Annotated in this window: 53 protein-coding genes (2 of these 53 only partly in view); 28 read left to right on the top strand and 25 right to left on the bottom strand. The window is 65.5% G+C overall.

Annotation, left to right across the window (positions count from 1 at the left end; all coding sequences use genetic code 11):
- Nucleotides 1-278, bottom strand: partial view of a pilus assembly protein N-terminal domain-containing protein gene (locus tag K2U94_RS18300; RefSeq protein WP_243068589.1) — the 5' portion only. 187 nt of this gene lie to the left of the window's left edge; only the first 278 of its 465 coding nucleotides appear in the window; it begins with the start codon at nt 276-278; its stop codon lies off the left edge, out of view.
- A gap of 386 nt (nt 279-664) precedes the next feature.
- On the opposite strand from K2U94_RS18300, the gene K2U94_RS18295 reads away from it, so the two are divergent.
- From K2U94_RS18295 to K2U94_RS18255, 9 genes are all read left to right on the top strand, one after another.
- Nucleotides 665-829 carry a Flp family type IVb pilin gene (locus tag K2U94_RS18295; protein ID WP_243068588.1) on the top strand — a complete coding sequence of 55 codons (165 nt, stop codon included), beginning with the start codon at nt 665-667 and terminating at the stop codon, nt 827-829.
- Between the two features lie 150 nt (nt 830-979).
- Nucleotides 980-1,486, top strand: coding sequence for an A24 family peptidase (locus K2U94_RS18290; RefSeq protein ID WP_243068587.1), 507 nt, complete (start codon nt 980-982; stop codon nt 1,484-1,486).
- 171 nt (nt 1,487-1,657) lie between these two features.
- A complete protein-coding gene (cpaB, locus tag K2U94_RS18285; protein ID WP_243068586.1) occupies nt 1,658-2,467 on the top strand; it encodes a Flp pilus assembly protein CpaB in 810 nt (269 codons plus the stop codon).
- Between the two features lie 47 nt (nt 2,468-2,514).
- Nucleotides 2,515-3,972: a type II and III secretion system protein family protein gene (locus K2U94_RS18280; RefSeq protein WP_243068585.1), complete on the top strand. Its 1,458-nt coding sequence runs from the start codon at nt 2,515-2,517 to the stop codon at nt 3,970-3,972.
- A gap of 139 nt (nt 3,973-4,111) precedes the next feature.
- Nucleotides 4,112-4,807, top strand: a complete 696-nt coding sequence (locus tag K2U94_RS18275; protein WP_243068584.1) for a CpaD family pilus assembly protein — start codon at nt 4,112-4,114, stop codon at nt 4,805-4,807.
- A 3-nt stretch (nt 4,808-4,810) separates the two neighbouring features.
- A complete protein-coding gene (locus K2U94_RS18270) occupies nt 4,811-6,055 on the top strand; it encodes a CpaE/TadZ family protein (RefSeq protein WP_243068583.1) in 1,245 nt (414 codons plus the stop codon).
- Nucleotides 6,056-6,095: 40 nt separating this feature from the next.
- Entirely contained in the window at nt 6,096-7,517 is a 1,422-nt protein-coding gene (locus K2U94_RS18265; RefSeq protein WP_243068582.1) for a TadA family conjugal transfer-associated ATPase, read from the top strand.
- Nucleotides 7,518-7,534: 17 nt separating this feature from the next.
- Complete coding sequence (locus K2U94_RS18260; protein ID WP_243068581.1) at nt 7,535-8,518, top strand: type II secretion system F family protein; 984 nt, start codon at nt 7,535-7,537, stop codon at nt 8,516-8,518.
- Between the two features lie 34 nt (nt 8,519-8,552).
- Nucleotides 8,553-9,530: a type II secretion system F family protein gene (locus tag K2U94_RS18255; protein ID WP_243068580.1), complete on the top strand. Its 978-nt coding sequence runs from the start codon at nt 8,553-8,555 to the stop codon at nt 9,528-9,530.
- An 86-nt stretch (nt 9,531-9,616) separates the two neighbouring features.
- Here K2U94_RS18255 and K2U94_RS18250 read toward each other — a convergent pair whose 3' ends face one another.
- Complete coding sequence (locus K2U94_RS18250; protein WP_243068579.1) at nt 9,617-10,555, bottom strand: tetratricopeptide repeat protein; 939 nt, start codon at nt 10,553-10,555, stop codon at nt 9,617-9,619.
- 120 nt (nt 10,556-10,675) lie between these two features.
- On the opposite strand from K2U94_RS18250, the gene K2U94_RS18245 reads away from it, so the two are divergent.
- A complete protein-coding gene (locus tag K2U94_RS18245) occupies nt 10,676-12,121 on the top strand; it encodes a leucyl aminopeptidase family protein (protein ID WP_243068578.1) in 1,446 nt (481 codons plus the stop codon).
- A gap of 54 nt (nt 12,122-12,175) precedes the next feature.
- Entirely contained in the window at nt 12,176-13,027 is an 852-nt protein-coding gene (locus K2U94_RS18240; RefSeq protein WP_243068577.1) for a C40 family peptidase, read from the top strand.
- Here the strand turns inward: K2U94_RS18240 and thiD are convergent.
- The 14 genes from thiD to K2U94_RS18170 form a co-directional block, all read right to left on the bottom strand.
- Complete coding sequence (gene thiD / locus K2U94_RS18235; protein WP_243068576.1) at nt 13,005-13,838, bottom strand: bifunctional hydroxymethylpyrimidine kinase/phosphomethylpyrimidine kinase; 834 nt, start codon at nt 13,836-13,838, stop codon at nt 13,005-13,007. The two genes, K2U94_RS18240 and thiD, sit on opposite strands and share 23 nt — an antisense overlap.
- A 20-nt stretch (nt 13,839-13,858) precedes the next feature.
- Nucleotides 13,859-15,058, bottom strand: coding sequence for an MFS transporter (locus K2U94_RS18230; protein WP_243068575.1), 1,200 nt, complete (start codon nt 15,056-15,058; stop codon nt 13,859-13,861).
- Entirely contained in the window at nt 15,055-15,207 is a 153-nt protein-coding gene (ccoS, locus tag K2U94_RS18225; protein WP_243068574.1) for a cbb3-type cytochrome oxidase assembly protein CcoS, read from the bottom strand. The genes K2U94_RS18230 and ccoS overlap by 4 nt, the downstream gene beginning before the upstream one ends.
- Before the next feature lie 34 nt (nt 15,208-15,241).
- On the bottom strand, nt 15,242-17,512 hold the full coding sequence (locus K2U94_RS18220; RefSeq protein ID WP_243068573.1) for a heavy metal translocating P-type ATPase: 2,271 nt from the start codon (nt 17,510-17,512) through the stop codon (nt 15,242-15,244).
- A 1-nt stretch (nt 17,513) separates the two neighbouring features.
- On the bottom strand, nt 17,514-18,020 hold the full coding sequence (locus tag K2U94_RS18215; protein ID WP_243068572.1) for a FixH family protein: 507 nt from the start codon (nt 18,018-18,020) through the stop codon (nt 17,514-17,516).
- 29 nt (nt 18,021-18,049) lie between these two features.
- Nucleotides 18,050-19,528 (bottom strand): cytochrome c oxidase accessory protein CcoG, encoded by a 1,479-nt coding sequence (gene ccoG, locus K2U94_RS18210; RefSeq protein WP_243068571.1) that lies wholly within the window; start codon nt 19,526-19,528, stop codon nt 18,050-18,052.
- Nucleotides 19,529-19,744: 216 nt separating this feature from the next.
- Entirely contained in the window at nt 19,745-20,614 is an 870-nt protein-coding gene (gene ccoP, locus K2U94_RS18205) for a cytochrome-c oxidase, cbb3-type subunit III (protein ID WP_243068570.1), read from the bottom strand.
- A 3-nt stretch (nt 20,615-20,617) separates the two neighbouring features.
- Nucleotides 20,618-20,776, bottom strand: coding sequence for a cbb3-type cytochrome c oxidase subunit 3 (locus K2U94_RS18200; protein ID WP_243068569.1), 159 nt, complete (start codon nt 20,774-20,776; stop codon nt 20,618-20,620).
- Nucleotides 20,777-20,791: 15 nt separating this feature from the next.
- The gene (gene ccoO, locus K2U94_RS18195) at nt 20,792-21,529 is read right to left on the bottom strand and encodes a cytochrome-c oxidase, cbb3-type subunit II (RefSeq protein WP_243068568.1); all 738 of its coding nucleotides are present in this window, start codon (nt 21,527-21,529) and stop codon (nt 20,792-20,794) included.
- An 11-nt stretch (nt 21,530-21,540) separates the two neighbouring features.
- Nucleotides 21,541-23,163, bottom strand: a complete 1,623-nt coding sequence (gene ccoN / locus K2U94_RS18190) for a cytochrome-c oxidase, cbb3-type subunit I (RefSeq protein WP_243068567.1) — start codon at nt 23,161-23,163, stop codon at nt 21,541-21,543.
- A 407-nt stretch (nt 23,164-23,570) separates the two neighbouring features.
- Nucleotides 23,571-24,257, bottom strand: coding sequence for a DedA family protein (locus K2U94_RS18185; protein ID WP_243068566.1), 687 nt, complete (start codon nt 24,255-24,257; stop codon nt 23,571-23,573).
- 541 nt (nt 24,258-24,798) lie between these two features.
- Complete coding sequence (locus K2U94_RS18180; RefSeq protein WP_243068565.1) at nt 24,799-25,218, bottom strand: hypothetical protein; 420 nt, start codon at nt 25,216-25,218, stop codon at nt 24,799-24,801.
- Between the two features lie 220 nt (nt 25,219-25,438).
- On the bottom strand, nt 25,439-26,116 hold the full coding sequence (locus K2U94_RS18175) for a class II aldolase/adducin family protein (RefSeq protein WP_243068564.1): 678 nt from the start codon (nt 26,114-26,116) through the stop codon (nt 25,439-25,441).
- Entirely contained in the window at nt 26,116-26,556 is a 441-nt protein-coding gene (locus tag K2U94_RS18170) for a VOC family protein (protein WP_243068563.1), read from the bottom strand. The genes K2U94_RS18175 and K2U94_RS18170 overlap by 1 nt, the downstream gene beginning before the upstream one ends.
- Nucleotides 26,557-26,693: 137 nt before the next feature.
- On the opposite strand from K2U94_RS18170, the gene K2U94_RS18165 reads away from it, so the two are divergent.
- A complete protein-coding gene (locus K2U94_RS18165; RefSeq protein WP_243068562.1) occupies nt 26,694-28,073 on the top strand; it encodes a cation diffusion facilitator family transporter in 1,380 nt (459 codons plus the stop codon).
- 244 nt (nt 28,074-28,317) lie between these two features.
- Here the strand turns inward: K2U94_RS18165 and K2U94_RS18160 are convergent, their stop codons facing one another.
- Nucleotides 28,318-28,524, bottom strand: a complete 207-nt coding sequence (locus K2U94_RS18160; RefSeq protein ID WP_243068561.1) for a TOBE domain-containing protein — start codon at nt 28,522-28,524, stop codon at nt 28,318-28,320.
- A gap of 501 nt (nt 28,525-29,025) precedes the next feature.
- Between K2U94_RS18160 and K2U94_RS18155 the strand changes: the two genes are divergently transcribed.
- The 3 genes from K2U94_RS18155 to K2U94_RS18145 are packed head-to-tail and all read left to right on the top strand — an operon-like array spanning nt 29,026 to nt 31,174.
- Nucleotides 29,026-29,667 carry a MotA/TolQ/ExbB proton channel family protein gene (locus tag K2U94_RS18155; RefSeq protein WP_243068560.1) on the top strand — a complete coding sequence of 214 codons (642 nt, stop codon included), beginning with the start codon at nt 29,026-29,028 and terminating at the stop codon, nt 29,665-29,667.
- Nucleotides 29,667-30,272, top strand: coding sequence for an ExbD/TolR family protein (locus K2U94_RS18150; protein WP_243068559.1), 606 nt, complete (start codon nt 29,667-29,669; stop codon nt 30,270-30,272). Before K2U94_RS18155 ends, K2U94_RS18150 begins: the two co-directional genes overlap by 1 nt.
- Nucleotides 30,269-31,174, top strand: coding sequence for a TonB family protein (locus K2U94_RS18145; protein WP_243068558.1), 906 nt, complete (start codon nt 30,269-30,271; stop codon nt 31,172-31,174). Before K2U94_RS18150 ends, K2U94_RS18145 begins: the two co-directional genes overlap by 4 nt.
- A 66-nt stretch (nt 31,175-31,240) precedes the next feature.
- On the opposite strand, the gene K2U94_RS18140 is transcribed toward K2U94_RS18145, so the two are convergent.
- Together K2U94_RS18140 and K2U94_RS18135 are read right to left on the bottom strand one after the other, a co-directional pair.
- Nucleotides 31,241-31,714, bottom strand: a complete 474-nt coding sequence (locus tag K2U94_RS18140) for a hypothetical protein (RefSeq protein ID WP_243068557.1) — start codon at nt 31,712-31,714, stop codon at nt 31,241-31,243.
- A gap of 2 nt (nt 31,715-31,716) precedes the next feature.
- Complete coding sequence (locus K2U94_RS18135) at nt 31,717-34,056, bottom strand: TonB-dependent receptor (RefSeq protein WP_243068556.1); 2,340 nt, start codon at nt 34,054-34,056, stop codon at nt 31,717-31,719.
- Nucleotides 34,057-34,396: 340 nt separating this feature from the next.
- Here K2U94_RS18135 and K2U94_RS18130 point away from each other — a divergent pair, with 340 nt between their 5' ends.
- Both K2U94_RS18130 and K2U94_RS18125 read left to right on the top strand, forming a co-directional pair.
- Nucleotides 34,397-34,588 (top strand): hypothetical protein, encoded by a 192-nt coding sequence (locus tag K2U94_RS18130; protein WP_243068555.1) that lies wholly within the window; start codon nt 34,397-34,399, stop codon nt 34,586-34,588.
- 144 nt (nt 34,589-34,732) lie between these two features.
- On the top strand, nt 34,733-35,098 hold the full coding sequence (locus K2U94_RS18125; RefSeq protein ID WP_243068554.1) for a TusE/DsrC/DsvC family sulfur relay protein: 366 nt from the start codon (nt 34,733-34,735) through the stop codon (nt 35,096-35,098).
- Between the two features lie 102 nt (nt 35,099-35,200).
- On the opposite strand, the gene K2U94_RS18120 is transcribed toward K2U94_RS18125, so the two are convergent.
- From K2U94_RS18120 to K2U94_RS18110, 3 genes are read right to left on the bottom strand one after another with little or no spacing between them, the layout of a single operon-like run.
- Entirely contained in the window at nt 35,201-36,082 is an 882-nt protein-coding gene (locus tag K2U94_RS18120; RefSeq protein WP_243068553.1) for a 4-(cytidine 5'-diphospho)-2-C-methyl-D-erythritol kinase, read from the bottom strand.
- Entirely contained in the window at nt 36,079-36,966 is an 888-nt protein-coding gene (locus tag K2U94_RS18115; protein WP_243068552.1) for a pirin family protein, read from the bottom strand. Before K2U94_RS18115 ends, K2U94_RS18120 begins: the two co-directional genes overlap by 4 nt.
- A gap of 16 nt (nt 36,967-36,982) precedes the next feature.
- Nucleotides 36,983-37,228: an exodeoxyribonuclease VII small subunit gene (locus tag K2U94_RS18110; RefSeq protein WP_272884883.1), complete on the bottom strand. Its 246-nt coding sequence runs from the start codon at nt 37,226-37,228 to the stop codon at nt 36,983-36,985.
- 188 nt (nt 37,229-37,416) lie between these two features.
- Here K2U94_RS18110 and cysQ point away from each other — a divergent pair, with 188 nt between their 5' ends.
- The 3 genes from cysQ to K2U94_RS18095 all read left to right on the top strand — a co-directional run bounded on the left by cysQ (nt 37,417) and on the right by K2U94_RS18095 (nt 39,919).
- Nucleotides 37,417-38,262, top strand: coding sequence for a 3'(2'),5'-bisphosphate nucleotidase CysQ (gene cysQ / locus K2U94_RS18105; protein WP_243068551.1), 846 nt, complete (start codon nt 37,417-37,419; stop codon nt 38,260-38,262).
- 62 nt (nt 38,263-38,324) lie between these two features.
- The gene (locus tag K2U94_RS18100; RefSeq protein ID WP_425332557.1) at nt 38,325-38,894 is read left to right on the top strand and encodes a DUF1134 domain-containing protein; all 570 of its coding nucleotides are present in this window, start codon (nt 38,325-38,327) and stop codon (nt 38,892-38,894) included.
- Between the two features lie 95 nt (nt 38,895-38,989).
- Nucleotides 38,990-39,919: a coiled-coil domain-containing protein gene (locus K2U94_RS18095; RefSeq protein WP_243068549.1), complete on the top strand. Its 930-nt coding sequence runs from the start codon at nt 38,990-38,992 to the stop codon at nt 39,917-39,919.
- 10 nt (nt 39,920-39,929) lie between these two features.
- Here K2U94_RS18095 and K2U94_RS18090 read toward each other — a convergent pair whose 3' ends face one another.
- Nucleotides 39,930-41,501: a DHA2 family efflux MFS transporter permease subunit gene (locus K2U94_RS18090; RefSeq protein WP_243068548.1), complete on the bottom strand. Its 1,572-nt coding sequence runs from the start codon at nt 41,499-41,501 to the stop codon at nt 39,930-39,932.
- Nucleotides 41,498-42,757 (bottom strand): HlyD family secretion protein, encoded by a 1,260-nt coding sequence (locus K2U94_RS18085; protein ID WP_243068547.1) that lies wholly within the window; start codon nt 42,755-42,757, stop codon nt 41,498-41,500. The genes K2U94_RS18090 and K2U94_RS18085 overlap by 4 nt, the downstream gene beginning before the upstream one ends.
- A 356-nt stretch (nt 42,758-43,113) precedes the next feature.
- On the opposite strand from K2U94_RS18085, the gene K2U94_RS18080 reads away from it, so the two are divergent.
- On the top strand, nt 43,114-43,815 hold the full coding sequence (locus K2U94_RS18080) for a TetR/AcrR family transcriptional regulator (RefSeq protein WP_243068546.1): 702 nt from the start codon (nt 43,114-43,116) through the stop codon (nt 43,813-43,815).
- A gap of 5 nt (nt 43,816-43,820) precedes the next feature.
- Here the strand turns inward: K2U94_RS18080 and K2U94_RS18075 are convergent, their stop codons facing one another.
- Nucleotides 43,821-44,621, bottom strand: a complete 801-nt coding sequence (locus K2U94_RS18075) for a response regulator (RefSeq protein WP_243068545.1) — start codon at nt 44,619-44,621, stop codon at nt 43,821-43,823.
- 181 nt (nt 44,622-44,802) lie between these two features.
- Here K2U94_RS18075 and K2U94_RS18070 point away from each other — a divergent pair, with 181 nt between their 5' ends.
- The 7 genes from K2U94_RS18070 to K2U94_RS18040 form a co-directional block, all read left to right on the top strand.
- Nucleotides 44,803-45,072, top strand: coding sequence for a NepR family anti-sigma factor (locus tag K2U94_RS18070; protein WP_243068544.1), 270 nt, complete (start codon nt 44,803-44,805; stop codon nt 45,070-45,072).
- Entirely contained in the window at nt 45,069-45,629 is a 561-nt protein-coding gene (locus K2U94_RS18065) for a sigma-70 family RNA polymerase sigma factor (protein WP_243068543.1), read from the top strand. The genes K2U94_RS18070 and K2U94_RS18065 overlap by 4 nt, the downstream gene beginning before the upstream one ends.
- An 86-nt stretch (nt 45,630-45,715) precedes the next feature.
- Complete coding sequence (locus K2U94_RS18060; protein WP_243068542.1) at nt 45,716-51,019, top strand: alpha-2-macroglobulin family protein; 5,304 nt, start codon at nt 45,716-45,718, stop codon at nt 51,017-51,019.
- Entirely contained in the window at nt 51,016-53,124 is a 2,109-nt protein-coding gene (gene pbpC, locus K2U94_RS18055) for a penicillin-binding protein 1C (RefSeq protein WP_425332535.1), read from the top strand. The genes K2U94_RS18060 and pbpC overlap by 4 nt, the downstream gene beginning before the upstream one ends.
- A 70-nt stretch (nt 53,125-53,194) precedes the next feature.
- Entirely contained in the window at nt 53,195-53,986 is a 792-nt protein-coding gene (locus K2U94_RS18050; RefSeq protein ID WP_243068541.1) for an inositol monophosphatase family protein, read from the top strand.
- A gap of 104 nt (nt 53,987-54,090) precedes the next feature.
- Nucleotides 54,091-54,984 carry a MotA/TolQ/ExbB proton channel family protein gene (locus tag K2U94_RS18045; protein WP_243068540.1) on the top strand — a complete coding sequence of 298 codons (894 nt, stop codon included), beginning with the start codon at nt 54,091-54,093 and terminating at the stop codon, nt 54,982-54,984.
- Nucleotides 54,984-55,833 carry the 5' portion of a peptidoglycan -binding protein gene (locus K2U94_RS18040; RefSeq protein ID WP_243068539.1) on the top strand. The gene runs 137 nt beyond the window's last position, so only the first 850 of its 987 coding nucleotides appear in the window; it begins with the start codon at nt 54,984-54,986; its stop codon lies off the right edge, out of view. The genes K2U94_RS18045 and K2U94_RS18040 overlap by 1 nt, the downstream gene beginning before the upstream one ends.

The following is a 55,833-nucleotide window of genomic DNA, read 5'->3' as shown; positions in this document are numbered from 1 at the left end:
AGCAGATCGCCCTTGGCGTCGAGCGCGATGAGATTGGTTTCGCCGAAGCTTTTGCCGGTGATCACGCCCATGCTGCTGTTCTTGAGCATGGTGACGTCGGCTATGCCGGGCTGGCCGACGATCAGGGTTTCGGTCTTGTCGGGAATGCGGGCCACGCGCGCCTTGTCCACGGTGACCTGCACGACGTCGTTCGTAGCCGGCGAAGCTTCGGAATGCGCGAGCAATCCGGCCATGACGGCGGCGGCGACGCCGATCAAACGAAACGCGCGAAGACGCATGAACCTCTCCCGAAATCAAATGCCGCCGTGGAGTTCACGGGCGGCCGCCAACCGGATCGCGGAACGGCGCTGGGGCGCATTCGACGCGTCGACGATAACCTATCGGCGCAATTAAGACATGACTTGGTGAACGATTGCTAAATTTTCTGTGCGGCGAGGCGTTTTCCGCAGCGAAACGGCGTCGTGGCAGGTTAACGTCGCGCTCAGTCTGTTTCAGGGATTTGAGGGAAGTTGTTTGCAAGAACTTTGGCTTGCTTCGCGGTAAGGATTTGCATGAAGCAACGTTAACCTGCCAGCAAGTTGTCCTCCGTAAGGTGACTTCAACGGCGCTGACCCCGAACCGCTTGCCAGCGCCGTAGCGCAAGTCGCGTAAACAGGAGCAAAATATGAAGACCCTCGTTACCCGTTTCATGAATGACCAGTCCGGCGCCACCGCCATCGAATATGGCCTCATCGCCGCCCTGATCTCCGTCGTCTGCATCGGCGTTTTCACCTCGATCGGCACCAACCTGAGCTCCAAGTTCGGTTCGATTTCCAGCGCCCTCAACTAAGATTTCGGCGACGCCGGCGTATTTTCGCCGCACATGTGGAAGCCCCGGGCCTTGGTCCGGGGTTTCTCTTTGCGGCCTGCGCCCGGCGCAGTAACCAAGGGGTAATCGCCCCGCGCCATGATGCCGGCGCCTCCAACTCGCGGACCCGCCATGCTCGACGCCTTAACGATCGTCATTTTCCCGGCGCTGATGACCTATGCGGCCTTTTCGGATCTGCTCACCATGACGATCTCGAATTGGATTTCGATTGTCCTCGTCGCCGCCTTCGTTGTTCTCGCCTTTCTGTTCGGCGTGCCGGCGACGGCCATCGGCCTGCATCTCGCCGCCGGCTTGATGGTTCTCGCCATCACCTTCACGCTGTTCGCCTTCGGCTGGATCGGCGGCGGCGACGCGAAGCTCGCCGCGACCACGGCGGTGTGGATGGGCTTCGAGCATCTTGCTGAATATGGCCTCGGCTCGGCCGTGATCGGCGGCTTGCTCACCCTCGTCCTGCTGCAGTTCCGCCGGCTTCCCATGCCGGGCTGGGCGCGCGCCCGGGCGTGGCTGATGCGCCTACATGACAAGGACAATGGCGTGCCCTATGGCATTGCGCTCGCCGCCGCCGGCCTGATTCTTTATCCCGAGACCCGGATTTACCTCAGCGCCTTCGCCGCCTGAACGGTCGCGCCGCCTCGCCCGCCGACGCCTCGCTTCCGCGAGGCGTTTTTTTTGCCTGGTTTGTTAACGCGCGTAAATTTCGTGACGTTCCATTAACCTTAATTTGACCTTTCACTGTTTCAATTCGGTCAACGTCCCAACTGGACCTCACTATGGACCGTTGAAACAGCCATGAAAAAAGCGCGGCTCATCTTTCTCGGCGTTGTTCTGGCCTCCGGCGTCGGCGCGTCCTATCTCGTGCTCTCGCGCCCGGAGCCGCCGCCCCCGGTCAGGATCGTCCAGGCGCCGCGCGCGGCCGCCTCGGCGCAGGTTCTCGTGGCCGCCCATGAGCTCAATTTCGGCTCGGTCCTTCAGCCCAGCGATCTGGCATGGCACGATTGGCCGAAGGACGATTCGCTCCCGGGCCTCATTTACAAGTCCGCTGCTCCCAACGCCATGAACGACATCAAGGATTCGGTGGTGCGCGGCTCGATCCTGGCGGGCGAGCCGATCCGGCGCGAGAAATTGTTCAAGGGCGGCGCCTCCGGCTATCTCTCCGCGATGCTGACGCCCGGCTATCGCGCGGTCGCCATCAATATCGAGGGCAGCGGCGCCACCACGGCGGGCAATTTCATTCTGCCCAACGACCGCGTCGACGTGATCCGCATTTACCGTGACGAGGACGCCGCCAAGTCCGGTGCGGGCGACGCCTATGTGAGCGAGACGATCGTGCAGAATGTCCGCGTTCTCGCGATCGGCCAGAACACCCAGGACAAGAACGGCCAGCCCTATGCGTCGGGCACGACCGCGACGCTCGAACTGACCCCGGCGGAAGCCGAAGCCGTCATCCTCGCCCAGCGAGTGGGACAGCTCTCCCTGGTCCTGCGCTCGATGCAGGACAGCCAGCCGTCCTCCGTCCCGGTCGCGGTGAACAATGCAAATCACGACCGCGCCATCACCGTGGTGCGCGCGGGCGTAGCCACCCAGTCGCGCGGCAAATGATCAATGGCGGGCCGGAGCCGAACAGCGCCGCCCAGGAGTGAAAGACGATGCAGATGAACCGCCCCAGGCTGATCGGAAGCCTAGTCGCCTTGCTCGCCTTCGCCGCGCCGGCGACGGAGGGATATACGCAGGCTTATAACGGAGAACAGATCGCCTTCCAGGGAACGAACGCCGTGCGCCGTATCACGATGGGCGTCGGCAAGTCGCTCATCGTCAATCTTCCCGCCGCCGCCGGCGAAATCTTCGTCGGTAATCCCGCCGTCGCCAACGCCGTCGTCCGCTCCCCCCGCAAGATCTATATCATCGGCCAGGCGACCGGCCAGACCACGATCTATGCGATGGACAAGCAGGGACGCCGGATCGCGACTCTGGAGCTATCGATCGGCCGCGACATCGGCGAATTGCAGAGCATCATCCACACCGCTTTGCCGAGCGCGCATATCGTCGCCCGAACCGTCAACGATTCCATCATCCTGACCGGCGAGGTCGATTCGCCCGGCGACATGCAGACCGCGCTCGACATCGCCAAGGGCTTCGTCGACAGCCTCAATAAAGGCGCCGGCGGCGGCCCAACCGGCGCGCCCGCGGCGGGCATGGTCGTCAACGCCATGACGATCAAGGGCCGCGACGAGGTGATGATCAAGGTCACCATTGCCGAAATCCAGCGCAACATCGCCAAACAGCTCGGCGTGTCCTCCTCGACGCTCGCCGGCAACTGGGGCACCTTCACCCAGCAAAATCCCTTCACGATCAACGGCAACGCGCTGACCGACGGCGCGCTCAACACGGTCACCCATTTCGGCGGCCCCTGGACCCTGAACCAGACCCTGACGGCCTTCGAACGCGCCGGCGTCGCCCATACCCTGGCCGAGCCGACCGTCACTGCGGTGTCGGGCGAAAACGCCAAATTCACGGTCGGCGGCGAAGTGCCGATCAACGCCGGCACCGTCTGCACCGGCACGGGAACGACGTCGAACTGCCAGGCAAGCGTGACCTATAAATCCTATGGCGTGACGCTGAACTTCACCCCGGTCGTCCTGTCGTCTGGCCGCATCACGCTGCGGCTCGCGACCGAAGTCTCGGACATCGACCCCGCCACCTCGTCGGTCATCAACGGCATGAGCGTGCCCGGCTTCCGCACCCGCCGCCACGACACCACCGTCGAACTGCCGAGCGGCGGCTCGATCGCCACCGCCGGCCTGATCGAATCCAGCTCCAACCAGGCGATGAACGGCACGCCCGGCGTGATGAACCTTCCCATCCTCGGTCAGCTCTTCCGCTCGCGCGACTACCAGCGCAAGGAGACCGAGCTGATGATCATCGTGACGCCCTATCTGGTCAAAGCCGTGCCCAACAGCGCGCTGGCGCGGCCCGACGACAATTTCGCCGACGCCAACGACCCCCAGGCCTGGCTGCTCGGCCGCGTCAACAGGCTCTATTCGACCACTGATAATCCCGAAGCCGCCGCTCATTTCAGCGGACGCGTCGGCTTCATCCACGATTGAGCCCCGCCCGGGCCGCCCGGCGAAAGCCGACGGCGGGCCCGGCGCGAGGCCGAAACGGCAAGCGCAACGATCGAACGGAACCAACATGTCGCACTCTCGCCCTCTCCGGACCGAAGCCGGCCGGCTGACCGCAAAAAGAATGAGACTCGCCGCGCTTCTGGCCCTCGCCGCGCCGCTTGCGGCCTGCTCGGGGGCTGATCGCATCGTCACCGGATCGATCGGACCGGACGATTACCGCGCCCGCCATCCGATCGAGCTCCGCGAAGGCCGAACCCATCTCGAAGTGTTCCCCGAGGTGCGCAACGGCGCCCTCGACCAAAGAAGTTGGGCCCAGGTCCGGCAATTCGCCCGTGAATACAGAAGCCACGGATCGGGCGAGATCGCCCTGGCGCTTCCGCAGGGCGGGCGCAGCGGCGCCGAGGCGCGCGCCGCCGTGCCCGGCCTGCGCCGCGCGCTCGCCGCTGGAGGCGCGCGCGGCGCGGTGCGCGTTATGACCTACCCGGTCGTCGATCCGTCGCTCGCCGCGCCGGTTCGCCTCTCTTATGGGACAATCGTCGCGAAGGTCGATTCGCGCTGCGGCCAATGGCCCAACGATCTCGCCTCGGGCGGCTCGGTCCATGGCTGGGAAAACCGTCAATATTGGAACTTCGGCTGCGCGACCCAGCAGATGATGGCGACCCAGGTCGCCGATCCGCGCGACCTCGTCGGCCCTGGCGCGCTGGCCCCGCCCGATTCGCATATGCGCGGCCGCGCCATCGACGCGGTGCGCCAGGGCAGGGATCCCGGCACGGCCTGGCAGACCCAGAACAGCAATATCAGCGGCATAGGAAACTGAACCATGGCCATCGAGTCCCTCGATCCGCCCGCGCCGGATCCGACGTCCATCGCGCCGCTGCCGCGCATCTCCCTCCAGGCCTTTTGCGAGAGCGCCGAACTGGCCGCAACGATCAACGAGGCGGCGGACGACCGCCGCATGGAAAAGACCCATGTCAAGGTCAACATGGGCGGCGCTCACGCCGCGGTCGAGGCCTATCGCACCTCGCCGACGCCCAATGTGATCGTCCTCGAAACCAACGCCTCGCGCGCCGAATTGCTGGGCCACCTCGAGGCGCTCGCCGAATATTGCGACGCTGGCACCAAAGTGGTCGTCGTCGGGCGGCATAATGACATTCCGCTTTATCGCGAGCTGATGGCGCGCGCCGTGAGCGAATATCTGGTCCAGCCGATCGACGTGCTCGATTTCATCAGCGCGCTCTCTTCGCTCTACAATCAGGACGTCGCCGCGCCGCTCGGGCGCATCATCGCCGTGACCGGCTGCAAAGGCGGCGTCGGCGCCTCCTGCGTCTCCCACAATCTCGCCTGGTCCATCGCCCGCGACCTCGATTCCGCGACGGTCATCGTCGATCTCGACCTGCCCTTCGGCACGACGGGGCTCGACTTCAACCAGGACCCGCCCCAGGGAATCGCGGAGGCTGTGTTTTCGCCGGACCGCCTCGACGGCAATCTGCTCGATCGCCTGTTGTCGAAATGCAGCGACAAGCTCTCCATCCTCGCCGCGCCGGCGACGATCGAGCGCGCCTACGATCTCCCTGAGACGGCTTTCGATCCCTTGCTTGAAATCCTGCGTGGCTCCACGCCCCACATTATCCTCGATGTTCCCCATGTCTGGACGGCGTGGTCGCGCCGTCTGCTTTCGACCGCCGACGAGACCGTGATCGTGGCGTCGCCGGAACTCGCGAGCTTGCGCAACGTCAAGAGCCTGCTCGACAATCTGCGCGGCGCGCGGCGCAACGACCCCGCGCCGCGCATCGTGCTCAACGGCGTGGGCATGCCCAGACGCCCGGAAATTTCGAGCGCCGATTTCGCCAAGGCGATCGAGGCGGAGCCGTCGGTCGTCGTCCCCTTCGACGCCAAGCTGTTCGGCGCCGCGGCCAATAACGGCCAGATGATCGCCGAGGTCGAGGAGGGCGCCAGGATCGCGGCGATTTTCCAGGATCTGGCGCGGCTCGCCACCGGCCGGGCAGCCATCAAGCGCGAGCGCAAGGGTCTTTTCGATCCGCTGCTCGCGGTTTTCAAAGGTTAAGGTTGCGCCCTCGTAGAGTCACAGGAGCACGGGAAGGACGATGTTCGGAAAGCGCTCGGGCGCCAGCGGCGCCCCGCCACGCACGCCGCAGAAGCCGACCGCCGGCGAAGCTTTCTCGCCCGCGCCGGCGACGGCGGCGCCGCCGCCACCACCGCCACCGCCGGCTCCGGAGGTGCGCCGGTCGGACGATTATTACCAGACCAAGAGCATGATTTTCGGGGCACTGATCGAGGCCATCGACCTTTCGCAACTCTCAAAGCTTGACGCGGAGAACGCGCGCGAGGAAATCCGCGACATCGTCAACGAAATCATCTCGATCAAGAATGTCGTGATGTCGATCGCCGAGCAGGAAGATTTGCTCGACGACATCTGCAACGACGTGCTCGGCTTCGGCCCGCTGGAGCCCCTGCTGGCGCGCGACGACATCGCCGACATCATGGTCAATGGCGCAAGCCGCACCTTCATCGAAGTCGGCGGCAAGATCCAGCTCACCAACGTGCGCTTCCGCGACAATGCCCAACTGATGAACATCTGCCAGCGCATCGTCAGCCAGGTCGGCCGCCGCGTGGACGAAGCCTCGCCGATCTGCGACGCGCGCCTGCTCGACGGCTCACGCGTCAACGTCATCGCGCCGCCTTTGGCCATCGACGGCCCCGCCCTCACCATCCGCAAGTTCAAGAAGGACAAGCTCACTCTCGAACAGCTCGTCCGCTTCGGCTCGATCTCGCCCGAGGGCGGCGAAATCCTGAAAGTCATCGGCCGCGTGCGCTGCAACGTCCTGATTTCCGGCGGCACCGGCTCGGGCAAGACCACCTTGCTCAACTGTCTGACCAATTTTATCGACGGCGACGAGCGCGTGATCACCTGCGAGGACGCGGCGGAGCTGCAGCTCCAGCAGGCCCATGTGGTGCGGCTCGAAACGCGCCCGCCGAATCTTGAAGGGCAGGGCGCGGTGACGATGCGCGATCTCGTCAAGAACTGCCTGCGCATGCGTCCCGAGCGGATCATCGTCGGCGAGGTGCGCGGCCCGGAGGCCTTCGACCTCCTCCAGGCCATGAATACCGGCCACGACGGCTCGATGGGCACGCTCCACGCCAATTCTCCGCGCGAGGCGCTCAGCCGTCTCGAATCCATGATCACCATGGGCGGCTACGCCCTGCCGCCGCGCACCATCCGCGAAATGATCGTGTCTTCGGTGGACGTCATCGTCCAGGCCGCGCGCCTGCGCGACGGCTCGCGCCGCATCACCCATATCACGGAGGTGATGGGGCTCGAGGGCGAGGTCGTCATCACCCAGGATCTGTTCCTCTACGACATCCTCGGCGAGGACGCCAATGGCAAGCTGAAGGGCCGCCATCGCTCGACCGGCATTGGACGCCCGCGCTTCTGGGAGCGCGCGCGCTATTTCGGCGAGGAGGAGCGGCTCGCGGCGGCGCTCGACGCCTCGGATACCGGCGAATGAGAAAGACGGCCTGAATCATGGACATCCGTTCCCTCTTCATCATCATGCTCACCGTGATCACGGTGGCGGGCGCCTTCTATGTGCTGGTCTTCCCCTATCTTTCCGGCGAGGCGGCGGCGGAGAAGCGCAAGGCCCAGATCGCCTCGAAAACCGGCCTGCGCCGCGCGCCCGGCGAGCGGGTGACGGACGCGGCCGCGCGGCGCAAACAGGTCGCCGACAGCCTCAAGGAAATCGAACAGCGCAATTCCGAAAAGGCCAAGGTTTCGCTCGAGACGCGGATCGGCCAGGCCGGACTCGACCTGAGCCGGACGAATTTTTTCGTCTTTTCGGGCGTCGCCGCCGTGATGACCACGCTGCTGCTGCTCATGATCACCCACAGCCTGCCGATGGCACTGACCGGCCTCGTCATCGGCGGCTTCGGCCTGCCGAATTTCGTGCTGAAATTTCTCACCAACCGCCGGCTGAGGAAATTCACCCAGGAATTTCCCAACGCCATCGACGTCATCATTCGCGGCGTGAAGGCCGGCCTGCCGCTGAACGATTGCATCAGGATCATCGCTTCCGAAGCTTCCGAGCCGGTGCGCGGCGAGTTCCGCCAGATCGTCGAGGCGCAGACGCTCGGCCTGTCGACGGGGGAAGCGATCGAGCGCCTGCCTTTGCGCATCCCGACGCCCGAGGCGAATTTCTTCGCCATCGTCATCACCATCCAGCAGAAATCGGGCGGCAATCTCGCCGAGGCTTTGACCAATCTGTCGCGCGTCCTGCGCGAGCGCAAAAAAATGCGCGACAAGGTGAGGGCGATTTCCTCGGAGGCCAAGGCCTCGGCCATGATCATCGGCGCATTGCCGGTGATCGTCGCTCTGCTCGTCTATATCACCAGCCCGAAATATATCTCGTTGCTGTGGACCACCGGCACGGGGCGGATCACACTCGTCGTCTGCGTCTTCATGATGGCCCTCGGGTCGTTCATCATGAAGAAAATGATCGCCTTCGACATCTGAAACAGGCGCTGAACTTCGACAAGGCCGCACGCCCATGATGGATCTGCTCGTCGAGAAAGTCTCCGATTCGCGAAGCTGGCTGGCGCTGCTCGTCGGCGTCTTCACCGTCGCCAGCCTGCTTTCGGTAGGCCTTCCCCTGATCGAGGGCGACCGGCTCGGCGACCGGATGAAGCTCGTCGCCTCGGAGCGCGAACGCATCCGCGCGCGCGAACGCGAAAAATTGCTGAACCGCAACACGGGCAAGCTACGGCAGACGCCCAAGGCCTTTATGAAGGACATCGTCGATAAATACAGCCTCTCGAAATGGCTGGGCACCGACGAGGCCAAGTCGCAGCTCGCCATGGCGGGCTATCGTGGCGCCCAGGCGGAAGTCGGCTTCCTGTTCTTCCGCCTCGTCACGCCGATTGCGGCGGCCGTCGTCAGCGCGCTCTATGTCTTCGTCCTGATGCACAGCAACTGGTCTTTCATCACCAGGCTGTCGGTCGTGATCTGTTTCGCCTATGGCGGCCTCAAGGGCCCGGAAATCTATATCGCCAACATCATCGCCAAGCGTCAGGAGAGCATGAGGCTGGCCTTTCCCGACGCGCTCGACCTGCTGCTGATCTGCGTCGAATCCGGCATGTCGGTCGAGCAGGGCTTTCGCCGCGTGAGCCAGGAGATCGGCGCCCGCTCGGTGCCGCTCGCCGAGGAATTCGCCTTGACCACGGCGGAGCTGTCCTATCTGCCGGACCGGCGCCAGGCTTATGAAAATTTTTACAAGCGCACCGGTCTCGACGGGGTCAAGAACATCTCGACCTCGCTGATCCAGGCCGAGAAATACGGCACGCCGCTCGGCACCGCGCTTCGCGTGGTGTCGCAGGAGTCGCGCGACCATCGCATGATGGAGGCGGAAAAGAAGGCGGCCTCCCTGCCGCCGAAGCTGACGGTGCCGATGATTCTCTTCTTCCTGCCTGTCTTGTTCGCCGTCATCATGACTCCGGCGGTGATCCAGATCATGTCCCACAACTATTGAGAAGGCGCAGGACGCGAAAAGGGCGGCTTCCTTCAGGGAAGCCGCCCTTTTCGCGTCGTTCGTTCTTAAAAAAAAGCGCGGAAAAGTCAGCGCGCCACGGAATCGAAGCTCAGCTGCTGCATTTTGCGGCTCGCCGCCGAATTTTCGCTCTGGTCCACCGACAAAATCCTGCCGCGGCCCGCCGCCGCCATCCGGCTCCGCGTCGTGGTCTGGCTTGGCGTCGTGATCTGGGCATGTCGCGGGGACGAGGTCTGGATGTCGCGCCAGGTGTTGGATTGCGAAATCATCTGGCGGATGGCGGCGACATTGTCCCTGGCCTGCTGCGGCGGCAGGTCCCGTTCGGAAACCTGTTCGGCCTCGTCGAATTTGCCCTCCAGGGCGAGCACCAGGGCGAGGTTCTGGCGCTCGCGCATGTCGGCGCGCGGGCTCGCCGCCGCCTGGCGCATCGCGCTCTCCGCGCGCGGCAGGTCGCGCGACAAAGCGTAGGACAGGCCGAGATTGGACAGAACCGATGGCTCGCCAGGGGAAAGTTTCAGGGCGGTTTCGTAGAATTCCTGTGCCGCCTGGTGGTTGCCGAGCTGGTCGGCGATTGAGCCCCTCGTATTGACGACTGACCAGTTGGGGTCGTCGGGCGAATCGGCCTGGGCCAGCACGCTCTGGGCGCGCTGGAGCTGGCCGTCGTCGGCCAGCGCCTTGCCGAAGGCGGTGAGCACCTGGCGGTCGTGGGGATATTTGATCGCGACATTCTGCATGACCGCCGCCGCCTGGTCGTTGAGTTCGCGCGCCCGCAACGACTTGGCGTAGGCCATGGCGATTTTTCTGTTGTCGGGATGGGCTTCGTAGAGACGGCGCAATTGCTCGGAATAGGCCATCATATCGGCCGGCGAAGAGGACGCGGGCCGGGACGGCGCGCCGATCGAGCCGGTGATGTCGTCCATATTGACCGTCTTGCAACCCGAGAGGGCGAGAAGCGCGACGATGGCGACGCCGCCAAGCATGCGCGGCTTGAAGAAGGCTGCACCCATGTTCCGCTGTTCCTCCGCCCTCGCGCACGCCTTGACGCTTCTCCAGGAAGGAATAATTCGTTAACCCTAATAGACCGTTAATATGCCTGCGCCGCGCGGCGCGATGGAGCGCCTTCCGCAATGGTCGATCTGCCCAAACTGAAATTCGCCAATCCCGAGGAAAAAGCGGTCGCCGTCTGGCTCGTCGAGCCGCAAGCCTTCGCCGCCGCGCAGACCGCGCCGAACAAAGCGCCGAATCTGCCGGCGGAAGCGCTGCAATTTGCGGCGGCGACCCTGTTCGAGGCCAAGGCCGGACGTCTGCTGTGGTTCATGGCCGAGGACGGGGCGCCGGGCGTCGTCTTCTTCCTCGACGCCGGCGACAAGGCCGATCCCTTCCAGCCCGGCGCCCTGGCCAATCAGCTGCCGCCCGGCGTCTATCGTTTTGCGACCGTGCCGCGGCGGCCGGATCTTGCGGCTCTGGCCTTTCTGCTCGGCGCGCATCGTTTCGCGCGCTACCAGAGCCGACGCGAGGCGCCGCGGCTGATCGCGCCGGAAGGGATCGACGCCGCCGAGATCGAGTCGGTCGCCAGCAGCGTCGCTTTCGCCCGCGACCTGATCGACACGCCCGCCAATGATCTCGGCCCCGACGAGTTGGAAGCAGCCGTGCGCGCGGCCGGCCAGGCCTTCGGGGCGAAGGTCGCGGTGATTCGCGGCGACCGGCTGGCGAGGGAATTTCCGCTGATCCACGCCGTCGGCAAGGGCTCGCCCCGGCCGCCGCGGCTGGTCGATCTGCGCTGGAAGCCGAAGCGAGCGCGCCGGCTCACTCTCGTCGGCAAGGGCGTCTGTTTCGATTCCGGCGGTCTCGACATCAAGCCGGAAAGCGCCATGGCGCTGATGAAGAAGGACATGGGCGGGGCGGCGGCGTCGCTGGCGGCCGCCGCGATGATCATGGCGGCGGATGTCGACGTTTCCTTGCGCCTGATCGTGCCGATCGTCGAGAATTCGGTCTCGGGCGAGGCTTTCCGGCCCGGCGACGTCTATTCTTCGCGAAAAGGCCTTACCGTCGAAATCGGCAATACCGACGCCGAAGGCCGCCTGATCCTGGCCGACGCCCTTGCGCTTGCCGACGAGGAAAGGCCCGAATTGCTGGTCGATTTCGCGACGTTGACCGGCGCCGCGCGGGTCGCGCTCGGGCCGGACCTGCCGCCCTTCTTCACCGACGACGATGCGCTTGCCGCCGACATCGCCCGCCACGGCGCGGCGGTCAACGATCCGGCGTGGCGGCTGCCTTTGTGGAACGCCTATGATTCGAAGCTCGACGGCAAGGTCGGCCAGCTCACCAACGCGCCGGCCGGCGGGATGGCGGGCGCGATCACCGCAGCCTTGTTCCTGCGCCGTTTCGTCGGCAGGAGCGGCGAGCCGGGCAGCGAGTCGAACCGCGAGTCTGGTCGATCCTGGGTCCATTTCGACATTTACGGCTGGACGCCCGCCGCGCGGCCGGGGCGGCCCGAGGGCGGCGAGGCCCAGGCGGCGCGGCTCATCTTCAGCCTCGCTAAGGAGAAATTCGGTATTGCAAATATTGCTTAATTCCGTCGCGCTAAAGCATCTGGGCTTCCCCGCGCGGGGGGCGGGAGAAACGACTTGAACTATGATCCACGACTGACGCCGGCGCGCCCTGATCTCGCGGCGGAACATCTTCGCGACATGATCCCGGCCGCCTCCTACGCCCGCGGACGCCGCATGCAGATCAGCGCCTCCCACGTCGATCTGCGCCGCTCGCCGTCGGACGACGCCGCCACCGACACCCAGGCGCTCTATGGAGAAACCCTGATCGCCTACGAAGAAAAGGACGGCTGGTGCTGGGTGCAGCTCGATCGCGACCGCTATGTCGGCTATATCCGCTCCGAGGCGCTCGACCCCAGGGTCGTCAAGCCCACGCACCGCGTGCGCGTGCGCCACACACTGGTCTTTTCCGCGCCGGACATCAAATCGCCGCCGCTCGACGCCTTGCCTTTCTGCGCCGAGGCGCATGTCGTCAGCGCCGATGACAAATTCGCCGAGATCCATTCCGGCGGCTATGTCTTCATGCGTCATCTTGCCGCCAACAACCGGCCTTTGAGCGATTTCGTCGGGCTGGCGGAAATGTTCCTGCACACGCCCTATCTGTGGGGCGGCAAGACCGATGTCGGGATCGACTGCTCGGGCCTCGTTCAGGTGACGCTCGGCGCGATCGGCGTCGCCGCGCCGCGCGACACCGACATGATGGAGGCGGCGCTCGGACGTCCCGCCGAGGTGGACGAAAAAAGGATGCGCGGCCTGTGCCGGGGCGATCTGGTGTTTTGGCGCGGCCATGTCGGAATCATGCGCGACGAGCAGACCCTGCTGCACGCCAACGCCCATACCATGACCGTCGCCGCCGAGCCGCTCGCCATTGTCCGCGACCGCGTGCGCTCGACCAATTTTTCCGAAATCACCTCGATTCGCCGGGTGTGACGGCGCCGCCCCACAAAGCAAAGAAATGATTCGGCGGGCCGTGGCCGGCGCCGACCTCCAGGGTCGCGCCGGCTTCGAGCGCGGCGCTCAAGAAAGCCTTGGCGTCGGCGATCGCCTGTTTGAGCCCGGCACCCTGTCCGAGCCGCGCCGCGATCGCCGAGGACAAGGCGCAGCCGGTGCCATGGGTGTTGCGGGTGACGACGCGCGCCGCCTCATATTCGGTGAATTCGGCGCCGTCATAGAGCAGGTCATAGGCCGCGCCGTCGGGAAGATGGCCGCCCTTGACCAGCACGGCGTGGGCGCCGAGCGCATGCAGCTTCAGGGCGATGGCGCGCATCTCGCCGGGGCTTTCGGGCATGCGGTCGCCGGCGAACAGGGCGCTTTCCATGAGATTGGGCGTCACCAGCCGCGCCAGCGGGAATAATTGCTCGCGGATGGGCGCGACGAGGTCGTCGCCGCCGAGGCTGTGGCCGCCACTCGCGACCAGGACGGGATCGAGCACGACATTGCGCGCCTGGTGGCGCCGCAGCCGGTCGGCGATGGCCGCGACATTCTCCCGGGAACCGATCATCCCGATCTTCACCGCGTCCACCGCAATGTCGCAGAAGACCGAATCGATCTCCGCCGCGACGAAATCCGCCGGAACCGTCTGGACCGCCTGCACGCCGAGCGTGTTTTGCGCGGTCAGCGCGGTCAGCGCCGCCATCCCATAGCAGCCCAAGGCCGAAAAGGTCTTTATGTCGCCCTGGGCGCCGGCGCCGCCGGACGGGTCCGAGCCCGCGATCGAAAGGATTTTGGCGACAGGCGTCATGAGGCGTTCCTGGGACGTTGTTATACCGGGAGCCAGAAGGCGGCGGCGATGGCGCCGGCGATCGCCGAAAGGAACAGCACAGCGTCATGGGCCGCCAGCATGGCCCGCGAGGGATTGGCGCGGCGATAGAGTTTTAACGAAGCGCCGGCGGTCGCGAAACTCCAGCCGACCGCGACGGCGATCAGCGCCGAGGCGAAACGCCAGTAATCGCGCGCGAAATATTCCAGCCCCCAGGCGGCGGCGATGAGGGCGAGGCCGAGCGCGGCGATCGTCTGGGCGCCGAGCCGGCGCGCGAGCGCGCCGGTGAAGAAGGCCGGCGCGTACATCGCCACGACATGCCAGGAAATGGCGCTGAACACGACCGGAACGCCGATGCCGCAGCCGGCCATGGCGCCCGGCGCCGCGACCATGGCGGCGGTCATGCCGAACCAGGCGAGGCCGGCGACGAGGCTCGGCGCGACGAAGGCCCGCCAGTCCGGTTGCGGCGCCGCCCGCGCCGCCCGATGGGGCAGGATGGGCGCCCGCGCCGTGGTGAGAACGGCGAGGACCAGCACCAGCACCTGGGTCAGAGCGGCGGCGAGCGCGGTGGCGGCGAACAAAGAGGCGGGCGCCGCCTGCGCGACGAAAAAGGCGAGCGCCGGGCCGATGAGGCCGGCGAGGCCGCCGCTGCCGAATACGATAATGGCCGCGCGCGCCCGCGCCCCGGCAGTCGACCCGAGCGCCGCCTCATGGCGGTAGAACAGGGAAAAGCCCTGGGCGACGCCGAGCCAGAAGGCTCCGAGGCAGAAGGGCGCGAAAAGGTTGTAAGTGAGCGCCCAGGCCATGATCAGGCCGCCGGCGACGCCGAGGCTCGCGCCGAGCGCCAGGGCGGCGCGGCGGCCGAAGGCGTCGAGCAGGAAAGAGGCGGGGAAGGTCGCCGCCGCCGCGCCGAGCAGCATGGCGACATAGGGAGCGGCCATCAGGCGCAGGTCGGGCGCGAGCAGTCGGCCGGCGAGCGGCAGCATGCCGAGCGTCAGGCTTTGCGACAGGACGGACAGGGCGAAGCCGATCGCCAGGGTCGCGACGCCGGGCGCCGCAAGCGCAGACTCCGGCGCGACGCCCGGCGCAGGCGCCCCGGGCGGGCAGAAACAGGCCATGCGCCCGGCGCGCGCGACAGGCGCGCCGGCCTCGAACGGGTCCTCGGTCCCGGCCTGGGGAACGGAGGAATCCAAGGCCGTCATTTCTTCTCGATGTCGTCGTCTTGAAGGATTCGATAGGCGGCGCCTTCGAGATCCTCATATTGTCCCGATTTGAGCGACCAGAACAGGCCGTAAAGACCGATCAGGCCCAGGCCGATGGCGGCGGGAATGAGAAAAACCAGAACATTCATCGCATCGTTCCGCTGAGAACCGGTCGGCTCAGGCCTAAGGCGCCGCCGCCGGCTGGTGGACATTGGCTCTGCGCGCCGGATCGCCGGCCGATCCCTTCGCCTCCCGCAGGAGGAGAGTGACGCCTTTGCCCGGCCCGCGCAAGCGCAAGGCGTTGAGGGTGACGACAATCGATGAGGCCGACATGGCGAGCGCGGCGAACAGAGGCGTCGCATGGCCAGACATGGCGACGGGCACGGCCAGGAGATTATAGCCGATGGCGAACGCCAGATTCTGCCGCATCAGGCCGCGCGCGCGCCGGGCGATGGCGATCGCCGCCGCCACCGGCGCGAGCCGCTCGCCGAGGAAAACGGCGTCGGCCTGCGTCTGGGTGAGATGGACGGCGTCGATCGGCGAGATCGACGCATAGGCGGCGGCAAGGGCCGGGGCGTCGTTCAGTCCGTCTCCGACCATCAGGACTTTCGCGCCGCGGGCGGTCCAGTCCTGGATGAAGGCGATCTTGTCGGCGGGCTTCAGGCCGCCGCGCCAGCTTTCGATTTTCAGTTCGCGCGCGATCGGCGCCGCCGCCTCGGGCCGGTCGCCCGAAAGCATCGCAATGTTCAGCCCGCTGTCGCGCAGGTAGGAAAGAACTTTCGCCGCGTCGGGGCGGAGCGTCTGCCGGATCAGGAGCCGCGCCCAGCGTTCGCCGGCGCGGATGAAAATGGCGCTGGCGTCGGCTTCGCCCGCCGGCTGCTCCACGTCGCAGAACGCGGCCGAGCCGAGCCGGGCCTCGCCGCCGCCGAAAGGCGCGGCCACGCCCATGCCCGGCGTCTCGCGCGCGTCGGGCAATGGCGCGGCGGCCCGCGCCGAGCGGGCGAGGGCAAGCGCCAGAGGATGGCTAGAGGAATGGGCGAGGCGGCCGGCCAGTTCGAGCAGATCGGGCGCGATTTCGCCGGCATTGGCGACGCGCGGCTCGGGCAGGGTGAGGGTGCCGGTCTTGTCGAAAACGATGGAATTGACCTCGCCGAGCTTTTCAAGCCCGGTCGCGTCGTTGAGGAACAGACCGGCGCGGAAAAAGGCGCCCGACGCCATGGCCTGCACGGCGGGGACGGCGAGCGCCAGCGCGCAGGGGCAGGTGATGATGAGGACGGAAATGCCGATGACCAGGGCGTCGTGGACGCTGGCGCCGAGAAGGAGCCACCACGCGAGGCCAGTCCCCAGCGCCGCGATATGGACGACGGGGGCATAGAGTTGCGACACTCGGTCGGCGAGCCGGACATAGCCGGAACGCGCGGCGCTGGCGGCGTCGATCAGCCGCGCCGCCTCGTCGATCAAAGCGGCGTGCCCCGCTGCCGTCACTCGCAGGATGAGCGCGCCGTCGCCATTGATCGAGCCGGCGTAGATATTGTCGCCGACTTTCACGGGCTTGCCGAGGGTCTCGCCGGTGATCGCGCTTTCGTCGACCGAACTCGCGCCGCGCTCGATCGCGCCGTCGGCCGGAACCCGCTCGCCGGCGCGGATCAGGACGCGGTCGCCCTCGGTGAGCGCGGCGACCGGCGTAAGCGCCAGATGGTCCTCGTCGTCGCCCGCGCCCGGCGCGAAACGCAGAGCGTTCTCGCCCTTGAGCGCCGCGAGATTGCCCGCCGCCGCCCGGGTCTTGCGGCGCATGGCCTGGTCCATGACCCGGCCGGCGAGGAGGAAAGCGAGCAGCATGATCGCGGAATCGAAATAGGCGTGCTGCGCATGATGCTGGGTTTCATAGACCGACAGCGCCAAAGCGAGGAAAACGCCGATGGTCACCGGCACGTCCATGTTGAGCCGGCCCTGGCGCAGGGATGTCCAGGCGCTGACGTAAAAGGGCTGGCCGGCATAGGCCGCCGCCGGCAAAGCGATCAGCGCCGAGATGAAGTGGAAGAAGTCGAGCGTCTCGGGCGACATCGACGCGCCTTCGCCGGACCAGATCGAAATCGACAGCAGCATGATGTTCATGGCCGCGAAAACGGCGACGCCGAGGCATTTCAGCAGCAGGTGGAAGCGCGCCGCCTCGTCGGCCTCGACTTTGCGCTGCTCGAACGGATAGGCGCGATAACCGATCGCCTCCAGCGCGCTGGTCAGGGCGCCGGCCTCGGTCGTGGCGGCGTCGAAGGTCACCGCCAGGCGATGGCTGGTGAGATTGAGCCGCGCCGTCATCACGCCGGGCAGGCGCTTCATCGCCGTCTCGATGTCGCCGAGGCAGGCGGCGCAAGTGATGCCGTCGATGGCGAGGTCGATCCGCGACCGCCCGTCCGCATCGGTCTTGACGAAATGCGAATAATCGGGCGCGGCCATATTATTCGACGATGAAGGAATTGCGCGAGCGGAACATGCGCTTTCCGGCGCGGCTGAGGGTCAGTTGGAGGTCCCACCGCCCCGGCCGCAGAGCTGCGGCGCCGGAATAGACGCCTTCCGCGATCGGGCTCGCGGGGACGGTGCGGTCGAACTTGCGCGTCGCCGGGAAATAGAAATCGAGCGAGGCGTCGAGTCCCTCCACCGGCTTGCCCGCCTTGTCCCTGACGCTCACCGTGATCTGGGTCGCGCCGGAATCGTTGGCGCGGGTGAGATCGACCGTCCAGCCCAGCAGGCCTTGAGCCTTGGCGGCGGCGATCTCCTTGTTGTAGGCGAGCCCGGTGTCGTAAGGATCGTTGGCGTCGAGCCCGCTGAAGGTTTTCACGGCGAAAGTCGCCATGATGAAATTCACCCCCAGGATGATTCCAAAAAAGGCGAGGATGATCAGAAGCACCGTCCGCGCGTTAAGTGGTCGCCCGGACGGCCGGTAGTCGCTTTCTTCCCTAATCATCCTTTCACCTCGATCCCGCTGCCGCGCCGTCACGGCGCCTTGAAATAGTCGTTCTTTTTCACCGTTTCACCGGTCTTGGCGTCGGTGAGAACCATTTGAATGGGCGTGCTTTGTGGCAAATGCGCGTCAGGCGGCGCGGTCACGGTGACGCGCAATTCCAGCGTCTGGTTGGGCGGCGCGACGATCGGCACGCCCGCGGGGCCGCCGACGGGTTCGTCCATCACCGAGAGCCGGGCCTGGGGCAGGCCGGCGAGCGACAAATTGAACTCGCGCTCGTAACCCTTCGGATTGAGGATGCGCACTGTATAGACGTTGCGAACCGACCCGTCCGACAGATTGATGAAAATGGGGTTGCGGTCGTGCATGACGTCCACCCCGAGGCTACCGCGCGTCGCCAGTTTGAAGCCCATGGCCGAGGCGACGGCCAAGATCAGCACCACATAGATGATCGTGCGCGGGCGGACGATGCGGGCTTTGAGCGCCGGCAATCCTTCGGCGCGGCGCTGGACATTGATGTCCGTGTCATAGCCGATGAGGCCGGTCGGGCGATTGATTTTGCGCATCACATTGTCGCAGGCGTCGATGCACAAGCCGCATTGGATGCAGCCCATGTCCAGGCCGTTGCGAATGTCGACGCCGGTCGGGCAAACGGCGACGCACTGGTTGCAGTCCACGCAATCGCCGGCGGGCTTGCCCGCCTCGCGCAGAACCTTGGCCTTTTTCACCGAGCCGCGCGGCTCGCCGCGATCCACCCGATAAGTGACGTTGAGGGCATATTCGTCAGTCAGCGCCGCCTGGATGCGCGGCCAGGGGCACATATAGAGGCAGACCTGTTCGCGGGCGAAGCCCGCCAGCAGATAGGTCGTGCTGGTCAGGATGATGATCCAGACATAGGCTGTCGTGGGCGCCTGGAAGGTCGCGAGCTGTTTCACGAGCGTCGGGGCGTCGGCGAAATAGAGCACCCAGGCGCCGCCGGTCCACCAGGCGATCATCAGCCACAGCGAATGTTTCAGGATCGCCTCGGCGATCGTTTCGAGCGTCCAGGGCTGCTTGGCCTTTTTCAACCGGTCGCGGCGGTCGCCCTGCGTCCAGCGCTCGATCAGCAGGAACAGATCGGTCCAGACGGTTTGCGGACAGAGATAGCCGCACCAGATGCGTCCCGCGACGGCGTTCATCAGGAAGAGGGTGAAGGCGGCCAGGATGAGGAGACCGGTGAAGTAATAGACTTCCTGAGGCCAGATCTCGATCCCGAAGAAATAGAACCGACCGTTGGTCAGATCGACCAGCACGGCCTGCGACGGCAAATCCGGCCCGCGGCTCCAGCGCGCGAAGGGCAGAAAATAATAGACCGCCATGCCGACGGCGAGCAGGATCCATTTGATGTTGCGGAAGCGGCCGCTGACGCTCTGCGGATAGATCTGCTTGCGGGACTCGTAAAGCGCGAATTCCTCCGACCCGGACGCCGCCGGCGCCGGTTTTTTGTCACCCGATTGTGGAATTGCGCTCATTTCGCCATCTCGAAAGGGCGCGCGCCGCATTTGGCGCGCCAGTGCCGTTGGCCCCTTATAAGCCGAAGGAGGCGGTCTGAGTCGAGATATTTGCGCGCGGTTTTGTCGCAGGCCGCCGGTTGCGCCGGAGTCGGCGAAATCCGGATCGGAACCTGTCATAGCGTTCGCTGACGCCGGGCGCGGGCGGCCTTGCGGCGCGCCGCGCCCGGCGGAGGATTATTGGCCGCCGCCCAGCGAGTGGACGTAAACCGTCAGGGCCTTGATGGTCGCCGGATCGAGCTTGGAGCCCCAGGCCGGCATATGGCCGCCGCGACCATTGGTGATGGTCTGGATGAGGTCGGCCTTGTCGCCGCCATAGAGCCAGATCTTGGTCGTCAGGTTCGGCGCGCCCATCTGGATATTGCCCTTGGCGTTCTCGCCGTGGCAGGGCGTGCAATTGTCCATGAAGACTTTCTTGCCGGCCGAGACGTCCGCCGTCGTCTTGTGCGACAACGAATAGACGTAATTGGCGACGTCGTCGATCTGCTGCTTGTTCAGAATGCCCGAGGCGCCCCAGGCTGGCATGTCGCCCTGGTGGCCGTCGGGATCGCCATAGCGCGCGCCATGGGTGATCGTGGCGCTGATCTCATCGAGCGTCCCGCCCCACAGCCAGCGGTCGGCGGTGAGGTTGGGATAGCCCTTCGAGCCCTGACCGTTGGAGCCGTGGCAGGGCGCGCAGTTCACGCCGAAGGCCGAGTGGCCATAGGCGCGGGCGAATTGCGCCAGCTTCGGATCGGCGGCGATCTGCTGCAGCGAATCCTTGTTGAGCTGGGCGACCATCGGGGCGCGCTGGGCCTGAAGCTCCTTCAGATCGATGGTGACCGCGCCGCGCGAACTCCAGCCGAGGATGCCGGGAGTCGCCCCGCCGGGCAGCGGGATCGCCGGATAGAGAAACCAGTAGCCGACCGCCCAGACCATTGTGGCGTAGAGCACGTAGAGCCACCATTTGGGGAGCGGCGTGTTGAGTTCCTTGATGCCGTCCCATTCGTGGCCCGTGGTCGCTGTGCCCGTGGCCGCGTCAATATCTTGATGCGTGTGATCAACCATTTTTTAATCCTCGTTCAGCGGCAGGCGGGCAGCCTCGTCGAAGCTTTTCTTCTTCGACGGCCACAGCGCGAACACGACGACTCCCGTGAAAGCGACTATGACCGACAGAAGACTGAACAGTTTCAGTGGTCCGAGAATGGCGATGAAATAGTCAGGCTCCATGTCGCCTCCTCGGCCTCAGCGCCAGTTGGCCTTTTCGTTGAACAGTTTGAAATCGACCGTGGTGCCAAGCATTTGCAGATAGGCGACCACCGCGTCCTGTTCCGTCGGCGTCGTCGGGCCACCCAGGCTGGTGTGAGCGACGGCCTTCGAATAGCGCTTGTCGAGTGCGGCGAGCGCCGTCGTATCATCGGGGCTCAACTGAGCCTTGATGTCGTCCTTGGCCTTGGCGATCATCTCGGGCGTATAGGGCACGCCTTCCTCAACCAGGACCTTCATGTCTTCCTGGATATGGGTGTAGTCGAGCGGCGTTTCGGACAGGAACTCGTAGCGCGGCATGACCGAACCCGGAACCACCGAGCGCGGGTTGTTCAGATGGCCGCGCTGCCAGTCGTCGGAATATTTGCCGCCGACGCGGGCGAGATCGGGCCCCGTGCGCTTGGAGCCCCACTGGAACGGATGATCATATTTCGATTCCGCGGCCAGCGAATAATGGCCATAGCGCTCGACCTCGTCGCGCAGGGCGCGAATCATCTGCGAATGGCAGAGATAGCAGCCCTCGCGGACATAGATGTTGCGGCCGGCCAGCTCCAGCGGCGTGTAAGGTCTCACGCCGCTGACCGTTTCGATTGTGCTCTTCAGGTAGAAGAGCGGGCCGATCTCGACCAGACCGCCGATGGCGACGACAATGAGAATGCCGACGAGCAGGACGATGCTGTTCTTTTCGAAGATCGCGTGTTTGTTCCAAAGCGACATAGTCGATCTCCTCACTCGGCCGCTGCGAGCGCTGGTTTCGTTTCCGTCACCGGCGCTTCTTCGGGCGAGGTGAGGGTCTTGTAAAAGTTGAAGGCCATGATCAGCGCGCCGACGAGGAACAGGCCGCCGCCCGCCGCGCGGATCACATAGAAGGGATGCATGGCCTCGACGGTTTCGATGAAGGAATATTCAAGGAAGCCGTTGGCGGTATAGGCGCGCCACATCAGGCCCTGAAGGATGCCGGACACCCACATTGCGGTGATGTAGAGCACGATCCCGATCGTGGCGATCCAGAAGTGCCAGTTGACGAGCTTGAGCGAGTAGAGCCTGCGGTTGAACACCCAGGGGATCAAGCAGTACAGGGCGCCGAAGGAAACGAAGCCCACCCAGCCGAGCGCGCCGGAGTGAACGTGGCCGATGGTCCAGTCGGTGTAATGCGACAGGGAGTTGACCACCTTGATCGACATGAGCGGACCTTCGAAGGTCGACATGCCGTAGAAGGCGACGGACACGACCAGCATGCGCAACACGGGGTCGGTGCGCAACTTGTCCCAGGCGCCCGAGAGCGTCATCAGGCCGTTGATCATGCCGCCCCAGGAAGGCATCCACAGCATGATCGAGAAGGTCATGCCCAAAGTCTGCGCCCAATCCGGCAGAGCCGTATAGTGCAGATGGTGCGGACCGGCCCAGATATACATGAAGATCAGGGCCCAGAAGTGGATGATCGAGAGACGGTAGGAATAGACCGGGCGCTCGGCGCGCTTCGGCACGAAGTAATACATGATGGCCAGGAAGCCGGCGGTCAGGAAGAAGCCCACCGCATTATGGCCGTACCACCATTGGAACATCGCATCCTGCACGCCAGACCAGACGATGTAGGACTTCGGCGAGAAGATCGAGACCGGGATCGCCGGATTGTTGCCGAGGTGCAGCATGGCGATCGTGACGATGAAGGCCAGGGTGAACCAGTTGGCGACATAGATGTGGGGTTCTTTGCGCTTCCACAGGGTCGCGAGGAAGACCAGGAGATAGGTGACCCACACGATCGTCAGCCACAGGTCGGCGTACCATTCCGGCTCGGCATATTCCTTGGACTGGGTGATGCCGAGCAGATAGCCCGTGCCGGCGATGACGATGAACAGGTTGTAGCCGAGGACCACGAACCAGGGCGACAGCACGCCTGCGAGACGGGCGCGACTCGTGCGCTGCACCACATAAAGCGAGGTCGAGATAAGGACGTTGCCGCCGAAGGCGAAAATCACCGCCGATGTGTGCAGCGGGCGCAGGCGGCCGAAGTTGAGCCATGGAATGCCCATGGACAGGTCGGGATAGGCCAGTTCGAGCGCGATGATGAGGCCGACGAGGAAGCCCGCGATGCCCCAGAACACCGAGGCGATGGCGGAAAATTTTACCGGGCCGTAATTATAGTTCGGCCGGCCGTCGATTTCCTGGGGAACATAGGCCGGGCGCATCGTGTAGCGCTTGAAGATCAGGAAGGCCGAGCCGAAGCCGGAAAGCGCGAACACGAACATATGGAACGCATAGCCGGCCGTATAGGCCCTCGATGCGATGAACAGCGCCAGGAAGGCGCCGGCGAAGGAAAGGACGATACCCAGCAATTCGCCGATCGTCATGTGCTTATCGCCGGATGGCGACGCTGTGGATATCGAACTTGTTTGCGCCATGTTTTCGCCCCAATGAAGTCGCGTCCGCGCCCGGACGCGCTGGCCCGTCATTAGGCGGACCTTTGCCCGCCCTGTCAAAGCTTTCATTGACTCAAGTCAAATGAAGCGCCTGACCGTCTCAATAGCTTGAAATTCGCAGTCGCGCGATAGGCCAGAGGTTCAAACTCGCGTCAACGCGACCATTCGCCGCGCTCCGCGCGCGGCGCTAGCTTTCGCCGCGCCGGCGCCATGATTCGATGGCGCCTCGGGCGCGCGCGGCGTTCGCGCACGGCGTTTATGTCAATTTCGGGGGCTTCGGCAGGGCGCTGCGCCGATGCGATTGGCGTACGAACCGCGCGACGGGGCGAATCCGGCGGTCACTCGCCGGCGCGTTCGCGGATCGGCGCCGGGCGCGCGCGTTTCCGCTCGGCGTCGCGCAAGGGCCCCGGATAAGCGGCGACGGCGCGCGCGATCAGCTTTTTTTCCTGGGTATGGATCAGCCACCAGCCGATGGCGACGCCGAGGACGATGAGCACAAGCGTGATCTTGCCCAAAGGTCCCGCGACCCGCTCGAAAGCGTCGCCGAAGGCATAGCCGCCGAGGCCGAAGATCGCCGCCCAGACCACCCCGCCGGTGGCGTTGTAGAAGAGGAACTGGCCCCAGCCATAGCGGTTCACGCCGGCGAGGAAAGCCGCGAAAATCCTCAAAAGTGCGATGAAACGGCCGAAAAAGACGATTTTCGCGCCGTGATTGTCGAAAAGATATTGGCCGAGCTTGATCCTGTCGTCGGAGAGGCCGAGCCTGCCGCCGTGCTTCAGCAGCAGCGGCAGGCCGAAACGGCGTCCGGCCCAAAAGCCGACATTGTCGCCGAGAATGGCGCCCAGCGCCGCCAGCGCGATGACCAGCTTGATGTCGAGCAGGCCAGTCGCGCCCGCGAACATTGCGGCCAGAACCAAAGCCGTTTCGCCGGGGAGGGGAACGCCGGCGCTCTCCAACGCCACGATGCAGAAAACCGCCAGATAGCCGTGCTGCGCGATCAGGGGTTTAATCGTTTCAACAAACATTGTGCTTTCCGTGAGCGCCTTTTCTCATCGCGGCCAGTTCTCATCGCGGCCAAGCCTGGATGCGGCGCAATCTCCGATATTTAGGACGAGAGCGTTGAAATTCCGTTGGTTCATCCCGAAGGCATTGAGCCGCGTGTTTTGCGCCGCGCCGTCCGCCGGTTGCGTGGTAACGGCGCCTGACGGCGAAAATCAGGCCGCGCAGCCGCGCTTTGCGTCGGCAATTGAACCCAAGCACACCCTCGCATGGACACGACGTCGCGCCCATGCGGTTCCATTGGCCTGTTCTAGAGGAAAAAATCCGCCGCCGCCAGTTGGTTTCCCAAGGCGCATCGGGAGGCGTGTCGGGCGCGAGGGCGCGGCGCGGTCGGATTGCGGGAAACAGGCGGGCGCCAGGAATGAAGAATGACGCCGCGGCCTTCCCTCCCGAAAGGCCGTCTTCTCATCCCTGGCGCCGGCTTTTCGCAAAGGACGCCGCGAAAACAAGGCAACCGGTCTCGGCTGCGGTGCAAGCGCTCCGCAGCCGATCTGCAACCGGTAAGCCTCAGTTGACGAGACTTTTCAGCGCCGCTTCGCGGGGGCGCAGCGCGCCTGGCGAGCGTCCGTTCCAGCGCAAGCCCGTGAATTCATGAACCCCGGCCGAAGCCGGGGCGGGGGAAAAATCCCGCGCGGACTTGAGAGCGGCGTCCCACGAATCGTCAAATGCGGTTTCGACGACGTGGCGCAGGCCGGCGAGAATTGGCATGTCGCTTTGAACCATGCCCATTTCGAGACTTTTGCGGCGCAGGGGGCTAGCCTTGCGGTCGAAATCCGCCACGACGCCGGCCACGAAGGCTCCGACGGACAGGCCTGCGCGACGGGCCGCGACCGCGACGCGCCGTTCGAACTTGCCTCCGATGCAGGCCAGGGCGGCGGCGGCGACATGTTCGTTGGCGCAAGTGCGGAACAATTCGGTCGTTCGCATATAGGTCTCCGATTTCGAAGGCGCGCCGACTTTCATCCTGGAATTGCGTTCGCATCCTGGATATGGGTCCGCGCGCGGTTTTTCGGGGAAAACCCGTGCAGCAACTCAAACGCCATTTGGAACCAAAGTAGGATAGCAACGAAAGCGGCCGCGCACCGAATCACATTGCCGTGAGAGTCCCGGATTGACCCAGGGTAACGGAAGGCATTTTAAGCATTTGTTAACCTTTTTTCGCGCCCGGACCATAGGCGGCGAATCGCTCGACCAGCGAAAGAACCTCGTTTTCCGGCAGGACGACCGGGGCGCCGGCGAGACTTGCGAGATAATGGAGCCGGGCCAGGGTTTCCAATTCGCCCGCCAGCCAAAGGGCGCGCTTGAGGTCGGGGCCGACCGCGATCATGCCGTGACTGCCGAGGATCACGCCGTTGCGGGGCCCGAGTCCGGCGAGCGCCAGAGCCGACAGTTCCGCGGTCCCGAATGGCGCGTAATCCGTGCATTCGATCTGGGCGCCGCCAAAGGCCGCGATCATGTAGTGGCTTGCCGGGATCGGCCGCCGCAGCATGGACAGGACCGTGGCATAGGGCGCATGGGCGTGGACCACCGCCCCGACATCGGCGCGGGCGCGCAGAATATCGCGGTGGAAGCGCCATTCGCTCGACGCCTTGAGCCCGGTCTTTTCGTCGCGGTCGGGAGATTCGGCGGAAAGATCCATGGCGACGATCATGTCCGGCGTCAGGTCGTCATAATCGACGCCGCTCGGGGTGATCAGCATGGACGGGCCGAAGCGGGCGGAGACATTGCCTGCCGCGCCCTGATTGAAATCCTTGGCGTTCATGGCGCGGCAGGCGGCGACGATCGCCTCCCGCGCCGCGCGCTCCGCCTCGCTCCGGGCGGCCATCACCAGGTTCCGATATTCGGGGCGCTGGCCCAGGGCTCCTGCGCCGGCAACGCGGCGCCCTGCTGCAGCAATTCGATCGAAATGCCGTCCGGCGTGCGGATGAAGGCCATGTGGCCGTCACGCGGCGGGCGGTTGATGGTCACGCCCGCCTTGGCCAGCCTGTCGCACAAGGCGTAGATGTCCTCGACCTCATAGGCGAGATGGCCGAAATTGCGGCCGCCGGCATATTCCTCCGGGTCCCAGTTATAGGTCAGTTCGACCACGGGCGCGGCCTCGGCCGCGGCGCGGGCGGCGTCGGCCGGCGCCGCGAGAAACACCAAAGTGAACCGCCCCTTGTCGTTCTCCATGCGGCGGGTTTCGACCATGCCGAGCTTGTTCACGAAGAAGTCGAGGGCGGCGTCGAGGTCGCCGACCCTGATCATGCTGTGAAGATAGCGCATTTCCGCTGCTCCCTGTGCGGCCAAGGCAGAATCTCCGAAATGCGGCCGCTTCGCTCCCTGTTAGCACAATTCGCTCCCGCCTTGCCCGGGCGCGCGACGATCTGCTATTGCAATCCTGCAAGGCAGGAGGACTTCCCTTGACCGATGCCGCCCTCAAGGAAAAGGTCGCCTTCAGCTCAATTATCGCCAGTTTTTTGCTGACGGTCGGCAAGATCGCGGCCGGCGTCGCCTCCGGCTCTCTGGCGCTACTCTCGGAAGGGGCGCATAACGCGCTCGACACGGGCGCCACCATCCTTACTTATTTCGCGGTGCGCGAGGCCAACAAGCCCGCCGACGAGCGCCACCATTACGGCCACGCCAAATTCGAATCGCTCTCGGCTCTGGCCGAGACCGGCCTGCTCGCGGGCCTTGCCTGCTATGTCCTGGTCGCCGCGATCCGGCGGCTGTGGGAGGGGCCGGAGCCCGTGGACGCGCGCTGGCCGGTTTTCGCCGTGCTCGGGGTTTCCATCGTCGTGGACGTGACCCGCTGGCTGACCCTGCGCGCGGTGGCGAAAAAAACCGGCAGCCATGCGCTCGCCGCCGACGCCATTCATTTCGCCAGCGACCTGGTCGGAACCTCGCTGGTTCTGGTCGGCCTCGTGGCCGATTCCTACGGCTTCCACCAGGGCGACGCCCTCGCGGCGATGGGCGTCGCGTTGTTCATCGCGCTCGCCGGCTATCATCTGGGGCGCGAAACCATCGAGACCCTGCTCGACACTGCGCCGGAAGGACTGGCCGACAGCTTGCGCGCCGCGATCGTGAAAATCCCGGGCGTGGTCGCGGTGGAGGACCTCAAATTGCGCGGCATTGGCGCGCATGTGCTGGGCGAGGTCACCATTGGCGTGTCGCGCACCCTTCCGGTCGAGCGCCTGATTCAGATCGAGCGCGCCGTGAATGCGAAAATCTCCGAAATCTCGCCCGAGACCCAGGCCAGCATCATCACCTCGCCGCGCGCCCTCGACGAGGAAACGGTCGCCGAACGCATCATGATGATCGCCGCGCGGCGCAAGCTCGCGGTTCATCATATTATCGTGCAGCATCTCAACGGCCGCGACTGCATCGCCTTCGACCTCGAAATCGACGGGGCCATGTCGCAAGGCGCGGCCCATGAGATCGCCACGGCGCTGGAAAACGAGATTCGCGTGGAATTCGGCGCCGAGGTCGAGGTCGAAAGCCATATCGAGCCTTTGCAGGATCACGCCCTGACCGGCCACGAAGCCGACGCCGCGACCCTCACCGGGATTTCCGAATCCTTGCGCAAGCTGGCGATCGCGGGCGGGGTGCTCCAGGGCGTCCACGACATACGCGCGCGCCGCACCGAGGACGGGCTGGTGGTGAATTTCCACGCCACCGTCGATCCCGGCTTAAGCGTGGCGGCGACCCACGACGCCATGGACGAAATCGAACGCGCTTTGCGCGAGCGCACGCCCGGCCTTCTGCGCGTCGTCGGCCACGCCGAACCGGTCGGCGCGGCGTGACCGCGGGCGGGATTTTAGACGCGGTCTTGAGCGCTTCGCCGTTCTGGACGGCGTCGATAAAAGCCACGCCTTTTCGCGCGCCAAACTCCATTTGCAAACTTGTCGCATGCCGCGGTGTCTTGTCCTTCTGCCGGCGCCGGAACAGCGCAGCCGAGAGCCGCCGATGCATTATGCAAATGGATTATATCGTAAAATCGCGCCCGCGAATGCGGGCGCGGCGAGCGATCAATATTCCGCTTCCCTATTACGCGACGGCGATCATGACGTCGGACGACTTGATCACGGCGCTCGCGGTCTGACCAGCTTTCAGACCCATTTCCTCGACCGCTTCATTGGTGATCGAAGCCGTAAGATGGAGGCCCTTCACGTCGAGAACGATATGAGAGGTCGTGGCGCCCTCCTTGATTTCGATGATCTTGCCTTCGAGTACGTTGCGAGCGGAGATTTTCATCTGAATTAGCCTCTTTTCGATAAGTACTTTTGGGAGGAGAGTGTTGTCTCAATTCTCCATTCAACCCGCGCGCTCGATCGGGCCGCGCCTTTTCCTCAATGCATAAACTGCGCCAGCACAGCGTCAAATCCAGCTTGCGCACGGCGCTGTCGGAGCTTTCAGCAGCGATCCGCCTTGCACATCGAAGTTGGAGATTTTGGGCTGAGTGACGACTTTCTCGGCCATGACGATAGGCAGGGCCTGCCCAGCAATGCTTGCGAGACAGGGGAAAGTCGGCGACCCTGCGAGCCTCCATGAGCGTTATGCTCTCATAAGCGGCGCTTCGCACGGATTTTAGGCTTGATTGCAGCGTGTCCTCAACGCACATAGATATGTAGTCGAATGACATATAGAGGCCTGGGCCGCCAGGCTTCGCCGCCATCGGACTTTTGTCAGGTTCGTCATGTCGGGGTCGTGACGCCGTCGATCGTGGCCGGCGCTGTTAGAAGCGGGTCTTAGCCTATGAATCCTGTCAGCATTTCGCCGATCGGCCTGTTTCTCGAAGCGGGGATCATCGGCAAGGCCGTCATGCTTGCCCTGTTCCTTGTTTCGATCTGGTGCTGGTTCCTCATCGTCGAGGCCTGGATCGCCGCCCGACGGCTTTGGCGCGCCGTCGGCGACGCGCGCGGCGTCGTCGTCGCCCCGCTGGTCGCGCCGGTCCTGAGCGCCGGCGACGAGGCAGCCGCGATCCGGGTCGCGACGGAAACCCACGCCGATCGCCGATGGCGCATCGGCGAGTCCATGACGCGCGCCGCGCGCGGCCTGCTCCTGCGCGCCGAAGGCGGGCTGCCGGGCCTCGCGGTCATTTCCTCGACCGCGCCTTTCGTCGGCCTGTTCGGAACGGTCTGGGGCATCATGTCGTCCTTCGCCGGGATCGCCGAGGCCAAGGACAGGTCCCTGGCCGTGGTCGCGCCCGGCATCGCCGAGGCGCTGGCGGCGACCGCCTTCGGCCTCGCCGCCGCCATTCCGGCCTCCATCGGCTATAACCGCCTGGCGGCGCTGTTCTCCCACGTCTCCGCCGATCTCGATTGTCTGGTGCAGGAGCGCACCGATCTCCTCGTCAGCGGCCGCAAGGCGACCCAGGCGGCAAGGGAGGCCGTCTGATGCAGTCCTCCTCCGTGTCCAAATCGAGCGGCGTCTATCAGGTTCAGGCCGAGATCAACGTGACGCCGCTGGTTGACGTGATGCTGGTGCTGCTGATCATCTTCATGGTCACCGCGCCGATGATGGCCGCGGGGCTCCATGTCAGCCTGCCGCAGGCCAAGGCGGCGCAGAAGCTCGATCCCAAGCCTCCGGTCGTTCTGAACTTCACGAAGGACGGCAAGGTCGATCTCGATGGTCAGGATTATGCGCTCGACGAGGTCGTCGCCGCCGTCGAAGCGAGGCTCGGCGACAACCGGACCCAGCCGATCCAGTTGCGCGCCGACCGCGACGCCAGCTATGGCGCGGTGGTCGGACTGATGGACGTGCTGGCGTCGCACGGCCTCACCCGGCTGGCGATCCTGACCGCCCCGGATCGGCCAGGCCCCGCCAGGCCTGTGGACCAAGGCCCCGCCAGGCCTGTGGACCAAGGCCCCGCCAGGCCTGGGGACCAAGGCCCCGCCAGGCCTGTGGACCAAGGCCCCGCCAGGCCCGTGGACCAAGGCCCCGCCAGGCCCGTGGACCAACAAGGCCCCGCCAGGCCGGTCGATCTGGGGCCGCGGCCGTGACCTCCGCGTCCGCCGAGGCCGGGCGATCCGATCTGCTGCCGCGCGGCCTGCGGCTTGGGATGGCGGGGCTGATCTGCGTCGCGCATGTGGGGCTCGTCGCCGCCCTCAGCCTCGTGGCCAAGCAGGTCCAGGTTCTCGCGCCGCTCAATGTCGACCTGATCCCGCAAGGCGATTATTTCGTCGATACGGTCGAGGTCGCCGGTCCGGCTTCGTCCGAGCCGGTCAGCCAGCCGCAGCCTCAGCCTCAGCCGCAACCCCCTGCCGATCCGGCGACGGCTCAACAAACGCAAACCGAAGCGCAAGCCGAACCGCGGGAAGAAACGCCTCCTCCGCCCCAGCCGTCTCCCCCGGCGCCTGCCGAGGCCGCCGCGCCGGCGGAGACTCAGCCCGCGCGCGAGGCGGAGCTGGAGGCGCAGGAGAAGGCGCGCCGGCTGGAGGCGAAAAGACGCGCGCAGGCTGAGGAAAGGACGCGGCAAAGGCGTGAAAAGCGCCTGAGGGAATTAAGGGAGCGCCGGGAGGAGGCGCGGCGGCGCCGCCGCGAGGAACAGCGCCGCGCAGAGGCTGGCCGTCCGGGCGGGTCGCAGGGCCATCGCGCCGGCGTCGCCAATGGCCAGGCCGTGCGCGCGGCGCGTTTCAATTACGGCGCCATCGTCGCGGCGGCGCTCAATCGCCAGAAATTCTATCCGGCTTCATCGCGGGCGCGGGGCGAGACCGGCTCGGTGGGGGTGACGTTCACGGTCGGCGGCTCGGGCCGCATCGCGGGCTATTCCATCTATCGGTCGTCGGGATCTTCGGCGCTTGACGGAGCGGTCCGCGCGATGATGGCGCGGGCCCACGCCCCGCCGCCGCCCGGCGGCGCGTTCCACGGCAGCATCAACATCAATTTCAATCTAGGCGGTTGATCGCAGCGCCCTGGGGCTTCGCCATCGCGTTTCTGCGGATGACGAAGTGATCCTGCGGGAACCGGATCAATGCGCGGTTGGATCGGGCGCCACCAACCGATAGGACTGATGGCAGGCGACGCAATTCTTCGTCGTCGCGCCGAGCATGCCGAGGATTTCGTCGGTCGATTTGTTCTGCTCGACGGCGTCGGCGATGGCGTCGAAACCCATATGGGTGTCGACGCCACGCCGCTTCCATTCCGGTGACATGGCGTCTTCGAGGCCCTTGGGCTTGTCGGTCATGGCGCGCATCGCCTTCATTCCGCGCGAGCGCGCCGCCGCGACTGCCTTCGCCTTGTCTTTTTCGGCGAGGCCTTCGTCGATCTGCTGGATGGCGACGACGAATCGCCGCATCTGGCCCAGAATGAAAGCCTTCTGCGTCGCGGTGACGGCGACGGGCGAGCGTGGATCCTGGGCCGGCTGCTGCGCCCAGACGACGCTGATCGGGCCGCCGAGCGCGACGCCAAGCGCCGCGGATGCGAGGAGGGGAATACGGCGCAAGGTCAATATTTCCAGTCGAGCTTGGCGATGACCGCGCGCGGCGCGCCCGGGTAATAGATGCCTGAGGCCGAACTCGCCTGGTAATAGCCGGCGGAAATCAGGCCGATATAGGCCTGATTGAACAGATTGGTCGCGATGAGGCTCGCCTCGACCTCGCCGACCGGCAGCTTCTGGCGCCAGGTGACCTTGAGATCGACCGTGCCATAGCCGGGGATCGGCTGGGTGTGGGCGACGTCGCCATAGACCTGGCTCACCAGATTCAGGATCGGCGTGACGGAGAGATGGCTGTTCCAGCGCCATTCGCCGCCGAGCGTCGTGACCCAGAGCGGCACGTCCGGTATCTGTTTGCCGTTGACCATCGTGCTGGCGATGGTCGCGGTCGAGGCGCCGGGCAGATAGGGCAGGTTGGAGACGAAGACCATGCTCTGATAGCTGACCGCCGCGAACAGCGAGAGATCGTCGCGCGGCGTGAGCCGGACCAGGCCCTGGCCGCCGAGCGTCCGGCTCTCGCCGACGTTCTGGCTGTATTGTACGCCGATGCCCGGATCATAGGATACGTTCTGGTTATAGTTCCGGGCGTAGAAGAAGGTCGGCTCGAACGAGGCTGCGCCGAAGGGTGTGGCGAATTTCCAGCCGAAGCCGAGATCGACCGCATCCGTCGTCTGCGGCCTGATCTGGCTCCAAAGCGCGTTCGCGGTCAGCCCCTTGGCCAGGAACTTGGCGGCGTTCCCCTGATAGACCGGCCACAGGTCATAGGCCGGGGCGTCGGAATTGACGCCGGCGCTCGCGCGGAGCTGGAAGTCCTTGGTCACGTCATAGGCGAGCGACAGGAAGGGAAGCGCGGTCCCGACCGTGAAGGAATTCACGCTTCGGCTGTAGATGGGGCCGGAGGAGAGGGCGAGCGCCGTATTATAGTCGACCAAGCCGACCGCGGCCGTATTCATTTCGTTGAGGCCGGGGATCGTGGTCCACAAATAGCGGAAGCCGGCCTGCGCATGCAGCGCCCCGAAGCGGCGGTCGGCCATGCCGTAAGCGGCCTGATAGATGTTCGGGGTCGTCTGGTCGGCGAGAATGCCCCAGGTCTTGAAGGTCAATCCGCCGGCGGTATTGGGCGCAAACATCTGCCACGCCGACGGCGGCCCTGGAATGTTGCCGACGCCGCCCCAATAGCCAACGGTGAAATTGGTGTCGGCGTAGCGGGTCTTCAGCTCGGCGACGCCGCCATAATAATCATGGTCGATGATCCATTTGCGCACCATGCCCGTGGCCATTCCGTCGAGGTAATAGCCGTTCTCGCTCAAGTAATAAGGCTTCAGCGTCAGGGTCGTGTCGCCGTTGATGTGGTAGTTGATCTCGGCAAAGGTTGTCCAGACATTGAAGGACTGGGTATTGTAGCCGTACCATTTGACCAGGCTGGCCGCGGGATTTTGCAGGAATGGCGAGAAGTCGTAGGTGCGATATTGCGAGAGGTCGCGCGCCTGGGCATAGGTCAGGCCGGCATAGGTGTTGGCGTCGAAACCGGTGTGGCCGACGAAAGCCTTGACGTCGAGATTTTCCGTCGGACGGCTTTCGACGCCCGCCGCGAAATTGTCCATGTTATTGGGCGACTGGCCGTAGCCGCGCCATTTATTGGCGTCGGTCCACGAGCCGGAAATGAAGAATTTTGTGGTGTTGTTGAGAATATAGCCGCTGTCGATGCGGCCGAACGAGCGCAGGAAACCATAAGATCCGAAGCTTTGCGAAAGCTCGGCGCCCATTTTGTCCTTCGGCCAGAGAATATTGCTGTTCACGATGCCGCTGGCGGTGAAATAGGAATTGACGTTCGACGGGACCGGGCCCTGATAGAGGGTCACGCCGGAAAGGTTTTCGTTGTTGATCAGCCAGGTGTTGCCGACGCCGGGATCGATGCCGGACAGGGGGATGCCGTCGACCGTGGAGAGCGAATCGCCGTGCTGCGACAGCGCGCCGCGGATGCGGATGCCTTTGGTCCCGCCGGGAATATTGGCGAGGCTGAAGGGGTCGATCGCCGGGGCGTCCACGCCGGGGAGATTGGCGACCGAACGCAAGCTGTTGGTCCCGCCGCCGCCGGTGGCGAGGTCGACGCCGGGCTGATCGACGTCATATACCGTCGCGCCCTGGTCGCGGCGCGCGCCGACCGGCGTCGTCGCGGGCGCGGCGGCGGCGCTGCCCGTCTGGGACGCCGGCGCGGCCTGCTGCGGCGCGTTGACATTGACGTCCGGAACCGCCGTCTGCGCAAAAGCCGCTCCGGAGGCAAGGAAGGCGATCAGCGATATGCTGGAGAGGAGCCCAGCGCGATAGTCGTCAGGCGGCGTCCTGGTCACAATATCATCCTCACTAAAGCGGGCCGCCGCGGCGGACATGAATCCGCAGCAAAGGCCAGCACATATATATTGCGGTTACATAATGAATCGCATCCCGATGCAAGTGAAAGGTTTCAGCAATTTGATAAGAAGGTTCGGTAATTTGACCATTTATTGTGCGGTATGAGCGTGAAAGCATCATACGATGAATTCGCTCAAAAGGATCCGAACAATAATCCCGCTTCCGTTTTCTGCATCTCGACCGCCGCCCCGAAAGCGAACAGATTGCGTCAACATGGTCGCAAAGGCGGTCCAAGCGCGTCCGGACAGCCGGATAGGTCGGACGGCGGGTTCGAGAGGCGTGCCGGCCGATTTTGCGGATCGCTCGATTTCCCGCGTGTTCCGCGCAGGCTCCGGCTCGAACGATTGCGAACGCGTCGCCAATCTCGCTGTCAGCGCTAAAATTGCCCTGTCTCATGACGGCCAGACCAGGACGGGTGCGGCCGTATGGGTGGAAAACAACAGCGCGGGCGTCAAATTTCAATCCGATTGAGGCGATCGACCGAATGGGCGCGACGCCCTCGACCGTCGTCGGCCGCGCGAAGCAGTTGGCGCGACTCGATCGTCAGCCCTTGCGGCTTTGCGGTTTCGCTCCTAGTCTCTTCGCGTTGAGTTAAGCGCGGGGAGGAAATCCACCATGCCTTATACCAATGCCAGCCTCGCAATACCCGAATCCATGCAGGCCGCCCCCCAGGGCGACACGCATCATCTGCCGCCGTGGTCGGAAGACATTGCCCGCGACCTCGCGGCCAAGGAGGGGATCGAACTCACCCCCGAACATTGGGAAGTCGTTCATCTGCTGCGCAATCATTACCGCTTGCGCGGCCATTCGCTCACCGGGACGAAGCTGCTCCGGGCGCTCGAGGAGCCTTTCGGCATGCGCGGCGGCCTCAAGCATCTTTACGAACTGTTCCCCGGCGGGCCGGTGAGCCAGGGCAGCCGAATCGCCGGCGTGCCCGCGCCGCCCTATAGCCGCGACCTGTCCTTCGGCACCGTCGAATAAGCCTGAGGCCAATAACCCAAAGCCGAATGACGTCAAAAGACGACGTTTCAGCGCGGTTCACAATAAATTGATCGTTCCCGGAACGGACTGAACGCGCTCGACTCAACGCAGAAGCGTCGCCTTGACCCACCATTCCGGATGGCCCTGCGTTATGGCCCGGGCCGCCGCCCCGGCCTGACGGCAGGTTTCGAACAGAGCGAAACAAGTCGCGCCCGATCCCGACATGCGGGCGAGGCGGCAGCCGCGCGCGCCGCTCAGCACCGCGAGCACATGACCGACGATCGGGGCAAGGACGCAGGCCGCGTCCTCCATGTCGTTGCGCCCTTTTTTCAGCGCCCGCAGCAGACTTTCGAAATCCATGTTCGAATTGATTACGGGATGCGGGCCATAACCAAAGCTCTCGCCGGGCTTAAGGCCGAGTTTTTGGAACACGGAGCGGGTTTCGACCGGTACGCGCGGGTTGACCAGCACCGCGAACAGAGGCGGGAGCCGGATCGCGTGACCGAGCTTTTCGCCCGCGCCCGTCATCATCCGGGCGCGCGGCACGACACAGACGGGAACGTCCGCGCCGGTCGTGCGCGCCGCCGCGGAAAGCGCGGGATCGTCGAGGGCGAGGCCGTTGGCGGCGGCGAGCAGGCGCAGGGCCGCCGCAGCGTCGGCCGAGCCGCCGCCGATTCCGGCCGAGACCGGCAGGCGCTTGACGAGATGGAAGGCGCCCGTGCGCAGGCCGGGTTTTTCGGCGCGCAGCGCCCGGTCGGCCCGCGCCACCAGATTGTCGCCGCCGTCGCCGGCTTCGATCGCGGTGGGACCTTCAAGCGTCAGGTCGAAGACATCGCCCGGCGCGAAGGTCAGGAAATCGCCGGTTCCGGCGAAAGCGACGAGGCTTTGCAGGTTGTGATAGCCATCGGGACGGCGGCCTTCGATATGGAGGGTGAGGTTGATTTTCGCCGGCGCTTTCGCCGAAAGATTGTTATTGCTTGTCATAAGGCTTTCAGTTCCGGCGCGGGGATGAATTCCGGGTCGCCCGCGATCGGCTTGAAATGGCCGGCCTCCCATTCGGCGCGGGCGGCGCGAATGCGTTCGCGATTCGAGGAAACGAAATTCCACCACAGGAAGCGCGGGCCGTCCAAGGCGTCGCCGCCAAGCGCCGCGAGCCGGCTCGCCGCCTTCGCCCGCAAGGCCGCGCGCGCGCCCGGGCGGATCACCACGAGCTGGCCGGCGGCGAAGTCGGCGCCCTCGATCTCGATTTCGCCGGAGACGAGATAGAAGGCGCGCTCGTCATGGCCGGCGCAGAATTCGTAAACCGCGCCCTGGTCCAGCGCGATATCGGCGAAAAAACAGGTCGAAAAGGTTTTGACCGGCGCGCGCAGGCCATGCAGCGTTCCGACGGCGAGGCGCAGCCGGAAGCCGTCGCCTTCGAGCATGGGCAGAGCCTCGCGCGGGTGATGTTCGAAGCCGGGCTCGGTCTCCTCGAATTTCTGCGGCAGGCCGATCCATAATTGCAGGCCGCGCATGCGCCCGCCTGCGGCGCGAAAGTCTGCCGGCGACCGTTCCGAATGGACGATGCCGCGCCCGGCGACCATCAGATTGACCGCGCCGGGCGAAATCTCTTGCGCGCTGCCCAGAGAATCGCGGTGGAACAAGGCGCCATCGAGCAGGTAGGTCAGGGTCGCGAGGCCGATATGGGGATGGGGCCGCACGTCCATGCCGGCTCCAGGGGCGAAATCGGCCGGCCCCATTTCATCGAGGAAGACGAAGGGCCCGACCATGCGCCGCTGAGCCGAAGGCAGGGCGCGGCGCACGCCGAACCCGCCGATGTCCTTCGCCTGCGGAATGACCACGGCTTCGACCGAGGCGGTTTCCGGCATGGCTCCCTCCGCCAGCTCAGTCGACGTCGAGCGGCGCGACGCCGGCCGCGCCGCCCTCGGGGCCCTGAACGATCTTCTCGATTCGCGCCTCGGCGCTTTTCAACAGCGACTCGCAATGTTTCTTCAGTATTTCGCCGCGTTCATAGAGCGCAATGGACTTGTCGAGATCGACATTGCCCTTTTCGAGCGTCGAGACGATGTCTTCCAGTTCGCGCATAGCGGCCTCGAAACTCAAGTTTGCGACGTCGTCGGTCTTGCTCAATGTTCGGCCTCGTCCTGCTCGGGACGCATAATGGACCGCGCCGGCGTCCCCGCGCAAGTGTCAACCCCAGGGCCGCGGCTCCTTTTCGCCCCCGGGCGGCTGGAAAGGGCGGGCTTGAGCCTTTACATCATTCGGGCGGGGCGCCTCCGGAGGGAGCCCGCAAAAGGAAATGAGAGAAAGGCGTCGCAATGACCGACGTTGTGGCCGATGACGATGTTTTGGCTGAGCTGTTCGCAAATCTCGCGCTCGAAGCCGGCGCGGCGATCATGCGGGTCTATGAGCGCGACCCCCAGGCGCGGGCAAAAAAGGACGCAAGCCCGGTGTGCGACGCCGATGTCTTGGGCGAAGACGTCATCCTCAAGGGCCTCGCCCGTCTTGTCCCGCAAATTCCGGTGGTGGCCGAGGAGCTTTGCGAGAACGGAACATTGCCGAAAGTCGATGGCGGCCCCTTCATCCTGGTGGACGCGCTCGACGGCACCAAGGAATTCTTGCAGAAGCGCGACAGTTTCACGGTCAACATCGCCCTGATCCGCGAACGCGCGCCGGCGGTCGGCGCGGTTTACGCGCCAGCGCGCGGCGAATTGTTCCTCGCCGGAAGCGCGGCCTGGACTTTTGCCGCCACGCCGGGGAGCAAGGCTCCGCCGCGCGGGCAATGGCGGCTTTTGCGTACGCGGCCGATGCCGGAACAGAATGCGGTGGCGGTCGCGAGCCGCAGCCATCGCGACGCCGAGACCGACGCCTTTCTGGCGCGGCTGCCGGTCAGGGACGTGGTTTCGACCGGCTCGTCGATGAAATTCTGTCTGGTCGCGGCCGGCGAAGCCGATGTCTATCCGCGCTTCGGCCGCACCATGGAATGGGACATCGCCGCCGGCGACGCGGTCTTGCGCCGGGCGGGCGGTATGGCGCTCGATCTCGCCGGGGCGCCCATCATTTATGGCAAGGAGGCGCAAAGATTCGCCAACGAGCCTTTCATCGCCTGGGGCGATCCGCGCGCGGCGGCGCTTTATCCTGCGCGCGCGGCGGCGGGCGGTTAATCTCCGGTTAAGCCTCCGTCGTCAAAATTCGCGGGGGCTCAACAGGGATACTGGCCATGACGATGGTTTCTCGCCGCGCCGCCTGCGGCCTCTTTGCGGCGCTCGCCTGCGCCGCTAAAATTTCACCGGCGGCCGCGGACGGGCGGCCGATTCCCTATTCCGACAACGATTTGATCGAGAGCGGGCATCACTTTTTCGGCACGCTGTCACGCGACCTCGCCGAGGCGATCCAGTCGGCGACCCGGCGCTGGGGGCGGCCCAACGCCTATGTGCTCGGCCAGGAGGCCGGCGGCGCGCTGATCGGCGGACTGCGCTATGGCGAGGGCACGATGTACACCCGCAACGCCGGCGACCGCAAAGTGTTCTGGCAGGGTCCGTCGCTCGGCCTCGATTACGGCGCGGACGGCGACCGCACCATGATGCTGGTCTATAATCTGCCTTCGACCGAGGCGATGTACCAGCGTTTCGTGGGGGTGGACGGCGCGGCCTATCTCGTCGGCGGCTTCGGCCTCACCGCGCTCACCATCAACGGCGTCACCATCGTGCCGATCCGCACCGGCGTCGGCGCCCGGCTCGGCGTGAATGTCGGCTATCTGAAATTCACCGAGCAACCGACCTGGAATCCGTTTTGAAATCTGGCTCGCTTTACATTGCGCCGGCAAAAATGGCAGCATGCGCCGGTTTGCGGGCGCCTTAGCTCGTTCGGTCGTTTCACGGGTCAAGACAAGTGGTCGAGCAGATCGTCGATTTCGCGCTGGGCTTCGTCATTTGCGGCCTGATCGGCCTGGCTTTCCTCCCCCTTGTTTCGGCGCGGGCGCGCCGGCTCACCCTGGCGAAAATCGAGCAGCGCCTACCCATGACCTTCGACGAGATCGAGGCCGACCGCGATCTTTTGCGCGCCCGTTTCGCCGTGGAGAACCGCTCGCTTGAGGTCAGGGCGGCGGAGGCCCGCGACGGGCGCGCCGCCGAGGCCGCCGAGCTCGGCCGCCGCGCCGTCGCGGTGATGCGCGCGACTGAAAGGCTCAACGAAACCACGGCGCTCCTCAACGACCGCAATCTGCAGCTCGCGAAGTCGCTGGAATTCGGCGAAAAAACGCAAGCCGCGCTGGACGAGACGCGTGCGTCGCTCGCAGCCCGGCAGGAGGAGCTGACCAAACTGCATGGCGAGTTCGACCGCCTCGCCGAGGATCGTCAGAAGCTCGACGCCAGGGTCCGGCAATTGGAGGGCGAACTGGCGACGGCGGCCGCCGAGCTGGAGGGCGTCCGCTCGCGGCTGGAGACTTCCGAGGCGGCGCGCAAGGAAATTTCCGCTCGCGCCGACGATCTGGCCAGCGAGAACAAGGCGCTCGCCGCCGATCTCGGGGAGGCGGAGCGGCGCGCGGCGGATTTCGAGGCGCGGCGCACCCGTCTGCTCGCGAAGGTCGCCGCCGAGCGGCGCCGCGGCGAAGAGCTGGAGAGCGCCAATCTCGATTTGCGCCGCCAGATGGCGGCGCGCGCGGCGGCTGTTCTGTCTGGCGGAGTGGACGCCGACGCGAACGGCGAGCCGCCCAATGGCCTCGTCCCGGCATTCAATTCGGAACAGGAACTGCTCGATCTGCGCGAGGCGATTTCGCGGCTGGGTCGGCAGATCGCGCATCTCGATCGGGTCGAGGAATAGGTCTTACGACTTATCGGTGCCCGGCGCCGGGCGGCGGCGCGGCCGCCGGACGCCGCATGAAGGGCGCAAGCCCCGCCATCAGCAGGAAAAGCAAGGCCAGGCCGAGGAAAACGTCGGCCAGGGCCATGACGGTCGCCTCGCGGCGCGCGAGCGCGGCAAGCTGGCGCGTCGCGGCGAGCCGCGCATGGTCGCCATATTGCCCGTAAAGCGCGGTGAGGCCGGTGATGAACTCCTGCGTGCGTCCATTGCCCCAGGCGAGCGTTTCGCGCAGCCGCTCGAAATGGAGGTCGAAGCGCTTGTCGAGCGCGGTGTTGATGATGGCGAGCCCGACGGCGCCGCCGAGATTGCGGGTCACATTGAACAGGCCGGAGGCGTTTTTCAGCTTGGCGGGCGCCAGCGTGCCAAGCGCGAGATTATTGATCGGGACCATCATGAACATCAGGGAAAAGCCGCGCAGAATCTGCGGCATAATCAATTGGTCGTAGCCCCAGTCGTTGGTGATTCCGGACGAAATCGCCGCGCCCCAGGCGAAGCCGAGAAAGCCGAGGCCGATCATCAGCCGCAGGTCGATCCTGGTGAGCAAGCGCCCGACGACCGGCGCGGCGATGAACTGGCACAGGCCGGTGAGGAACATGGTCTCGCCGATCTGCTGCGCCGAAAAGCCGCGCACCCGGGCGAGATAGATCGGATAGACATAGGTCAGTCCGTAAAGCCCGATGCCGAGCACGAAGGAGGCGAGCGATCCGGTCCAGAAATTGCGGTCGGCGAAGGTCCTCAGGTCCACAATGGGATTTTCGGCGGCAAAGGCCCGCCAGAAGAAGACCAGGGCGCCGGAGGAGGAGAGGGCGGCGGCCCAGACGATCCGGCCGTCGTCGAACCAGTTCTTGGCCGGCCCCTCCTCAAGCAGATATTCGAGCGCGCCGAGGAAAAAAGCCATCGAGACGAGCCCGATCCAGTCGAAATTGCGCAAGAGGCGCAAGTCGGGCCCGTCGAAATCGATCAGAAGCCAGGCTGTCAGCGCGACGACGACACCCGGTCCGATATTGATCAGGAACAGCCAGCGCCAGGAGAACAGATCGGTGAGATAGCCGCCGACCGTCGGCCCGATCGTCGGCGCCAGCGTGGCGACCAAGCCGATGATCGCGGCGACGAGCGAGGTCTTGTTGCGTGGAAAAATCGAATAAGCGGCGGAAAAGACGGTCGGAATCATGGCGCCGCCAATGAAGCCTTGCAGCGCGCGCCAGACGATCATCTGATTGATGTTGGTCGCAAGCGAACAGAACAGGCTCATCAAGGTGAAGCCGGCGGCGGAGACCGTGAAGGTGACGCGCGTCGAAAAGGCGCGCGACAGAAAGCCCGAAAGCGGAATCATCACCACTTCGGCGACGAGATAGGCGGTCTGGACCCAGGCGACTTCGTCCGCGCTGGTGGAGAGCCCCGCCTGAATCGTGGCGAGCGAGGCCGAGACGACCTGGATGTCCAGGATCGCCATGAACATCCCGAAAACCATGACGAGAAAGGCCGCAAACCGGCGCGCCGAAAATTGCGGCTCGTCCGCGTCCGGCGTCGTCGAACCGCTCATTTGGCGGCGCCGGCGCCACCGCTGCGGGTGTCCACGTCCACCACCACCGACATGCCCGCGCGCAGCCGGTCCGAGTCAAGATGCGCCAGCCTGATCCGCACCGGAAAGCGCTGGGTGATCTTGGTGAAATTGCCGGTGGCGTTTTCAGGCGGCAGCAGGGAGAATTCCGAACCGGAGGCTGGCGCGATGCTCTCGACGACGCCGGCGACGGCCTTGCCGTCATAAGCGTCGATATAGACCTTGGCCTTCTGGCCCGGGGCGAGCCGGTCGAGCTGGGTCTCCTTGAAATTTGCCTCGACGTAATAATGGTTGTCCGGCGCGATCGCCAACAGCCGGGCGCCGGGCTGGACAAATTGCCCGGGCTCCACGACGCGATTGCCGATCGTGCCGCCGAAAGGCGCCCTGACCCCGGCGAAGCTGAGGTCGCGCTCGGCGCGGGCCTGGGCGGTGGCGAGCTCTTCGCGCATGCGTTTGGCCTCTTCGCTTTGCGATTTCAGGACGACGAGATCGGCCTTGGCGCCGGCGAGACGCGCTTCCGCGCCGGCAAACGCGGCGTCCGCCTTGTCGCGATCGGCGAGGACCTGATCGTAGCGCTGTTTCGACGCGAAATCGGAGGCCGCCAGCGAACGCACCCGGTCGAGTTCGGACTGGGCTCGCGCGCGCTCGGCGCGCGCCGCCTGAACCTGGGCCGCGGCCTGGGCCACCGCGGCGTCCTGCGCCTCGGCCTGGGCCCGGATGCGCGCAATGGTCGCGTCCTGGGTCGCGACCTTCTGGCGGGCGGCTTTCACCGCCAGGACATAATCGCCGGCGTCGATCCGGGCGAGAACCTGGCCCACCTTCACATGCTGGTTGTCCACCACCTCGACCTTCTCGACATAGCCGGAAATCTTGGGCGAAACGATCGCGAGATCGGTGCGGACATAGGCGTCGTCGGTCGAATAGATGAAACGGCCGACGGAGATATAATGCGCGAGCGCCGCGCCCCCGCAGGCGACAACCGCGAGTCCCACGATCGCCAGCCGCCAGAAACGGGCTTTTCCCGTGCGCGGCGCGTCCGCCGCCAGGTTGTCGGCGGTTCTCTGGCGCGGCTCCGCGAATGGCCGCACCACGGTTGCGTCGGCGACATGGCCTGGTTTCGCTCGCAATCGCGACAGCCGGGCAAGATCGATGGGCGCGTCCGCTTCGGCGGGTTCACGCGCATCGGCGTCTTCTCGACGGTGGTGGGAATCGGGAGGACGGCCGGCTGATTCGCTCATAAAAGACCTCGCCGGAAAAACGCCTGGTTCGGGTTAATGCTTTTTGGGCCTGCCGCGGCGGCGAGGCCCGAACGGGTAAGTGCAAAAAATGCCTTGAATTGCCTTGGATCCAATGATCGCGGCCGGTGCGGGCGCGGGCGAAATCGTGACACGCGAAGGGTGAATTTTCTATGATTATTTTATGTGCAACCGAACCGTTCGGTCAATATTTTTTTTCCGCCCGCGTCTTGGCCGGGCTATAAAGAAACCATAATTGGGAATCGTCGCGGTGGCCCGTAACGCGCTTGAGATCAAGGTCTTGCCTGACCGGTCGGGCGGGTGCGGGACCGGCCGCGACGGCGAGAGAGGCTCCTGACGTGAGCAGGTTGGAAAACCACGAACAGTTCAAGGCCTCCGCCGATGACGGCGGCCTCGACAGGCTTCCCGCCAGATTACAGGCGAGATCGCCCGGCGAGGCCAAGATGCGCCAGATTCTGGACGGCGCTCGCCGCGTTTTCCTCGCCGACGGCTTCGACGGCGCCAGCATGAACGACATCGCCCGCGCGTCCGGCGTTTCCAAAGGCACGCTCTATGTTTATTTCCCTTCGAAAAACGATCTGTTTTCCGCCCTGATCCGTTCGGACCGCGCGATGCAGGCCGAGCAATTGTTCCAGTTCGGCCCCAGGGACGACGATATCCGCGCGGTTCTCACCCGGATCGGCCTTGGCCTGATGCGCAATATGTGTCACGGCGAGCATCTTGCCCATATGCGCATGGTGATCGGCGCGGTCGGCAAATATCCGGAAATCGGCAAGGCGTTTTACGAGGCGGGGCCGAAAGCGGGCGCGGAGCGCCTTGGCGCCTGGCTCGCGGGGCATAAAAAATGCGGCCGGATCGCGGTAAAAGATCCGGCGCTGGCGGCGGACCAGTTCATTCAGCTCTGCCAGGCGGGCTATTTCAAAGCAGCCCTGTTCTGCGCCGCCGAGCCTGACGACGACGCCGCGATCCACGCCGCAGTCGCGGCGGCGGTCGAGGCTTTCCTGCTCATTTGCCGCTGCGCGGCGGCGGACGAAGGCTGAACCGCTCAGGCCGAGCGCCGTTGCGCGGGCCGCGCCATCTCGTTGAAGAACAGCGCCTGGCTGACGATGGCTTTCACGGTTTCGGCGCGGAACGGCTTGGAGATCAGGAAAGCCGGCTCCGGCTTGTGCCCGGTCAGCAGCGATTCCGGATAAGCGGTGATGAAGATCACCGGAACGCCCATGCTTTCCAGGATTTCATTGACGGCGTCGAGCCCCGAACTGCCGTCGGCGAGCCGGATGTCGGCGAGCACGAGGCCAGGCCGGGTCGCCCGCGCGAGCGTCACCGCCTCGGCGCGGGTGCGCGCCATGCCGACGACCTTGTGCCCGAGGCTTTCGACCAGCGTCTCCAGATCCATGGCGATCAAAGGTTCGTCCTCGATGATCGCCACGGTCGAGGCCACCTGCGCCCCGATCTCGCGGCCGGCGGCGGCGACCAGCCGCTCCAGTTCCGCGGGCTCGACCCCGAGGACGCGCGCCGCGCTTTCCGCGTCGAAGCCTTCGACCGCGGTCAGGAGGAAGGCCTGACGCGGCAGGGGCGTGATCGCCTCCAGGCGCCGGTCGGTCAGGTTCGCCTCTTTCGTTTCGCCCGGTTCGCTATTGATCGGCATGGCGTTCCACAGGCGCGAGAACAGGCGGTAGATTTCCTCGCGTGGCTCGGCGTCGCGATTGAACACGGAGGTATCCGTCAGCAGCGCCTCGAGAAGGGCCGAGACATAGGCGTCGCCGCTCGCCTGCGAGCCCGAAAGCGCGCGGGCGTAGCGGCGCAGGAAGGGAATCTGTGGACCGATCAGACTGGACAGGGACATGAAGGGCCTCAAAGGTGCGGTCTCGGGTGTGATCATGGGCGTAGCAGTATCGTAGCGCGAAAATTTCTCACATTATAGATCAACGGGAACAAATCTGCGCGAGCGGCGTTTAACGCCGGATGTCCGGGCGGGAGCCTCAGTTCTCGACGACGCCCTCGGAAACTGCAAGGATCGGCGCCTGATGAGCGAGAGCGATAATGACGAAAATAAGGTCGAACCGACGCTTGAACCCCTCCTCCAGGCCCATATCGGCAAACAGTTGCGGAACATGTATGAGGCCATGACCCGGGAGCCCGTGCCCGAGAGGTTCAAGCTTCTGCTCGACCAGCTCGAGGCGGGCGAGAACCCTGACGGGCATGTCCAAGTGAACGCCAGGAAGGAAAACGCCCGGAAAGAGAACGCCCGGAAGGACAAAGCCAGGGCGGGGGCTAACAAGGCTGGCGCCGCATGAACGAAAAGGCCAGGCTCAGCCTGAAGAGCAAGCTTCTCGCGGAGTTGCCGTCCTTGCGCGCCTTCGCGCTTTCGCTCGCGGGGTCGAGCGACGGCGCCGACGATCTCGTGCAGGACACATTGATGAAGGCCTGGGCCAACGCCTCTTCCTTCGCGGAAGGGACCAATATGCGCGCCTGGCTCTTCACCATCATGCGCAACACCTTCTTCAGCAAATATCGCAAGTCGCGCCGCGAAGTGCAGGATGTGGACGGCGAGGCCGCCGCGCGGCTGGTCGCCATGCCCGACCAGCTTGCCCATCTCGATCTCGCCGACTTCCGCGCCCGGCTCGAACGCCTGCCGGCCGACCAGCGCGAGGCGCTCATCCTGATCGGCGCCTCCGGCTTTTCCTATGAGGAGGCGGCCGAAATCTGCGGCTGCGCGGTCGGCACCATCAAGAGCCGCGTCAACCGCGCGCGCCGGCGCCTCATGGATCTGCTCGCGCTGTCGTCGATCGACGATTTCGCCGCCGATCCCGAACTGACGGACAGCGTCGCCGCCGTCCGCTTCGGCGAGTAGTCGCCGCAAATTTTGCGTCTTGCAGGCGCCGCCGCGGCTTGCCATTCTAGGCCCGATCCCGCCCGCTTTCCCGGGAGGATGCGGTCATGAGTCTCTTTTCCCGCCTTCGCGCCGCCTTTCTCGTCATTTTCTTTGCGTCATCCTGCGCTTTCGCGGCCCAGAAGCCGCAAGTCCCCGTTCTTCAAGCGCCAGCTCTTCAAGCCCAAGGTCTCCAAAACCGGGTCGTCAAACCCTACGCCAACGGCGACCTTTCGAGTTCGGCGACGCGGCTGGAGCAGACGCTCGCCGACGACAGCGCGGAGCTGCGCGCCCATGTTTCGCTGTTTGATTTGCGCAGGCAGGCGGTCGCCCTGGGCCAGAAGGGGGGCGTGGCCAAGACACTGCCGGTTCTCGGCGCGATCGTCGCGGCCGCGCCCGACAGCGTCGCCGACTGGCTGTTGTTCGCCCGCGCCTCGCTCGCCGCCTCGGGGCCGAAAAGCGACCAGTCCGACGCGCTCAAGGATCAGGCTCAGGCGGCGGCCTTCGCCGCCTATCGCCACGCCCGCGTCAAGACCGAGGAGGCGGCGGCGTTGGCGTTGATCGGCGAGATTTTCGCCAGCCGCGAATCCTGGCGCGACGCCCTTAACGCCTATCGCGCCAGCCTCGACGCCTTCGCCTTGCCGCCGGTGCAGAAAACCTATGCCGATCTGCGCGAGAAATACGGCTTTCGCGCGCTCGACTATAAAATCGACAATGAATCGGCCAGTCCGCGCGTCTGTTTCCAGTTTTCCGAGGATCTTGCGCGCGGCCGCGGCGATTTCTCGCCTTACGTGACGCTCGACGGCCGCAGCGACGCCGCTGTCTCCAGCGAGGAGCGCCAGATCTGCGTCGAGGGCCTGAAACACGGCGAACATTATCATATCGCCCTGCGCCGGGGCCTGCCCTCGGCGGTCGGCGAGAGCCTGCCGCGCAATCTGGACTATGTCGTCTTTGTCCGCGACCGATCGCCGCAGGCCCATTTCACCGGACGCAATTACGTTCTGCCGCGCATCGGGCCGGAGGGAGTGCCGATCGTTTCGGTGAACACCGCCAGGGTCAAGGTCCGGATTTTCCGGATTGGCGACCGCAACCTGTTGCCGACCGTCAGCTCCGAGGATTTTCTGGCTCAGCTCTCGGCGATGCGCCTGAAACAATTCGGCGATCGCGACGGAGAGAAAATCTGGTCCGGGACGCTCGACGTTAAATCCGAGCTCAATCAGGATGTTGTCACCGATTTTCCCGTTCTCGAAGTTCTCGGCCGGCCGCAGCCCGGCGTCTATGTGATGAGCGCCGCGGCGAGCGACGATCTTTCCGCGAGCAATGACGACGAGGACGATTACAGCCTGCGCGCCACCCAATGGTTCGTCGTCTCCGATCTGGCGCTCACCGCCTTGAGCGGCCGCGACGGCGTGACCGTTCTGGCGCGTTCGCTGGCGACCGCCGAGCCCAAGGCCGGCGTCGATGTACGGCTGATCGCGAAAAACAACGAGCTTCTGGCGAAAGCGGTCACCGACGCCAAGGGCGAGGCTCGTTTCGCGCCGGGATTTTCGCGCGGGCAGGGCGGGCTCGCGCCGGGGCTCGTCATCGTCAGCGACGGCAAGGCCGATTACGATTTCCTCAACCTCCAGCAGAACGCTTTCGACCTCACCGACCGCGGCGTGAAAGGCCGTGACCCGCCCGGCGCGCTCGACGCCTTCGTCTATGCCGAGCGCGGCGTCTATCGCTCCGGCGAAACCGTCCATCTCGCGGCGCTCCTGCGCGACGCCGGCGGGATCGCCGCCGCCGCGCCCCTGACCATGGTGGTCAAGCGTCCCGACGGGGTGGAATTTAAACGCGCCTCTTTGCCCGACCAGGGACTTGGCGGCCGGGCGTTCGACGTCGTCCTGCCGGCGGACGCCGCCTCGGGCGGCTGGACCGTTCAGGCCTTTTCCGATCCGAAAAGCCCAGCGATCGGCGAGACCGGCTTCCTGGTGGAGGATTACGTCCCCGAGCGCCTGGACATGGTCCTGACCCCGAAATCGGCCGCCGCTCGTCCCGGCGAGACGACCCGGATCGGCGTCGCGGTGCGCTATCTCTATGGCGCGCCGGGCGCCAATCTGATCGTCAATGGCGATGTCGAGATCGACGCCGCGGGCGACCACGGCCTGCCGGCGCTGAAAGATTATGAAGCCGGCGTGGCGGACGAGGATTTTTCGCCGGTCAAGAACGAACTCGACGACGCGCCGACGACCGACGCCAAGGGCGAGGCGGTGCTCAAGGTCGATATTCCCGCGGTCAAGGCGACGAGGCCGCTTGAGGCCAAGATCGCCGTGCGGGCCGGCGAGGCGGGCGGCCACGCCATCGAGCGCCTGGCCTACCTGCCGCTGCTGCCGTCGGGTGGCCTGATCGGGGTGAAGAAGGATTTCGCCAATCTGTCGGAAGGCTCGCGCGCGCGTTTCGACGTGATCGCGGTCGGACCCGATGGTTTGCGGACGACGCGGCGCAATGTCCGTTGGTCGCTCTATCGCATCAGCAACGATTACCAATGGTACAAGCAGGACGGGCGCTGGAATTTCGAACAAATCAAATCCTCGCGCCGGGTCGCCGATGGCGCGGTCGATCTGACGCCTGACGCGCCGGCGAAAATCGCGGCTGTGGTCGGCCTTGGCCAATATCGCCTCGATCTGCGCGACGACGATCCGAAAGACCTGCAGACCTCGGTGACTTTCGACGTCGGCTGGTCGGGCGAGGCCAAGGCGGAGACGCCCGACCGGCTCGACGTGACCCTCGACAAGCCGGCCTATGCCGCCGGCGAGACCATGAAATTGAAAATTTTCGCACGCAGCGATTCCACGGCCACAATCGCCGTGCTCGGCGACGGCGTGAAGGCGACGCTCGACGCCGATCTCAAGAAAGGCGACAATGAAATCGCTTTGCCGGTCGGCAAGGATTGGGGCGTCGGCGCCTATGCTCTGGTCCTTGCTCATCGCCCGCTCGACAAGGCGGCGGGGCGCATGCCCGGCCGCGCCATCGGGCTCGCGTGGTTTGCGGTCGATCCCGCCGCGCATCGCCTGGATATCGCGCTCAACGCGCCGGAGCGGTCGCGCCCGCGCGGAAAACTCGAATTGCCGATCGAGCTCGCCGGCCTCGCGGCGGGTGAAGAGGCCTATGTCACGGTGGCGGCGGTCGATGTCGGCATTCTCAACCTCACCCGCTACCAGACCCCCGACCCGCGCGAACATTTCTTTGGTCAGCGCGCGCTTTCGACCGAAATCCGCGACATTTACGGCTATCTGATCGACGGCCTGCAAGGATCGCGCGGAAGAATCCGGTCGGGGGGCGATTCCGGCGGCGAGGAGACCTCCGCGGAAAAGCCGAACCAGGAGCCTTTGGCGCTCTATTCGGGCGTCGTGCGCGTCGGGCCGGACGGCAAGGCCAAGGTTTCGTTCGATCTGCCCGCCTTCAACGGGACGGTTCGCGTCATGGCCGTCGCCTGGTCGAAGAACCGGACCGGCTCGGCCTCGGCCGACGTGATCGTGCGCGACGCGGTAGTGGTTCAGGCCAGCCTGCCGCGCTTCCTCGCCCTCGATGACCAGTCGCGGCTCAACCTGCGCTTCGACAATGTCGAAGGCGCGGCCGGCGACTACCAGTTGAGCGTCGATCTTCACGGCCCCCTCGCAAGCGACGACGCCGCCCTCCGTCAGACGATCAAGCTCGGCGTCGGGGCGAAAGCCTCGGTCGACATCCCGCTGCGCGCGACCGGCGTCGGCGCGGCTTCGCTCGACGTGAGGCTGACCGGGCCGCAATTCGAGGCGACGCAAAGCCTCGCTCTCAACGTCGAGCCGGGGACGAGCGCCCTGGTAGAGCGCAGCTTCCACGATCTGCAACCGGGCGAAAGCCTGGTGCTGTCGCGCGATCTGCTCGCCGAATTCATCCCAACGACCGGCGCGGTCACCGCGAGCGCGTCGCCGCTCGGCGCGGTGGATGTCGCGGGCCTCCTCACCGCCCTCGACGTCTATCCCTGGTTCTGCTCGGAGCAGACGGTGAGCCGCGCCATGCCCTTGCTCTATTTAAGCAAGCTTCCGGGCGCGGAGCGTCAGGCGATCGAGGGCGATATTCCGTCGCGGGTCAACCGCGCCATCGCGATTCTGCTGTCGCGGCAGGATTCGAGCGGCGGCTTCGGCCTGTGGTCGGCGGAAGGCGGCGAGGACCTGTGGCTCACCGCCTTCGTGAGCGATTTCCTGACCCGCGCGCGCGAAAACAAATATGCCGTGCCGCAGCGCGCGATGGATCAGGCGCTCGACCGGCTGCGCAATTTTGTCGTCAACGCCTCCGACGTGAAGGCGGAGAACAGCGCGGCGCTCGCCTATGCGCTCTATGTGCTGGCGCGCAACGGCCGTCCCGTGGCGGGCGATCTGCGCTATTTCGTGGACGCGCGGCTCGACGCCTTTGCTACGCCCTTCGCGCGCGCCCAGCTCGCGGCCGCCTCGGCCCTGATCGGCGATCGCGCGCGGGCGGCAAAGACCTTCAACGCCGCGAGCGCCGCCTTGCAGACGGCCAAAACCTCCGCCCTCTCGCGCGCCGACTACGGCTCGCTGCTGCGCGACGGCGCCGGCCTGCTGACCCTGGCGTCCGAAAGCCAGGCGGATCAGGCCGTCATCCTCAAGACGGCCCAGGTCGTGGACAGAGCCGCCGCCGCGACGCCCCACGCCTCGACCCAGGAGGAAAGCTGGATGGTGCTCGCCGCGCAGGCTTTTGGCGCACAGGCGGAGGCGCAAAACTTCGTGATCGACGGCGCGGAGCACAAGGGCGTCTTCGCCATGCGTTACGACGATTCCGTGCTGACCGCGAAAAAGGTGACCATCGTCAATCGCGGTCAGGCGCCGGTGCGGCTCGCGATCAGCGTGTCGGGCCGCCCCGTCGCCAAGGCGCCGGCGGAATCGCATGGCTATCGGATCGAGCGCGGCTTCTACCGGCTCGACGGGACGCCGGTCGCGCCCAATGAGATCAAGCAGAACGATCGGCTGGTGGTCGCGCTGAAGATCACCGAGACGGAGGCGGCTTTTGCCCGGCTGATTCTCGAAGACCGTCTGCCGGCAGGCCTCGAGATCGACAATCCCAACCTCTATGACGGCGGCTCGGCCGAGGGGCTGGAATGGGTCAAGGCGACGGTCACGCCAACCCATACCGAATATAAGGACGATCGTTTCGTCGCCGCCTTCGAGCGCAGCGGTTCGGACAAGGCGACTTTCGCGGTCGCCTATATTGTACGCGCGGTGACGCCGGGAACCTATGTGTCGCCGCCGGCGACCATCGAGGACATGTACCGGCCCGAACGGTTCGGACGCACCGGCTTTGGCGGGGTCGAGATTTCGGCGGGCGGGAAGAAGTGAAAGCGGAACGCCGGCGCCTGTGGCTCTATGCCGCCGTTGCGACCTCGTTTCTCGGTCTGGCGGCGCCGATCGCATGGCTCAACGCGCAACGCGCGTTGGGCCCGCTCGATCTTTCCGCCCTCGACCAGGTTTCGTCCGTGGCGCTCGACCATGACGGCCGGCTGCTGCGGGCTTTCGAGACCCCGGACGGGCGCTGGCGCCTGCCGGTCCATGCCAGGGACGTCGATCCGCGCTTTTTCGTCCTGCTGAAAGCCTATGAGGACAAGAGATTCGACCACCATCACGGCGTCGATTTCCCGGCCCTTTTGCGCGCCGCCTGGCAATTCGTCCGCTTTCGCCACATCGTTTCCGGCGGCTCGACCTTGACCATGCAGGCGGCCCGCCTGCTGGAGCCGAGGCCGGACCGCAACCTGCTCGCCAAAGCGCGCCAGATCCTTCGCGCCCGACAGCTCGAAGGGCGGTTCAGCAAAGAACAGATCCTCGACATCTATCTCGCGCTCGCGCCCTATGGCGGCAATCTCGAAGGCCTTCGCGCCGCAAGCCTTGCTTATTTCGGCAAGGAGCCGCGCCGTCTCAGCACGGCGGAAGCCGCTCTGCTGGTCGCGATCCCCCAGTCGCCCGAAGCCCGGCGCCCCGACCGCAACGCCAAGGCCGCGCGCGCCGCCCGCGACCGGGTGATCGACCGTGCCGTCGCCGCCCATGCGCTCTCGCCGAGCGAAGCGGCGCGCGCGAAATCAGAGCCGCCGCCGCTCACGCGGAAACCTTTCCCCAATCTCGCGCCGCATGTGACCGAGGCGCTCGCCCGCGCTCATCCCGGGCGCAGGATTTTGCATCTGACGCTTGACGCGCCCTTGCAGGGGAGCCTCGAACGCCTGGCCCGCGATCGCGCCGGGCGGCTGGGGCCGAAGCTGACCATGGCGATCCTGGTCATCGACAACGCCAGCGGCCGCATTCTCGCCCATGTCGGCAGCCCTGATTATTTTTCCAAGGCGCGCGCCGGCGCAATCGACATGACCGAAGCCCTGCGCTCGCCGGGCTCGACCCTGAAACCCTTCATCTACGCCATGGCCTTCGGCGACGGCCTCGCCCATCCCGAGACCCTGCTCGACGACGCGCCGACCCGCTATGGCGCGTGGAAGCCGACCAATTTCGACGACAAATTCCATGGCGCGGTCACCGCGCGCGAGGCCTTGCAGCTCTCGCTCAACCTGCCGGCGGCGCAAGTGCTCAACGCCGTCGGCCCGGCGCGCTTCGTCGCCCGCATGCGCGGCGCGGGCCTGCCGCTCGTTTTGCCCCGCGATTCCGACGCCGGCCTCGCCATCGGGCTTGGCGGCGTCGGGGTGCGGCTGCGCGATCTCGCCCGCGCCTATGCCGCTTTTCCGCGCGGCGGGCTTGCGCCGGAGCTCATCGAGAGCCTGGACGACCCGCCGCCGCGCCGGCCATGGCAAAGAATCGCCGAGCCCGGCGCCGCGTGGCAGGTCGCGGACATATTGCGTTTCGCTCCGCCGCCCGACAATGGCTCGACCGGCCGCATCGCCTTCAAGACCGGCACGTCCTATGGCTATCGCGACGCCCTGGCGCTTGGATTCGACCGCGCCCACACCGTCGCGGTCTGGGTTGGACGCGCCGACAATGGCGCGGTCGCCGGGCTGATCGGCCGCCGGGTCGCGGCGCCGATCCTGTTTTCCGCCTTCGCCCGCATCGGCGGGCCCAACGAGCCTTTGCCGCGCCCGCCCGGCGTTCTCGTCGCGACCACCGCCCATCTGCCGCCGCCCTTGCGGCATCTGCGCCGCGAGGCGCCGAAAATCCTGGCGGCGACCTTTTCCAATCCGCTCAGGATCACTTATCCGCCGGACGGCGCCCGTGTCGACCTCGGCCTCCTTCATGCCGCGGCCGGGCGGGATCGGCCCGAACTCGCGCTCAAGGCGCAGGGCGGCGCCCCGCCGCTGACCTGGATGATCAATGGCGCGCCGCTCAAAGAGGACCCGGACGCCCAGAACCAGCGTCATGACGCAAGCTGGACGCCCGACGGCGCGGGCTTCGCTCGCGTTTCGGTGATCGACGCCAATGGCGCCGGCGACAGCGTGCTGGTGCGGCTTGAATAAAGATTGACCTTAACGGCGCGCCGGGGCATGTCAGCCTCCTACTTTCGACGGACTGCCCGGACTCCACTCCATGATCAATTCCGCCCTGATGAATGTGATGACCTCGGCCGCCCTCAAGGCCGGGCGCGGTCTGAAGCGCGATTTCGGCGAGGTCGAAAATCTCCAGGTTTCGGTCAAGGGGCCGGGCGACTTCGTCACCATCGCCGACAAAAAGGCCGAAAAAGTCATTTTCGACGAATTGTCCAAGGCCCGGCCCGGCTATGGCTTCGTGCTGGAGGAGGGGGGAATCGTCGAAGGCGCCGACAAGAGCCATGTCTGGCACGTCGATCCGCTCGACGGCACCACCAATTTCCTCCACGGCCTGCCGATCTTCGCGGTCTCGATCGGGCTGGAGCGCGAGGGCCAGATGGTCGCGGGCGTGATCTACAATCCCGCGACCGACGACCTGTTCGTCGCGGAAAAAGGGCATGGCGCCTATTACAACAACCGCCGCATCCGCGTCGCCGCGCGCCGCGACGTGGCGGAGGGCCTGATCGCCACCGGCATCCCGCCGCTCGGCAAGGCCGCGATCCATCCGCGCTTCAAGGCGGAGCTGGCCTCGGTCATGACCCGCGCCGGCGGTGTCCGCCGGCTGGGCGCCGCCGCGCTCGACCTCGCCTTCGTCGCCGCCGGCCGTTTCGACGGCTTTTGGGAGCGCGGCCTGAAAAGCTGGGACATGGCGGCGGGCCTGGTTTTGGTGCGCGAGGCCGGCGGCTATGTCACCGACGCCGACGGCGGGACCGATATTTTCGGCGCCGGCTCGGTGTGCTGCGGCAACGAACACATCCACAAGCAATTGCTCGATCTCGTCAAAAAGGCCTGACCCGTCTTAGAATCGGCGCAAGTTGTGCGGCGAACGGCCAGATTCGTCTTGAAATTCCCCTGACGTTGCGATCAACCTAGGTCCAACGAACAGAGAGCGCCGAGATGTCGGACAAAGACGCCTATCGCCTGTCCTCGCCTGCCATTTTCCTCGTGCGCATGGCGGTCTTCCTGATTCTGGTCGGCTTCGTCGTCGTCATCCTCCATCGGCCGATCCGAACCGCCTTCATGGCCAATCCCGGCCTCAACAGCGTCATCGTCGCGGCCGCCGCGCTCGGCGTCTTCATCGCCATAGGTCAGGTCGCGCGGCTTTTCCGCGAGATCGCCTGGGTCAACGCCCGCGAAAACGGCGCGGCGGTGAAGCCGCCGGCGCTGCTCGCGCCCATGGCGCGGATCGTCGGGACCGAGGGCAAGGCGCCGCTGTCGCCGCAGATCCTGCGCCTCGTGCTCGATTCGGTCGCAACCCGGCTTGACGAGAGCCGCGAGACCTTGCGCTATCTCACCGGCCTTCTCGTCTTTCTCGGCCTGCTCGGCACCTTCTGGGGTCTGTTGGAGACGGTCGGTTCGATCGGCGGGGTGATCGGCTCGCTCCAGGGCGGCGGCGAAACCGCTTCGCTGTTCAACGACCTCAAATCCGGCCTCGCCCGTCCGCTCGCGGGCATGAGCCTCGCCTTCACCTCGTCCCTGTTCGGCCTGGCCGGGTCGCTGGTGCTCGGCTTTCTCGATCTTCAGGCGGGGCAGGCGCAGGGCCGGTTCTATACCGAGCTGGAGGACCGGCTCTCCGCCGATGTCGAGGCCGCGCGCGCGCCGCAGCAGCCCGGATCGGACGCCAGCGAGGCGCTGGAGGGGCTCGCCACCGGGGTCCAGGCCCTGGTGCGCCACATGCGCCAGGAGCAGCAGATGATCCGCGACTGGGTCGAGGCCCAGGCCGATCGGCAGGCCCGGCTGCAGGCGGCGCTCGAAGCGCATCTGGTGAGCGAGAAGCAGGAGCCGCGCTGATGCCGCTCTCCCGCGCGCGCCGCCGCCCGGCGGCGATGAATTACTGGCCGGGCTTCGTCGACGCGCTCTCGACCCTGGTCCTCGTCTTCACCTTCCTGCTCTCGGTCTTCGTCGTCGCGCAATATTATTTGTCGCGCGACGTCGGCGGCAAGGATGCGGCGCTGGCGCGGTTGAACAAGGAAATCGAGGAGCTGACCTCGATCCTCTCGCTCGAAAAAGGCGGCAAGACACAGGTGGAGCAAAGTCTCGCCGCTCTCACCGCGACGCTCGAAGCCACCCGCAAGGAGCGCGACGCGCTGGCCGCGGGCGCGGGTGCGGCGGCGACCAGTCTCGATGCGGAAAAGCAGCTTTCCGCGCGGGCCGCGGCGCGGGTCGATCTTCTCAACGCCCAGATCGCCGCCCTGCGCCGCCAGCTCGCCGCGGTGCAGGAGGCCCTTTCCGCGCAGGAATCGAAGAACAAGGAGAGCCAGGAGCGCATCGCCGATCTCGGGTCGAGGCTCAATGTCGCGCTCGCCGAGAAGGTGCAGGAGCTGGCGCGCTACCGCTCGGATTTCTTCGGCCGCCTGCGCGAGATTCTCTCCGACCGGCCGGACGTCAAAGTGGTCGGCGACCGCTTCGTCCTGCCGACCGAAGTCCTGTTCCAGACCGGCCAGGCCGATCTGACGCCCGAGGGCAAGGCGGAAATCGACAAGGTCTATGTCGCGCTGAGCGCGGTGGCGAAAGAAATCCCGCCGGAAATTCCCTGGGTCCTGCGGGTGGACGGCCATACCGACAAGCGGCCAATCTCGTCGCCGCAGTTCAAGTCGAACTGGGATCTTTCCGCGGCCCGCGCCATCGCCGTCGTGCAAT

Origin of the sequence: Candidatus Rhodoblastus alkanivorans (assembly GCF_022760755.1) — a bacterium.
Classification (GTDB): domain Bacteria; phylum Pseudomonadota; class Alphaproteobacteria; order Rhizobiales; family Beijerinckiaceae; genus Rhodoblastus; species Rhodoblastus alkanivorans.
Note: the sequence above shows the minus strand (reverse complement) of the source record. Positions and strands in the feature narration are given on the sequence as shown.

What these genes read in the sequence shown, in the direction of transcription:
- K2U94_RS18295 (WP_243068588.1), top strand. Translation starts at nt 665, where the DNA reads ATGAAGACCCTCGTTACCCGTTTCATGAATGACCAGTCCGGCGCCACC.
- K2U94_RS18290 (WP_243068587.1), top strand. Translation starts at nt 980, where the DNA reads ATGCTCGACGCCTTAACGATCGTCATTTTCCCGGCGCTGATGACCTAT.
- cpaB (WP_243068586.1), top strand. Translation starts at nt 1,658, where the DNA reads ATGAAAAAAGCGCGGCTCATCTTTCTCGGCGTTGTTCTGGCCTCCGGC.
- K2U94_RS18280 (WP_243068585.1), top strand. Translation starts at nt 2,515, where the DNA reads ATGCAGATGAACCGCCCCAGGCTGATCGGAAGCCTAGTCGCCTTGCTC.
- K2U94_RS18275 (WP_243068584.1), top strand. Translation starts at nt 4,112, where the DNA reads ATGAGACTCGCCGCGCTTCTGGCCCTCGCCGCGCCGCTTGCGGCCTGC.
- K2U94_RS18270 (WP_243068583.1), top strand. Translation starts at nt 4,811, where the DNA reads ATGGCCATCGAGTCCCTCGATCCGCCCGCGCCGGATCCGACGTCCATC.
- K2U94_RS18265 (WP_243068582.1), top strand. Translation starts at nt 6,096, where the DNA reads ATGTTCGGAAAGCGCTCGGGCGCCAGCGGCGCCCCGCCACGCACGCCG.
- K2U94_RS18260 (WP_243068581.1), top strand. Translation starts at nt 7,535, where the DNA reads ATGGACATCCGTTCCCTCTTCATCATCATGCTCACCGTGATCACGGTG.
- K2U94_RS18255 (WP_243068580.1), top strand. Translation starts at nt 8,553, where the DNA reads ATGATGGATCTGCTCGTCGAGAAAGTCTCCGATTCGCGAAGCTGGCTG.
- K2U94_RS18250 (WP_243068579.1), bottom strand. Translation starts at nt 10,555, where the DNA reads ATGGGTGCAGCCTTCTTCAAGCCGCGCATGCTTGGCGGCGTCGCCATC.
- K2U94_RS18245 (WP_243068578.1), top strand. Translation starts at nt 10,676, where the DNA reads ATGGTCGATCTGCCCAAACTGAAATTCGCCAATCCCGAGGAAAAAGCG.
- thiD (WP_243068576.1), bottom strand. Translation starts at nt 13,838, where the DNA reads ATGACGCCTGTCGCCAAAATCCTTTCGATCGCGGGCTCGGACCCGTCC.
- K2U94_RS18230 (WP_243068575.1), bottom strand. Translation starts at nt 15,058, where the DNA reads ATGACGGCCTTGGATTCCTCCGTTCCCCAGGCCGGGACCGAGGACCCG.
- ccoS (WP_243068574.1), bottom strand. Translation starts at nt 15,207, where the DNA reads ATGAATGTTCTGGTTTTTCTCATTCCCGCCGCCATCGGCCTGGGCCTG.
- K2U94_RS18220 (WP_243068573.1), bottom strand. Translation starts at nt 17,512, where the DNA reads ATGGCCGCGCCCGATTATTCGCATTTCGTCAAGACCGATGCGGACGGG.
- K2U94_RS18215 (WP_243068572.1), bottom strand. Translation starts at nt 18,020, where the DNA reads ATGATTAGGGAAGAAAGCGACTACCGGCCGTCCGGGCGACCACTTAAC.
- ccoG (WP_243068571.1), bottom strand. Translation starts at nt 19,528, where the DNA reads ATGAGCGCAATTCCACAATCGGGTGACAAAAAACCGGCGCCGGCGGCG.
- ccoP (WP_243068570.1), bottom strand. Translation starts at nt 20,614, where the DNA reads ATGGTTGATCACACGCATCAAGATATTGACGCGGCCACGGGCACAGCG.
- K2U94_RS18200 (WP_243068569.1), bottom strand. Translation starts at nt 20,776, where the DNA reads ATGGAGCCTGACTATTTCATCGCCATTCTCGGACCACTGAAACTGTTC.
- ccoO (WP_243068568.1), bottom strand. Translation starts at nt 21,529, where the DNA reads ATGTCGCTTTGGAACAAACACGCGATCTTCGAAAAGAACAGCATCGTC.
- ccoN (WP_243068567.1), bottom strand. Translation starts at nt 23,163, where the DNA reads ATGACGATCGGCGAATTGCTGGGTATCGTCCTTTCCTTCGCCGGCGCC.
- K2U94_RS18185 (WP_243068566.1), bottom strand. Translation starts at nt 24,257, where the DNA reads ATGTTTGTTGAAACGATTAAACCCCTGATCGCGCAGCACGGCTATCTG.
- K2U94_RS18180 (WP_243068565.1), bottom strand. Translation starts at nt 25,218, where the DNA reads ATGCGAACGACCGAATTGTTCCGCACTTGCGCCAACGAACATGTCGCC.
- K2U94_RS18175 (WP_243068564.1), bottom strand. Translation starts at nt 26,116, where the DNA reads ATGGCCGCCCGGAGCGAGGCGGAGCGCGCGGCGCGGGAGGCGATCGTC.
- K2U94_RS18170 (WP_243068563.1), bottom strand. Translation starts at nt 26,556, where the DNA reads ATGCGCTATCTTCACAGCATGATCAGGGTCGGCGACCTCGACGCCGCC.
- K2U94_RS18160 (WP_243068561.1), bottom strand. Translation starts at nt 28,524, where the DNA reads ATGAAAATCTCCGCTCGCAACGTACTCGAAGGCAAGATCATCGAAATC.
- K2U94_RS18155 (WP_243068560.1), top strand. Translation starts at nt 29,026, where the DNA reads ATGAATCCTGTCAGCATTTCGCCGATCGGCCTGTTTCTCGAAGCGGGG.
- K2U94_RS18150 (WP_243068559.1), top strand. Translation starts at nt 29,667, where the DNA reads ATGCAGTCCTCCTCCGTGTCCAAATCGAGCGGCGTCTATCAGGTTCAG.
- K2U94_RS18125 (WP_243068554.1), top strand. Translation starts at nt 34,733, where the DNA reads ATGCCTTATACCAATGCCAGCCTCGCAATACCCGAATCCATGCAGGCC.
- K2U94_RS18120 (WP_243068553.1), bottom strand. Translation starts at nt 36,082, where the DNA reads ATGACAAGCAATAACAATCTTTCGGCGAAAGCGCCGGCGAAAATCAAC.
- K2U94_RS18115 (WP_243068552.1), bottom strand. Translation starts at nt 36,966, where the DNA reads ATGCCGGAAACCGCCTCGGTCGAAGCCGTGGTCATTCCGCAGGCGAAG.
- cysQ (WP_243068551.1), top strand. Translation starts at nt 37,417, where the DNA reads ATGACCGACGTTGTGGCCGATGACGATGTTTTGGCTGAGCTGTTCGCA.
- K2U94_RS18100 (WP_425332557.1), top strand. Translation starts at nt 38,325, where the DNA reads ATGGTTTCTCGCCGCGCCGCCTGCGGCCTCTTTGCGGCGCTCGCCTGC.
- K2U94_RS18090 (WP_243068548.1), bottom strand. Translation starts at nt 41,501, where the DNA reads ATGAGCGGTTCGACGACGCCGGACGCGGACGAGCCGCAATTTTCGGCG.
- K2U94_RS18085 (WP_243068547.1), bottom strand. Translation starts at nt 42,757, where the DNA reads ATGAGCGAATCAGCCGGCCGTCCTCCCGATTCCCACCACCGTCGAGAA.
- K2U94_RS18075 (WP_243068545.1), bottom strand. Translation starts at nt 44,621, where the DNA reads ATGTCCCTGTCCAGTCTGATCGGTCCACAGATTCCCTTCCTGCGCCGC.
- K2U94_RS18070 (WP_243068544.1), top strand. Translation starts at nt 44,803, where the DNA reads ATGAGCGAGAGCGATAATGACGAAAATAAGGTCGAACCGACGCTTGAA.
- K2U94_RS18065 (WP_243068543.1), top strand. Translation starts at nt 45,069, where the DNA reads ATGAACGAAAAGGCCAGGCTCAGCCTGAAGAGCAAGCTTCTCGCGGAG.
- K2U94_RS18060 (WP_243068542.1), top strand. Translation starts at nt 45,716, where the DNA reads ATGAGTCTCTTTTCCCGCCTTCGCGCCGCCTTTCTCGTCATTTTCTTT.
- K2U94_RS18050 (WP_243068541.1), top strand. Translation starts at nt 53,195, where the DNA reads ATGATCAATTCCGCCCTGATGAATGTGATGACCTCGGCCGCCCTCAAG.
- K2U94_RS18045 (WP_243068540.1), top strand. Translation starts at nt 54,091, where the DNA reads ATGTCGGACAAAGACGCCTATCGCCTGTCCTCGCCTGCCATTTTCCTC.